The sequence below is a fragment of the Kitasatospora sp. NPDC101801 genome (assembly GCF_044766665.1).
Classification (GTDB): domain Bacteria; phylum Actinomycetota; class Actinomycetes; order Streptomycetales; family Streptomycetaceae; genus Kitasatospora.
Genome location: NZ_JBIWML010000003.1, coordinates 264,983 through 322,653 on the forward strand (window position 1 = coordinate 264,983; position 57,671 = coordinate 322,653).

General features: G+C 71.4%; 49 protein-coding genes and 3 pseudogenes (1 of these 52 cut by a window edge). 20 read left to right on the top strand and 32 right to left on the bottom strand.

Annotated features, from left to right (window positions below):
• From ACIRPK_RS07430 to ACIRPK_RS07440, 3 genes are all read left to right on the top strand, one after another.
• Positions 1–788 carry the 3' portion of a thiamine pyrophosphate-dependent dehydrogenase E1 component subunit alpha gene (locus ACIRPK_RS07430; protein ID WP_403034328.1) on the top strand. It extends 199 nt beyond the left edge of the window, so 788 of the gene's 987 nt are visible here — the last part of the coding sequence; the start codon falls outside the window, past its left edge; its stop codon occupies positions 786–788.
• Positions 785–1,744: an alpha-ketoacid dehydrogenase subunit beta gene (locus ACIRPK_RS07435; RefSeq protein WP_403034331.1), complete on the top strand. Its 960-nt coding sequence runs from the start codon at positions 785–787 to the stop codon at positions 1,742–1,744. The genes ACIRPK_RS07430 and ACIRPK_RS07435 overlap by 4 nt, the downstream gene beginning before the upstream one ends.
• Positions 1,745–1,858: 114 nt before the next feature.
• Positions 1,859–3,121 (top strand): type III PLP-dependent enzyme, encoded by a 1,263-nt coding sequence (locus ACIRPK_RS07440; RefSeq protein ID WP_403034333.1) that lies wholly within the window; start codon positions 1,859–1,861, stop codon positions 3,119–3,121.
• 172 nt (positions 3,122–3,293) lie between these two features.
• Here the strand turns inward: ACIRPK_RS07440 and ACIRPK_RS07445 are convergent, their stop codons facing one another.
• Positions 3,294–3,764 carry a PH domain-containing protein gene (locus ACIRPK_RS07445; protein WP_403034336.1) on the bottom strand — a complete coding sequence of 157 codons (471 nt, stop codon included), beginning with the start codon at positions 3,762–3,764 and terminating at the stop codon, positions 3,294–3,296.
• A gap of 281 nt (positions 3,765–4,045) precedes the next feature.
• Between ACIRPK_RS07445 and ACIRPK_RS07450 the strand changes: the two genes are divergently transcribed.
• Complete coding sequence (locus ACIRPK_RS07450; protein WP_403034339.1) at positions 4,046–4,384, top strand: RNA polymerase-binding protein RbpA; 339 nt, start codon at positions 4,046–4,048, stop codon at positions 4,382–4,384.
• A 157-nt stretch (positions 4,385–4,541) separates the two neighbouring features.
• Here ACIRPK_RS07450 and ACIRPK_RS07455 read toward each other — a convergent pair whose 3' ends face one another.
• Positions 4,542–4,952, bottom strand: coding sequence for a hypothetical protein (locus ACIRPK_RS07455; RefSeq protein WP_403034341.1), 411 nt, complete (start codon positions 4,950–4,952; stop codon positions 4,542–4,544).
• Between the two features lie 298 nt (positions 4,953–5,250).
• On the opposite strand from ACIRPK_RS07455, the gene ACIRPK_RS07460 reads away from it, so the two are divergent.
• Entirely contained in the window at positions 5,251–7,959 is a 2,709-nt protein-coding gene (locus ACIRPK_RS07460; protein WP_403034344.1) for an ATP-binding protein, read from the top strand.
• 231 nt (positions 7,960–8,190) lie between these two features.
• On the top strand, positions 8,191–8,670 hold the full coding sequence (locus ACIRPK_RS07465; RefSeq protein ID WP_403034347.1) for a ricin-type beta-trefoil lectin domain protein: 480 nt from the start codon (positions 8,191–8,193) through the stop codon (positions 8,668–8,670).
• 121 nt (positions 8,671–8,791) lie between these two features.
• Here ACIRPK_RS07465 and ACIRPK_RS07470 read toward each other — a convergent pair whose 3' ends face one another.
• The 6 genes from ACIRPK_RS07470 to ACIRPK_RS07495 form a co-directional block, all read right to left on the bottom strand.
• A complete protein-coding gene (locus ACIRPK_RS07470; RefSeq protein WP_403034349.1) occupies positions 8,792–9,670 on the bottom strand; it encodes a UbiA family prenyltransferase in 879 nt (292 codons plus the stop codon).
• The gene (locus tag ACIRPK_RS07475) at positions 9,667–10,926 is read right to left on the bottom strand and encodes a cytochrome P450 (protein ID WP_403034351.1); all 1,260 of its coding nucleotides are present in this window, start codon (positions 10,924–10,926) and stop codon (positions 9,667–9,669) included. The genes ACIRPK_RS07470 and ACIRPK_RS07475 overlap by 4 nt, the downstream gene beginning before the upstream one ends.
• Positions 10,923–11,318 carry a nuclear transport factor 2 family protein gene (locus ACIRPK_RS07480; protein ID WP_403034354.1) on the bottom strand — a complete coding sequence of 132 codons (396 nt, stop codon included), beginning with the start codon at positions 11,316–11,318 and terminating at the stop codon, positions 10,923–10,925. Before ACIRPK_RS07480 ends, ACIRPK_RS07475 begins: the two co-directional genes overlap by 4 nt.
• Positions 11,319–11,449: 131 nt before the next feature.
• Positions 11,450–14,155: a PEP/pyruvate-binding domain-containing protein gene (locus ACIRPK_RS07485; protein WP_403034357.1), complete on the bottom strand. Its 2,706-nt coding sequence runs from the start codon at positions 14,153–14,155 to the stop codon at positions 11,450–11,452.
• A 3-nt stretch (positions 14,156–14,158) separates the two neighbouring features.
• On the bottom strand, positions 14,159–14,800 hold the full coding sequence (locus ACIRPK_RS07490) for a methyltransferase family protein (protein ID WP_403034360.1): 642 nt from the start codon (positions 14,798–14,800) through the stop codon (positions 14,159–14,161).
• Positions 14,797–15,900, bottom strand: a complete 1,104-nt coding sequence (locus ACIRPK_RS07495) for an AfsA-related hotdog domain-containing protein (protein WP_403034362.1) — start codon at positions 15,898–15,900, stop codon at positions 14,797–14,799. Before ACIRPK_RS07495 ends, ACIRPK_RS07490 begins: the two co-directional genes overlap by 4 nt.
• 500 nt (positions 15,901–16,400) lie before the next feature.
• On the opposite strand from ACIRPK_RS07495, the gene ACIRPK_RS07500 reads away from it, so the two are divergent.
• The gene (locus ACIRPK_RS07500) at positions 16,401–17,246 is read left to right on the top strand and encodes an SDR family oxidoreductase (protein ID WP_403034364.1); all 846 of its coding nucleotides are present in this window, start codon (positions 16,401–16,403) and stop codon (positions 17,244–17,246) included.
• A gap of 193 nt (positions 17,247–17,439) precedes the next feature.
• On the opposite strand, the gene ACIRPK_RS07505 is transcribed toward ACIRPK_RS07500, so the two are convergent.
• The 13 genes from ACIRPK_RS07505 to ACIRPK_RS07565 form a co-directional block, all read right to left on the bottom strand.
• Entirely contained in the window at positions 17,440–18,900 is a 1,461-nt protein-coding gene (locus ACIRPK_RS07505) for a hypothetical protein (RefSeq protein ID WP_403034367.1), read from the bottom strand.
• 533 nt (positions 18,901–19,433) lie between these two features.
• Positions 19,434–20,693, bottom strand: coding sequence for a hypothetical protein (locus ACIRPK_RS07510; protein WP_403034369.1), 1,260 nt, complete (start codon positions 20,691–20,693; stop codon positions 19,434–19,436).
• The gene (locus ACIRPK_RS07515) at positions 20,686–22,227 is read right to left on the bottom strand and encodes an alkaline phosphatase D family protein (RefSeq protein WP_403034371.1); all 1,542 of its coding nucleotides are present in this window, start codon (positions 22,225–22,227) and stop codon (positions 20,686–20,688) included. The genes ACIRPK_RS07510 and ACIRPK_RS07515 overlap by 8 nt, the downstream gene beginning before the upstream one ends.
• 160 nt (positions 22,228–22,387) lie before the next feature.
• Positions 22,388–22,711, bottom strand: coding sequence for a hypothetical protein (locus ACIRPK_RS07520; RefSeq protein WP_403034374.1), 324 nt, complete (start codon positions 22,709–22,711; stop codon positions 22,388–22,390).
• 744 nt (positions 22,712–23,455) lie between these two features.
• The gene (locus ACIRPK_RS07525) at positions 23,456–25,876 is read right to left on the bottom strand and encodes an FtsX-like permease family protein (RefSeq protein WP_403034375.1); all 2,421 of its coding nucleotides are present in this window, start codon (positions 25,874–25,876) and stop codon (positions 23,456–23,458) included.
• A complete protein-coding gene (locus tag ACIRPK_RS07530) occupies positions 25,873–26,553 on the bottom strand; it encodes an ABC transporter ATP-binding protein (RefSeq protein ID WP_403034378.1) in 681 nt (226 codons plus the stop codon). Before ACIRPK_RS07530 ends, ACIRPK_RS07525 begins: the two co-directional genes overlap by 4 nt.
• A complete protein-coding gene (locus tag ACIRPK_RS07535; RefSeq protein ID WP_403034380.1) occupies positions 26,550–27,074 on the bottom strand; it encodes a PadR family transcriptional regulator in 525 nt (174 codons plus the stop codon). The genes ACIRPK_RS07530 and ACIRPK_RS07535 overlap by 4 nt, the downstream gene beginning before the upstream one ends.
• 86 nt (positions 27,075–27,160) lie before the next feature.
• Positions 27,161–28,039 (bottom strand): GNAT family N-acetyltransferase, encoded by an 879-nt coding sequence (locus ACIRPK_RS07540; protein WP_403034383.1) that lies wholly within the window; start codon positions 28,037–28,039, stop codon positions 27,161–27,163.
• A gap of 411 nt (positions 28,040–28,450) precedes the next feature.
• Complete coding sequence (locus ACIRPK_RS07545; protein WP_403034386.1) at positions 28,451–29,050, bottom strand: GNAT family N-acetyltransferase; 600 nt, start codon at positions 29,048–29,050, stop codon at positions 28,451–28,453.
• 204 nt (positions 29,051–29,254) lie between these two features.
• Positions 29,255–30,061 carry a class I SAM-dependent DNA methyltransferase gene (locus ACIRPK_RS07550; protein ID WP_403034389.1) on the bottom strand — a complete coding sequence of 269 codons (807 nt, stop codon included), beginning with the start codon at positions 30,059–30,061 and terminating at the stop codon, positions 29,255–29,257.
• A 149-nt stretch (positions 30,062–30,210) separates the two neighbouring features.
• Positions 30,211–30,903, bottom strand: coding sequence for an SDR family oxidoreductase (locus ACIRPK_RS07555; RefSeq protein ID WP_403034391.1), 693 nt, complete (start codon positions 30,901–30,903; stop codon positions 30,211–30,213).
• Positions 30,904–31,170: 267 nt separating this feature from the next.
• Entirely contained in the window at positions 31,171–31,524 is a 354-nt protein-coding gene (locus ACIRPK_RS07560; RefSeq protein WP_403034394.1) for a hypothetical protein, read from the bottom strand.
• Positions 31,525–31,681: 157 nt separating this feature from the next.
• The gene (locus tag ACIRPK_RS07565; RefSeq protein WP_403034397.1) at positions 31,682–32,437 is read right to left on the bottom strand and encodes a helix-turn-helix domain-containing protein; all 756 of its coding nucleotides are present in this window, start codon (positions 32,435–32,437) and stop codon (positions 31,682–31,684) included.
• A 427-nt stretch (positions 32,438–32,864) separates the two neighbouring features.
• On the opposite strand from ACIRPK_RS07565, the gene ACIRPK_RS07570 reads away from it, so the two are divergent.
• From ACIRPK_RS07570 to ACIRPK_RS07595, 6 genes are all read left to right on the top strand, one after another.
• Positions 32,865–33,197 (top strand): hypothetical protein, encoded by a 333-nt coding sequence (locus ACIRPK_RS07570; RefSeq protein ID WP_403034400.1) that lies wholly within the window; start codon positions 32,865–32,867, stop codon positions 33,195–33,197.
• 31 nt (positions 33,198–33,228) lie between these two features.
• Positions 33,229–34,791, top strand: coding sequence for a peptidoglycan-binding protein (locus tag ACIRPK_RS07575; RefSeq protein ID WP_403034403.1), 1,563 nt, complete (start codon positions 33,229–33,231; stop codon positions 34,789–34,791).
• A gap of 10 nt (positions 34,792–34,801) precedes the next feature.
• Complete coding sequence (locus ACIRPK_RS07580) at positions 34,802–35,245, top strand: protease inhibitor I42 family protein (protein WP_403034406.1); 444 nt, start codon at positions 34,802–34,804, stop codon at positions 35,243–35,245.
• 34 nt (positions 35,246–35,279) lie between these two features.
• A complete protein-coding gene (locus tag ACIRPK_RS07585) occupies positions 35,280–35,660 on the top strand; it encodes a hypothetical protein (protein WP_403034409.1) in 381 nt (126 codons plus the stop codon).
• 83 nt (positions 35,661–35,743) lie between these two features.
• Positions 35,744–36,295 carry a GNAT family N-acetyltransferase gene (locus tag ACIRPK_RS07590; protein WP_403034412.1) on the top strand — a complete coding sequence of 184 codons (552 nt, stop codon included), beginning with the start codon at positions 35,744–35,746 and terminating at the stop codon, positions 36,293–36,295.
• A gap of 206 nt (positions 36,296–36,501) precedes the next feature.
• Positions 36,502–36,711, top strand: a complete 210-nt coding sequence (locus ACIRPK_RS07595) for a DUF6243 family protein (protein ID WP_403034415.1) — start codon at positions 36,502–36,504, stop codon at positions 36,709–36,711.
• Positions 36,712–37,115: 404 nt separating this feature from the next.
• On the opposite strand, the gene ACIRPK_RS07600 is transcribed toward ACIRPK_RS07595, so the two are convergent.
• Positions 37,116–37,988, bottom strand: coding sequence for a maleylpyruvate isomerase N-terminal domain-containing protein (locus ACIRPK_RS07600; RefSeq protein WP_403034418.1), 873 nt, complete (start codon positions 37,986–37,988; stop codon positions 37,116–37,118).
• A 142-nt stretch (positions 37,989–38,130) separates the two neighbouring features.
• On the opposite strand from ACIRPK_RS07600, the pseudogene ACIRPK_RS07605 reads away from it, so the two are divergent.
• From ACIRPK_RS07605 to ACIRPK_RS07620, 4 genes and pseudogenes are all read left to right on the top strand, one after another.
• Positions 38,131–38,613: pseudogene (locus ACIRPK_RS07605) on the top strand (IS5/IS1182 family transposase); the annotation flags it as partial.
• Positions 38,614–39,135: 522 nt separating this feature from the next.
• Entirely contained in the window at positions 39,136–39,888 is a 753-nt protein-coding gene (locus tag ACIRPK_RS07610) for a hypothetical protein (RefSeq protein ID WP_403034421.1), read from the top strand.
• 142 nt (positions 39,889–40,030) lie between these two features.
• A complete protein-coding gene (locus tag ACIRPK_RS07615) occupies positions 40,031–41,938 on the top strand; it encodes a galactose oxidase-like domain-containing protein (protein ID WP_403034424.1) in 1,908 nt (635 codons plus the stop codon).
• Positions 41,939–42,008: 70 nt separating this feature from the next.
• Positions 42,009–43,550, top strand: coding sequence for a Dyp-type peroxidase (locus tag ACIRPK_RS07620; protein WP_403034427.1), 1,542 nt, complete (start codon positions 42,009–42,011; stop codon positions 43,548–43,550).
• A 104-nt stretch (positions 43,551–43,654) separates the two neighbouring features.
• Here the strand turns inward: ACIRPK_RS07620 and ACIRPK_RS07625 are convergent.
• From ACIRPK_RS07625 to ACIRPK_RS07635, 3 genes and pseudogenes are all read right to left on the bottom strand, one after another.
• Positions 43,655–43,965 (bottom strand): annotated as a pseudogene (locus ACIRPK_RS07625) (transposase); the annotation flags it as partial.
• Positions 43,966–44,378: 413 nt separating this feature from the next.
• A complete protein-coding gene (locus ACIRPK_RS07630) occupies positions 44,379–45,824 on the bottom strand; it encodes a non-reducing end alpha-L-arabinofuranosidase family hydrolase (RefSeq protein ID WP_403034430.1) in 1,446 nt (481 codons plus the stop codon).
• Between the two features lie 873 nt (positions 45,825–46,697).
• Positions 46,698–47,267 (bottom strand): TetR/AcrR family transcriptional regulator, encoded by a 570-nt coding sequence (locus tag ACIRPK_RS07635; protein WP_403034433.1) that lies wholly within the window; start codon positions 47,265–47,267, stop codon positions 46,698–46,700.
• A 102-nt stretch (positions 47,268–47,369) separates the two neighbouring features.
• On the opposite strand from ACIRPK_RS07635, the gene ACIRPK_RS07640 reads away from it, so the two are divergent.
• Together ACIRPK_RS07640 and ACIRPK_RS07645 are read left to right on the top strand one after the other, a co-directional pair.
• Complete coding sequence (locus tag ACIRPK_RS07640) at positions 47,370–48,281, top strand: alpha/beta hydrolase family protein (RefSeq protein ID WP_403034436.1); 912 nt, start codon at positions 47,370–47,372, stop codon at positions 48,279–48,281.
• Positions 48,282–48,701: 420 nt separating this feature from the next.
• A complete protein-coding gene (locus ACIRPK_RS07645; protein ID WP_403034438.1) occupies positions 48,702–49,463 on the top strand; it encodes a dienelactone hydrolase family protein in 762 nt (253 codons plus the stop codon).
• 212 nt (positions 49,464–49,675) lie between these two features.
• Here the strand turns inward: ACIRPK_RS07645 and ACIRPK_RS07650 are convergent, their stop codons facing one another.
• Positions 49,676–50,227 carry a DM13 domain-containing protein gene (locus ACIRPK_RS07650; RefSeq protein WP_403034440.1) on the bottom strand — a complete coding sequence of 184 codons (552 nt, stop codon included), beginning with the start codon at positions 50,225–50,227 and terminating at the stop codon, positions 49,676–49,678.
• Between the two features lie 409 nt (positions 50,228–50,636).
• Positions 50,637–51,297: pseudogene (locus ACIRPK_RS07655) on the bottom strand (HAD-IC family P-type ATPase); the annotation flags it as partial.
• A 117-nt stretch (positions 51,298–51,414) separates the two neighbouring features.
• Between ACIRPK_RS07655 and ACIRPK_RS07660 the strand changes: the two are divergent.
• Positions 51,415–51,831 (top strand): GNAT family N-acetyltransferase, encoded by a 417-nt coding sequence (locus ACIRPK_RS07660; protein ID WP_403034443.1) that lies wholly within the window; start codon positions 51,415–51,417, stop codon positions 51,829–51,831.
• A gap of 438 nt (positions 51,832–52,269) precedes the next feature.
• Here ACIRPK_RS07660 and ACIRPK_RS07665 read toward each other — a convergent pair whose 3' ends face one another.
• The 5 genes from ACIRPK_RS07665 to ACIRPK_RS07685 form a co-directional block, all read right to left on the bottom strand.
• Positions 52,270–52,695, bottom strand: a complete 426-nt coding sequence (locus tag ACIRPK_RS07665) for a nuclear transport factor 2 family protein (protein WP_403034446.1) — start codon at positions 52,693–52,695, stop codon at positions 52,270–52,272.
• Positions 52,692–53,987: an NAD(P)/FAD-dependent oxidoreductase gene (locus tag ACIRPK_RS07670; RefSeq protein WP_403034454.1), complete on the bottom strand. Its 1,296-nt coding sequence runs from the start codon at positions 53,985–53,987 to the stop codon at positions 52,692–52,694. Before ACIRPK_RS07670 ends, ACIRPK_RS07665 begins: the two co-directional genes overlap by 4 nt.
• A complete protein-coding gene (locus tag ACIRPK_RS07675; protein ID WP_403034457.1) occupies positions 53,984–54,946 on the bottom strand; it encodes a hypothetical protein in 963 nt (320 codons plus the stop codon). Before ACIRPK_RS07675 ends, ACIRPK_RS07670 begins: the two co-directional genes overlap by 4 nt.
• Before the next feature lie 301 nt (positions 54,947–55,247).
• Positions 55,248–55,880: a peptide deformylase gene (locus ACIRPK_RS07680; protein WP_403034460.1), complete on the bottom strand. Its 633-nt coding sequence runs from the start codon at positions 55,878–55,880 to the stop codon at positions 55,248–55,250.
• Between the two features lie 272 nt (positions 55,881–56,152).
• Positions 56,153–57,334 (bottom strand): serine hydrolase domain-containing protein, encoded by a 1,182-nt coding sequence (locus ACIRPK_RS07685; RefSeq protein ID WP_403034462.1) that lies wholly within the window; start codon positions 57,332–57,334, stop codon positions 56,153–56,155.
• Positions 57,335–57,671: the final 337 nt, after the last annotated feature.

Genomic DNA, 57,671 nt, shown 5'->3' on the forward strand with positions numbered 1-57,671 from the left:
ACCGGGGCCACGGCCACGTGCTCGCCAAGGGCGCGGACCCGGCCCGGCTGCTGGCCGAACTCCTCGGCCGCACAACCGGGTTGAACCGGGGCCGGGGCGGCTCGATGCACGCCGCCGACTTCTCACTCGGCATCCTGGGCGCCAACGGGATGGTCGGTGCCGGCGGCGCGATCGCCGCCGGCGCCGCCTGGTCCGCCCGGCAGGCCGGTGAGGACCGGGTCGCCGTCGCGTTCTTCGGCGACGGCGCCCTCAACCAGGGCGTCCTGCTGGAGTCCTTCAACCTGGCCGCGATGTGGCGCCTGCCGGTGCTGTTCGTCTGCGAGAACAACGGGTACGCCACCACGTTGCCGGCCGCCACGGCGGTGGCCGGCAGCGCCACCGGCCGGGCGGCGGCGTTCGGGATCCCGGCCGCCGAGGTCGACGGGATGGACACCGAGGCGGTCCGAGCGGCGGCCGCCGAGGCCGTGACCCGGGCCGGTGCCGGCGGTGGCCCGAGCTTCCTCGAGTGCCACACCTACCGCTTCGAGGGGCACCACACCATGGAACGGCTGCTGAAACTGCACTACCGCACCCCGGAGGAGATCGCCGACCGGCGCGGGCACGACCCGCTGCCGCGTGCCGCCGCGCTGCTGCCGGACGGCCTGGCCGCGGCGCTGGACGCCTCGGTCGCCGAACAGCTGGCCGCTGCCGAGCAGTTCGCCCTCGCCTCCGAACTCCCCGATCCGGCAGGCGCCTCGGAGTACCTCTACGCCGACGGCCTGCGCCCGAGAGCGGGGTCGACGATATGAGGCTCTCCTACACCAAGGCGCTCAACCGGGCGCTCACCGACGCCCTCACGGAGGACCCGGCGGTCTGCGTCTTCGGCGAGGACATCGGCGCCGGCCTGGCCGGACCCACCCTCAACCTGCTGGACCGCTTCGGCCCCGGCCGGATCGTCGACACCCCGCTCTCCGAGCAGGCCTTCACCTCGATGGCGATCGGCGCGGCCCTGACCGGACGGCGGCCGGTGATCGAGTTCCAGATCCCCTCGCTGCTCTTCCTCGTCTTCGAGCAACTCGTCAACCAGGCCCACAAGTTCTCGCTGATGACCGGCGGTCAGACCGGCGTCCCGCTCACCTGTCTGGTGCCGGGCTCCGGCTCCCGGGACGGCTGGGCCGGGCAGCACTCCGACCACCCGTACAGCCTCTTCGCGCACGCCGGGATGAAGACCGTCGTGCCCGCCACCCCGACCGACGCCTACGGGCTGCTGCGCTCGGCGATCGCGGACCCGGACCCGGTGGTCGTGTTCGCCCCCGCCGCCGCCCTGGCGGTGCGCGAGACCGTCACCTGGGAGCTCGCACCGATCCCGCTCGGCTCGGCCCGCATCCACCGCGAGGGCACCGACGTCACCGTGGTGGCCGTCGGCCATCTCGTCCACGACGCACTGGCCGTCGCCGAGGAACTCGCCCCGGAGATCTCCGTCGAGGTGTTCGACCCGCGCACCCTGCACCCCTTCGACTGGACGGCCCTGGCCGCCTCCCTGGAACGCACCGGACGCCTGGTCGTCATCGACGACTCCAACCGGAGCTGCGGCATCGGCGCCGAAGTCCTCGCCACCGCGGCCGAGGAGATGCGTCTGGTCGCCCCGCCCCGGCGGATCACCCGACCGGACGGCACCGTGCTGCCGTTCGCCGCGCAGCTCGACCGCGCCCTGCAACCACAGCGCGACCAGCTGCGCAACGCCCTGCGCGCCGTCATGAAGTGACGCCCTGCGCAGCTGCCCACCACGCCCTCACGACGCCCGCCCTGGGAGTGACCCCATGCCGACGGACCGCCCGCACCTCCACCGAGCCGCCACCGCCCGCCCGGACCCGGCCCGGTGAACCGGACAGCCGAGCTCGGCTCCCTCGCCCCTGCCCTGCGCTCCGCCCTCGCAGCGTCCACCGACGACCGGATCTTCTACGATCTGGCCGGCATCGCCCGCCGCTACGCCGCCCTGCTGGACGAACTGCCGGGCATCGACGTCCGGTTCGCCATGAAGGCCTGCCCGGTGGACGAGGTGCTGGCCGAACTGTGTGCACTCGGAGCCGGTTTCGACGCCGCCAGCCCGCACGAGATCGCCCAGGCCCTGCGCACCGGCGTACCGGTCGGCCGGGTGCACTACGGCAACACCGTCAAGTCGGACCAGGGCATCGCCGAGGCGTACCGCCTGGGCATCCGGGACTTCGCCACAGACAGCCTCTCCGACGTCGCCGCGATCGCCGAACACGCCCCGGGCTCCCGGGTGTTCTGCCGCCTCGCCACCAGCGGCGAGGGCGCGCTCTGGGGCCTGAGCCGCAAGTTCGGCTGCTCGGCGGCGGACGCCGTCCAGGTGCTGGCGGCCGCCCGGGCGGCGGGGCTGACACCCGCCGGCCTCTCGGTGCACGTCGGCTCGCAGCAGCTGACCGCCAAGGCCTGGCTGGCGGCCTTCGAGCTGCTCGGCGAGGTGCTGGTCGAGCTCGACCGGCACGGGATCAGGCTCGACCACGTCAACCTCGGTGGCGGCCTGCCCGCCCTGGGGTACGTCGACCGGCACGGCATCGCCCTCGACCCGCCGTTGGACGAGATCTTCCAGGTGGTCCGCCAGGGCGTCGACCAACTGCGCCACCTGCACGGCGGCCAGCTGGACTTCGTCCTGGAGCCCGGTCGCCACCTGGTCGCCGACGAAGGCGCGATCCGGGCACACGTCTACCGGCTGACGTCCCGTCAGCAACCGGAGGGTGAGCGCCAGCACTGGCTCTACCTGAGCTGCGGAAAGTTCAACGGGCTGTACGAGATGGACCAGTTGCAGTACCGGCTGGTCTTCCCGACCCACTCCGACCCGGAGTACGTCCCGGCCGTGGTGGCGGGCCCGACCTGCGACAGCGACGACGCGTACCCGCACGGGCCCGCGACCGGCCGGGTGTCGGTGCCCCGCGCGGTGGCCTCCGGCGACCCGGTCTGGATCCTCTCCAGCGGCGCGTACGCGGTCAGCTACCTCACCCAGGGCTTCAACGGCTTCGACCCGCTGCCGTACACGGTGCTCCCGGCCGGACCGGCACCGGCGGCCGTCCGAGCAGCCACTGCCGGTTCGCCGCCGGTGGCCGCAGTGTCCGCGTCCTAGGGCCTGTGGTCGAACTCCCGTCGTCGCCCGGAGGGCAGCCCTGCGGCGTCCGGTGCGTGCTCTCGGCGTGCTGGACGGGAGCCCTCGTACTGCCTCGTACCTGGGCTTTCGTCCGGCGCGGCGAGAGCACACACCAGACGCCGTGGAGCACACGGGAGTCTGCCGACAGCCCCTAGCTCGCCGGGTCCGGGGTCTCGCGGTTCCGTTCCCGGAGCGCGCGCAGCGCGGCGACTTCGCGGGCGACGTCCACATGGGCGCTGTCGACCCAGGGCAGCTGCCTGCGCTTGCCGTCGTGGCCGTGGATGTCCACGAAGTGGGCCGGAGCCATCCGGTTGCGGGCGGCCGCGGGGTTGGGGCGGGCCTGGATGTCCCGAATGTCCGTCCAGGCGAAGCGAGTACGACGGAAGTAGCCGCGGATCTCGATTCCCCGGGCGTCGGCGAAAGTCCCCCCTCGCCGGAGCGCGTACCCCAACCACCCGACGCTGCCGAGGAAGAGCCCCCAGAGCAGCAGTTCCAGCCAGACCAGCCGGGTGCCAGCCGTCGCCAACGCCAGCAGCACACCGACGAACGGCCCGCTCGCCAGCACCAGCAGGTACCACATCCGGCCGACCTTCAAACGGTACGTACGCGACTCATGACCCATGCCCGTTCCCCCACGGCTCGCTCGTCCCCTGCGGTGCCGCCCGCATCCGCAGACCGACCCTCCAGGCTAGTTCTCGACCGCGTACGTGCCCCGAATCGGCGGAGAATTGGCTCGAACCCGCCGTCCGGACGGCACCCCCGACCGCCTCCCGTCCGCCCGGCCGGCGGGGTGCGGGCCTCCTCGGTGGTACTGGTGGTCCACTGCGCCGGTGGGGGGACGTACGCTGGGGCTTCCTTGCCGGGTGTCCGGAGGGGTGGGCATGGTGGCGAAGGAGAGCGAACGTGGCACAGGGGCGTGGCGGAATCAGAGGTGCGCGGATCGGCTCGGGCCCGATGGGCGAATCCGAGCGTGGTGATCTGGCGCCCCGTACTGCGGTGTCGTTCTGGTGCGGCAACGGCCACCGCACCCAACCCAGCTTCGCGACCGGCGCCGAGATCCCGCAGGTGTGGGACTGCACCCGGTGCGGCCTGCCCGCCGGCACCGACCCCGACAACACCCCGGCGGCCCCCGGCAGCACGCCCTTCAAGACACATTTCGGTTACGTGCTCCAACGCCGCACCCGCCAGGACGGCGAAGCCCTCCTGGACGAGGCGCTGGCCAAGCTCCGCGGCACGTTCTGACCGCCGGACCGCCGCACCCGTGGTGCCACCTCGGGTAGGTCCCGACGCCACGAGGGCGGGGGGGGGGCCCCGGGCCGCCCCCCCCCCCCCCCGCCCCCCGGGGGGGGGGGGCCCCCCCGGCCCCCCCCCCCCGCCCCGGGCTTCCAAGGTGCACCGATCAGCCGCAGTGCTCCCAGTCGGACGACCAGCTGATGCCCTCCGCGAAGCCGCCCCACGAGATGCAGGTGTTCGCCGCACCGAGCTTGGCCGGGCCCGCGTAGAACTTGTAGTAGCCGCCGTCGGAGGCCTCGTTCAGGTCGCTCTTCCGCTCGATGTGCACCCGCAGGTCGTACGTCCTGGTCCCGTTCGGGCTCCGCACCCAGGTGACGGCGCAGTTGCTCGAACCGTTGTAGAACAGGTAGACGTCGGCCACCGAGCCGAGGGCATGGTGGTCGATCTGGTAGTAGCCGCTGCCGCAGGCACCACTCGGCGTCGTGGCCGCTTCGGCCGGACCGGCCACGGACACCATCCCCGCGGCTATGCCCAGAGCGCTGAACGCGAGGGCCGCCGCCCGCTGTGACGTGCGCATGAGCCTCCGTCTCCTACATCCCTTGCCCGGATCTGCCGCAGGCACGATAGCAACGACCAAGATCCTTTGACTACGGGTCAGCAGCACCGAAGGAGCGTCGTCCCGAGTCGACTGCCGCGCCGGCGCGGGACCTCGGCGGAAAAGCGTCGCTCCGCTCGCTCACCGGGATCGTCGCCGGAGCCAGCCGCCCGCCGAGGAAGGCGGCGGTATCGGGCGTATGCAAAGCCACACCGCCACCGCCTGTCCGGCACTAGCCTCGACCGCAGACGCACGGGGGCAGCGAGCCGGAAGGACAGCGGTGGCCGAGCAGGGGGATCCGGGTGACCGGCCGATCGCGCCGCACCTGCACGAGCGCGGGGAGGAGATCCGCTCGGCAGCCGAGGCGGTCGACGCCCTCTGCCGAGACGCCGACGGCGCGGGGATCGGTGAACTGCTGCTCTACCTCGGCCCGGCCGGTCTCGGCAAGACCGCCGTGCTCACCGAGGTGCGCCGGCTGGCGAAGCGGGAGGGCTGCACGGTGCTCTTCGCCCGCGGCGGCGAGCAGCAGCGGAACGAGCCCTTCCACGTGGTGCGCCAACTCCTGCAGCCGGTGGCGGCGGCGCTGGACGAAGCAGAGCGACAACAGGTCTTCGGGCGGTGGTTCGACATCGTCGGTCCGGCCGTCGGACTGCTGCCGCCGGCCGGGCAGCTCGACCCGCAGGGGGTCAGGGACGGCCTCGACTTCGTGCTCACCCAGGTGGTCCGGCGCCGGGGGCCGTTGGCGGTGATCGTCGACGACCTGCACTGGGCGGACCTGGAGTCGCTCCAGTGGCTGACGGCATTCGCCGTCCGCGCGCGGGAGTTGCCGGTACTCCTGGTGTTCGCGTGCCGGGACGAGTTCCCCGACGAGACGCTGGCGTTCCGTCAGAACGTCGTCGGCCGGGCCGACCGGCGCCACGAGCTGCGCCCGCTCCAGCCCGCCTCGGTGGCGAGCCTGGTCCGCGGCTCGCTCGGGGACACGGCGGCGGAGGGCTTCTGCCGCCAGGTGTGGGCCGTCACCGGCGGCAACCCGTACGAGACCGCCGCCCTGCTGCGGGAGGTGCACGACCAGCGGCTCGACCCGGTCGAGGAGAACGCCGAACACTTACGTGAACTGGCCTCCGCAGCCCGGGGCATGACGCTCCGGCACTGGCTGGACAAGCTCGGGCCGAGCACCCTGCGGTTCGCCTGGGCGGCCTCGATGATCGGCACCGACATCCCGCCGGAGCTCGCGGCCGGCATCGCCGCCCAGGGCCCAGGGGCGGCCGCCGAGTCCGTCCGGGAACTGCGCAGGCACCGGGTGCTGACCAGCACCTCGGAGGGCCGGCTCGAGTTCGTCCACCCCCTCATCGCGACCTCGGTCTACCAGTCGATGCCGACCGGCACCCGGACCGGCATGCACGGCGTCGCCGCCACCGAGGTCGAGAACGCCGGCCTGGGCCTGCTCGCCGCCTCCCGCCACCTGCTGGAGACCGTCCCGGACGGGGACCACGAGACGGTGCACAAGCTGCGGACGGCAGCGGCCGAGCACCTGGCCATCGGCGCGCCGGAAGCTGCGCAGCGGTGCCTGCAACGCGCGCTGAGCGAGCCGCCGGACGACCGGGACCGTGCCCGGGTGCTGTACGAGCTCGGCTGCTCGGCCCTGCTCACCAACCCGGCCACCACGGTGAACCAGCTGCGCCTGGCCCTGAACGAGAAGCACGGGCTGGGTCCGGAGCTCCGGGTGGACGCGACCTTCCGGCTCGCCCAGGCGCTGGCCCACAGCAACCGGTTGGGCGAGGCCGCCGAGGTGTGTGCCGAGGAGGCGGTCCGCACGGCCCCCGGGGTCGGCCGACTCCGGCTGGAGGTCGCGCACTTCATGTTCGCGGTCTTCCGGCGGGAGGACGCCGACGGCCCGGGCCGCTCCCGTCGGCTCGCGGAGTTCGGCCGCGGGCTCACCGCCGACAGCGGCCTGAGCGGCGCGGTGGCGGTCCTGCGCTGCTGGGACCTCACCTTGCGGGGTACGGACGTCACCGAGGCGATCGCCCTGGCCGAGTCCGCCCTCCAGGACGGCAGGCTGCCGCCGGAGCTCGGCTGGACGAACACCACCTGGGGCTTCGAACTGCCGGGCGTCCTCGGCATCTCCTACCTGTACGCCGACCGGATCGACCGGGCGGAGGCACTGTTCGAGGAGGCGGTCCTGGCGTACGAAGTGGCCGGGTGGAGCGGCGGTCACCTGGGCTTCGCGTACTTCCTGCTGGGGCTGCTCCGGTTCCGGTGCGGTCGGCTCGTCGAGGCGGAGGACTGTCTGCGGCGCGCCCTGCGGGCCGCCGGGCGGATCGCCCCGGGCATCCCGTTGCAGTGGTTCGCCGTGGGGGTGCTCGCCGACACGCTGCTCGCCCGTGGCCGGGCCGACGAGGCGTGGGAGCTCGCTCAGGAGCACGCGTTCGGTCCGCCCTACCCGACGGTGATGGTGCTGCCCGACGCCCCGACGCTGTACGGCAGGCTGCTGCTGGCCCGAGGCGATCGGGTCGCCGCCGCCGAGGCGCTGACCGAGAGCGGGGCCGCGCTCGACGCGCGGGGCTGGCGGAACACCGTGTGGGCGCCCTGGACCGGACACCTGGCGCTCGCGGTGGCCACCCAGGAGCCGGAATGGGCACGTCGGTTGGCGGCGGAGGCGGTCCGCCGGGCCGAGCAGGCCGGCGTCGACTCGGCCGTCGGCAGCGCCCTGCGGCTGGGTGCGGCGGTCGAAGACGGGCCGCGCGCCGTGACGATGCTCGAGGAAGCCGTCCGCCGCCTGGAACGTTCCCCCGCCCGCTACGAGCACGCCTTCGCCCTGGTCGACCTCGGGGTGGCGCTCGCCGGGGCCGGCCGGTCGGCCGACGCGGAGACGTCGCTCGGGCTCGGCCTGAAGCTGGCCCTGGACTGCGGCGCCGACGGCCTGTCAGCCCGGGCCCGCACCGCGCTCGCCGCGCTCCGGCCACCCCGCACCGCTCCCCCGGCGGGCTGACCGGCGCCGCGCCCGGGTCGGCGGAGGGACCGTCCACCGGCGGGCACGCCGGAACCCTGGCGTGTCCCTCGGCTTTGCGCATCGGACCACCCATTCGAATGAACGTGCCGCGCAGAAACGGTTCGTCAACGAATGGTTGGTGCTATCAATTGCACGTGCTCGGCGCCGAGTCGGGAGAGCACCTCACGGTCGTGCGCGAATCGCACGCCAACAGTCAAGGACGGACCACCCATGGCAATCGCACTCCGCAAGACCCTTGCCGTCGCCGCACTGGCCCTGACGGCCTCCTTCCTGCCGACCACCGGGGCGGGGGCCACGGACGCCACCCACCCGTCCCTGCGCGCTCCCGGCCTGTACTGCCTGGCGAACACCTGGGATTCCCCGAAGGACTCCACCAAGCCGTGCGACGCCAAGGACCAGGGTCAGCACTGGACCCTCTCGGGCCAGCAGATCTCCCTCACCAACGCGCGGGCGTACTGCCTCGCCAACACCTGGAGCGCCCCCGACGTCTCCACCAAGCCGTGCAACCCCAAGGACCAGGGCCAGTACTGGACCGTCTCCGGCCAGCAGATCTCCCTCACCTTCGCCCCGGCCTACTGCCTCGCCAACGCCTGGGGCACCCCCAACATCTCGACCAAGCCCTGTGACCCCAAGGACCAGGGCCAGCACTGGGTGGTCTTCAACGACCAGATCAGCCTCGCCAACGCCTGAGGCTCCTCCTGACGGACCGCCTGCCTCCCTCGCCGGCCCGGCGGGCCGTCGCGCGAGCGGTCAGGGTGCGCAGGACGGTCCTTGGCGTCCGTCGTGCCCGCCCTGGCCGGCGGCGTCTGTCCTACGGGCCCAGGCTGAGCACGAAGTAGCTGGCGTAGGTCAGCAGCAGGTAGAGCCCCGGGGCGGCGGGTGACCAGCGGGGAGCCTTCGTCCGCCAGAACCGCCAGCCCGCGACGGCGGGCAGCACGAGGGGAAGGACCGCCAGTGGCACCAGCACGGGTGCCGTCCGCATCCCGGTGACCAGCAGCACGGTGGAGAGCACCGGCGCGACCACGGCGATGCCCACCGTGGCGGCGAGGCCGAAGACGTCGACGTAGCTGCGCTCACCGGGCTGACGGCGACGAGTGATCTTCTTCGCCAACTCCAGGTGGACCGAGGCAAGGACCACGATCACGACAGCGAGCACTCCGCGCCACCCCGGGTCGAGCGAGGTGGCGTTCAGGTAGCGGGCGTAGAGGTAGAGGTGCAGCAGCAACGGCGCCGGGTAGCTGACCGCCAGACCGAGCAGGAGCCTGTCCCCGGAGGGCCAGCGCCACCGGTGGTCGACCGTGAGCACGAGCGCACAGTAGACGAGCAGTCCGGCGATCATGGCCAGGGCGACGGAGTTGCCCGCATTGAGTGCCAGCACCAGCACGGACCCCACCGCGCACAGCACGAGCAGGTCGCGGACGCTCACCGCGCCGCTCGCCAACGGCCGGTCCGGGTTGTGCCGCCGGTCGTACTCAAGGTCCCGGATGTCGTCCATGGCACGGAACATCAGCAGCGTGACCGTGAGCGTCACCGCGACGTTGACGGTGCCGAGACCGGGTCGCCACGGCGGGCCCTGCGGCTGGAGCACGGCGAACAGCCCGGTGACGCCGTAGGCCCAGGCCCAGGCGAACAGTACCGAGCGCAGCGGAGGATAACTGCCGGCCACGTAGCGGGCCCAACGGCGGATCACGTCGCGTCCCCTGACGCCCGCCACCGCACCGGCAGTGTCCACACCCCTCGCATGAACATCCGGCTGCGCCAGTCGAGTTCCGTCTCGTCCACCGCGAGCTCAAGGCGGTCGAGGCGGCGCAGGATCGCGGCCAGGCCCTCCTGGAGCTCCACCCGGGCGTGGGCGGCACCGAGGCACATGTGCCGGCCGTGCCCGAGACCCAGGTGGGGATTGGGCGTTCGGTCGGGGCGGAACTCGTCAGGATCGGCGAACGCCCCCTCGTCCCGGTTCGCCGCGTCGGTGAGCGGGATGACGACCTGTCCGGATTCGATGACCGTCCCGGCCAGCTCCACCGGTTCGAGCGTCACGTGCGGCTGGCCGCCGGTGCCGGCGAACCACACCCAGCGCAGCAACTCCTCGACCACGGTGGGGATCGCCGACGGGTCCCGACGGAGCGAGTCGGCCAGTCCCGGTGTGCGCAGCACCTGCAGCACGCACAACGCGAGGTGTGAGGCGGTGGTCTCGCCGCCCGCCATCATGAGGCCGAAGCCGAAGACCACGATCTCCTCGTCGCTGAGCCGGCTCTCCTCAGGTGCGGTCAACAGCGAGGTCAGCAGGTCGTCGCCGGGCTCACCGACGTCGATCGCCTGCCGCCGCCGCGCCACCTGCTCGAAGAAGTAGGCGTACATCATCTCGTGGGCGGCGTTGACCTCGTCGGCAGGGAACCGGCCGGCGGACATCATGACGGTCACCCGCGGCAGCAGTCGGTCGAGGTCGGCGATCGGGACGCCGAGCAGGTCGCAGATCACCCGGTAGGGAAAAGGGGTGGTGAACTCGGCGATCAGGTCGACCGGTTGGGCGGCGGACTCGAGCCGGTCCAGCAACTCCTCGGCGATCTCGACGATGCGGGGCCGGTCCTGCTCCCCTCGGCGGTGGGTGAACCGGGACTGGACCGCGCTGCGACGTCGGGTGTGGGTGGGCGCGTCGCTGGTGACCAGGGCGAGCGAAGTCGACTTCCGGGCGAACAGGGTGCCGTTGACCCAGGCCTCCCGGCTGAACCGGGCATCGGCCAGCACCGTCTTGACGTCCTCGTACCGGGTGACCAGCAGTGCTCTGCGGCCGTTGGCCATCTGCACCGGAACCAGCGGCTCGTCGCGGAAGCGGTCCAGGTACTCCCGGTCGAGGCTGATGCCGGGCCGGTCGGCGAGCGGGAAGCGCGGGCGTTCGGCCGCCGGGGCCTCGGCGGCAACGGGGCAGCGGCCGGTCTCCTCGGTCACGCGAACCATCCTTCGGCGGGCTCCCGCGCGGTGTCCGGAGCGCTGTGCCAGTACTCGTGGAGGCTCGTGCAGCGTCCGTCCTCGGCAAAGCGCAGCGCGAGGCAGCCCGCGCCGGTCCGGGGCGTGCCGGTGGCGGGGTCGTGCAGGATGCACCACCACTCGACGAAGGCGCGGTCACCGGACGCGATCGGGGTGCCGATCCAGATGACCGGATCCTTCTGGTTCGACAACGTCGTCGTCCAGTGCTCGGCGATCGCCGGCTGACCGACCCGGGCCGCGCCGTAGGGGCCCTGGTGGTACGTGGCATCCTCGGTGAACAGCTCGGCGATCGCCTGCGGATCGCGGCCCTTCCACCTCTCCACCAGCAGGTCGATCCACTGTTGGACGTTCACTTCGTCTCCTCGTACGGTTGCGGGCTCCCGGTGATCCGGGAGGGAAGAATGGTGATCTCGGTGACGGCGGACGCCGCCGCACCGCTGTTGACCGCCGGAACCGGCCGTGTGCAGACCCTCCGCACGCGCGACTACCCCGTAGCCGCTTCGAGTTCGGCCTCGGACAGCAGACGCACCGTTCCGGCGTCGCCGTCCAGCTCCACCCACGCGCCGTCCGGGATCTCCGTGAGGGCTCGGGGTACGGCGACCACGGTCGGGATTCCCAGCAGTCGACCGCTGATCGCCGTGTGCGAGATGAGGCTGCCGCGCTCGACCACGATGCCCTTGGCCGCCATCATCAGCGCCAGCCAACCCGGATCGGTCTCCTTGGCGACGAGGATGCGATCCGTGCAGGACTGCGGCGGGATCGACGCGTCCCGCACGATCTTGGCGCGGGCACGGACCCGGCCGCTGCTGGACGCCAGACCGCGCAGCACACCGTCCTCGGACATCTTCGCGGTGTGGTCGACGTCCTGACGTGACGTCAGCGCGATGGGCACCGGAACGTCGGCGGGGATGGTGAAGTACGCGGGCGGCTCGGCCTTCTCGGCGGACCGGGCCAGCTCCGCCTTGCGCCGGAGCGCGACGGCGCGGAGGTCGGTCTCGGTCAGGGTGCCGTCGAACGCGCCCAGCACCTCCTCCACGTGCAGGTGCACCAGGTCGGCCGCCGTGTCGAGCATCCCCGCCGCGACCAGTCGGTCGCCCAGCCGCCAGAGCACGTCGCGGGAGATGCCGTACAGCTGGCTGCGGCAGAACCGGGTGTCCTCCCGTGCCTTGACCGAGCGCCGCAGCGACGCCAGTGCGGCACCGAGCGCAGCCCGGAGCAGCAGGTTGGGGCACGCCTCACGCAGCGCCTTCCGCGCCTCGGCGCCGGTGCGCGCCTCGTCGGCCAGGTTGGCCTCGACGGTCAGGCCCTGGGTGATGAACGGCCGCAGGGTGGGCAGGATCATCCACGGCTGCTGGCGAGGCGTGAGCGCTTCCAGCTTCAGATCGTGCAGCGCACGGTCGCCGTAGGTCGCCAGGTGCCGCCCGAAGGCGGCCGCGATGTCGGGGCCGTACCGGCCGGCCGCGATGTCGGCCCAGACCTCGCGTTCCGGCCGCTCCAGCACCGCCTCCCGCAACTCGGGCCTGACGCTCACCAATTCGGCCAGCGCCACGGCCGAGCGGACCGACGCGAGCGTACGGTTGGGCTTGCCGCCGGCCAGCAGCCGGGGCAGCAGCGAGGCGCCGTTGGGGACCCAGCGGTTCAGCAGCGCGTTGGTGGACGCGAGGGCGACCAACGCGAAGTAGGTCGTCACCATCGTGACGCCCCACCGCTGCTCGGCCTCGGCCCACATGTGCCGGTAACGGGCGATCAGTTCGTCGGCCGAGCAGTGCTCCAGCGCGGCCGAGTCGGCCGCCAGCGCGTCCCACCAGCGCAGGAAGCGGCGCAGCTTCCCGGGCTGGCGGGCGTACATCCAGACCAGCCGCGGAAGGGCGGGTACGACGGTCGCCCACGGCCTGCGGTGCACCGGGCGGGGCAGGCCGGTCCGCTCGGTGAGCCCGAGCGAGCGTTCCCACAGCGGTTGCATCAGCGCGAAGCCGGGGACCTGGCCGTGCAGCGCGTACCAGGCGTCCAGCCGGTAGAACACCCGGCCGTCCAGGTAGCCGATCATGCGACTGAGGTGGTACTGGTTCCGGCGCAGGGAGCGCCCGCTCACGCCGAAGCGCCGGTAGAAGTCGGTGAACCCCATCCGGTAGAAGACGCGGGCCTGGGAGTAGGTCAAGGTGCTGGTCAGACCGGGGAAGCTCTCGGTGAGGTTGTGGTTGGTCCACGGCGTCTGCGCGCCGCGCTCCGGAATGTCGCTGTCCTGCGTGTCGGCCACCACCACGGGTCGGGACTGCACCAGGTGGATCCCACCGTCCGCGGTGATGACGCCCTCGACGTCCTGCGGCCCGCCGAAGAGCTCCTCGGCCTCGGTGGCCAGGGCGCAGATCCGGTTCACCTCCGGGTCCGTGAGCACCGGCGCGTCCGCGAGTTCGGCGGGAACCGCAAGCGTGACCGGTCCGTCGCCCAGCCGCGCCGGATCCAGCCCGACCATCACGGACTTGTGGACGGTGTCGAGCTCGATCGCGCCGGTCGGACCGTCCACGAAGAAGTGGTCGATGTCGGCCTTCTCCTGCACGATGCCTTCGCCGATGCCGTGCGCGGCGGCGATCACCCGCCGGTCGGCACCGCTGCGCGGGTCGCGGGTGAACACCACGAACGACCGTACGCCCGGCACCATGCGCTGCACGCCGACCGCGACCCGGACCGCCGTCGGATCGACGCCCCGGCGCACCCGGTAGAGCACGGCCTCGGGGTTGTACGCGGAGGCCCAGCAGTCCACCAGCCGGGCGAGCACGGCGTCGCGGCCCACGTACAGGAAGCTGTCGGACAGGCCGGCGAACGGGTCACCCGCGCCGTCCTCACCGGTGCCGTCCGCTGCCGCCGCCACGCAGGCCCGGACGGCCACCAGCCCGTCGCTGCCCGCCAGTTCGTCGAACCCGGAGATCAGCTGCTCCGCCAGTTCGGGCGGCACACCGCCGACGCGGATCCGTTCGCGCGCCGCCGCCGCCCAGTCGACCAGCTCCTCAGGGGCGGCCCCGGCTCCCGGGAAGGCGGCAGCGGTCTGCTCCGGCGCCGGGAACGCCGCCGCGCTCACGCAGAAGAACCCGGGCACGGGCAGCCCGGCGCGGCTCATCACGTGCTGCCGGGCGAACTTGTGTCCCACCGTTGCCGGATCGCCCAGGGCGGCTCCGTTCAGAACGAGTTCCACGGTCTACCACACTCCCGGGATGAGGCGCGCCCGCCCGCTCGCGTACTCGGGGTAGCCGGGTACGACCCACAACACCTGTTCCTCGACGAGGATCCGCCAGGTGACGCACGCGCACAGCGCCACGAGCAGCACCACGCTCAGCGGGTTGAGGAAGAACGCGACGAACCCGGCGTTGGCCAGCAGCATCCCCGTGTAGGCAGGGTGCCGCACGTACCGGTACGGGCCGGTGCTCACGATCGTGTGGTCCGGGTAGCGGACCACATGGTGCGAGTAGAAACGGCCCAGGGTGCGGATCGCCACCAGCCGGAGCGCGACCGCGCCGGCGGACACCGCGATCGGCACGACCAGCCACGGCGACCACCGGTCCCACGGCAGCGGCCACAGCACCGCGGCCACGGCGGTGCCGGTCCGGCTGAGCGCGTACGGCAGGAGGGTGCTGTTCTCGGCGGCCGTCTGCGAGGGTTGCCGCACGGTGATCCGGGCCTCGGCCAGGATCCACAGGAGGTAGGCGAAGGCGAAGACCGCCGCCACGAGGTGCGGCGACCGGCCGCCCTCGGAGAGCAGCAGTCCGATCGCGACGACGAACGCGCCGACCCCGACCGGGAGCAGGCCGCGCAGGCAGAACACGACGACACGTTGGTTCATCCCGCGTTCCGATTCGCCCGGAAGCGTGCGTACACCTTGGGTCGCATCACCATGCCCGTGTAGACCAGCGAGCCGACCACCGAACCCCCGTCGCCGGCACCGTCACCACCGGCGATCAGGTCGAACCGGAACCTGACCCGGCCGGCCGGGAGCGGCAGCGTATGCCAGCGCAGCGTCAGCGGGAGCGAGCGCGGCATCCCGACCGGCAGGTCGACGGTGACCCCGTGCAGCAGGATCTGTGTGTCCAGCGACCAGCCACCCATCCGGTGCAGCAGCCAGGTGCACAACTGCCGGCCCGCTTCGACGACGCCCTCCGTCCGGCGGACGTCGGGACGCCGACCGCTCAGCGCATGGCCCTCAACCGGGGACACCACGGCAGCGGTTACCTGATCGTCCGTCACGGACGGATCGCCGATCATCACGTTCTCCGGGCGCACGCGGTGCACCAGTGACCCCTGTGCGGGCGGACGCCCGCTTCCTCCGAGGTGGTTCGGCCAGGCGGGCAGGTCCACCGGGGCGAACTCGACCCAGCCGTCGGCGACGAGCGTCGACTCCTGGGCAATCCGCACGGTGTGACACCGCCGGCCGTCGAACTGGCCTACGTACAGCTCCAGTTCCGGGCCGAGCTCAGCCATGGAGTGAAAGGTCAGCTCCGCCGTGACCCGGCCCGCAGCGGGTATGTCGGCGCCGACCACCACCAGGTCCGCCACGGCACAGACCAGGAGCATGCCGGGAACATGGTCGAGTGGGTGGTCGAAGAAGAACGGATCGGTCTGGTCGACCCTCAGGTCGGCCACCCATCCCCCCCTGTCGTGCAGCGGTCGAACGGGACCGAGCAGATTTCCTCTGTCCACGTCCAGGATCCTGGACGTCAGTGCCGCATGCGTCATTGTTCTGGGTACCTCGATTTCCTTGCGTGTCGATTCGACAGGGCGCGAAGCCCTTTCAACGCAGGCCGGGGAGCCGGAAGGGCAGGCCGCAGCCGAGGTGCCTGGGACGGACCGCGACCCCCGCACGGGGCATGGCATCGGAAACCAGGGCGGCAGACAGTCGCGTGGTTCAGCCGCCGGGGTAGGGGCGGACTGGGCGCGCTCGATCATGTCTTCCCCGCGTGTCGGAAGGTGGGACCCAGCCTGCGGGTAGTACAACTCCCGTGCCCATGGTGATCTGCGGGTGATCTTGTCTGCTTCGGCGTGACCATACCACCGGACGGCGGGCGTCAAAGAGCCTGCCGGTGACGGTTTCTGAGGCCCACTCGGGCGCAACTCGACACTGCCACGAGCGAATACCGGGCCCGACCTCTGCATACGTCCCAGCCAGGGGATTTCTGCGGCGGCAAGGGGCAGGTCTGCCTGCCTGTACGGGCAGAACGGCCTGCCCTTGCGCACTGGCCGGCCGGGAGATGCCCGCAGAGGCAAATCGGTCTGCCCGGACGGGCAGAACGTCCTTCCCCCGAGCGCAGTCAATGACGCACCGTCAATCATTTTCCTGAGATCAGGCGTTACTGTGCTGTCTTCTCCCAGGACCGCGGTTGCTCCATCGGCATGCCCGATCTCTTTGGCGTGGCGCCGCATTCGCATCGACGACGGGAATATCCGCTGTGATTCTTCTGACCGGTGTCACCGGGACGGTGGGCCGTGAGGTGGCTCGGCTGCTGGCGTCGACCCGACCGGTGCGGGTGCTCGCCAGGGACCCCGCCCGACTGACCCTGTCGGGCCGCGACATCGAGGTCGCCACGGCCGCGTATGCGGACCATGACGCGCTGCTCCGGGCTCTCGAAGGCGTCCGGACGGCGTTTCTGGTGACCAACGACCCCACCCAGCCCGACGACCTCCGGTTCATCGCGGCGGCGATCGCGGCCGGCGTGCGCCATGTGGTGAAGCTGTCTGCCTACGCCGTCAGCGAGGAGGACGCGGAGGACCTGATCACCCGTTGGCAGCGGGCCAACGAGGAGCTGATCCGCCGGTCCGGCCTGGACTGGACCTTCCTTCGCCCCCGCGCCTTCATGTCCAACACCCTCGCCTGGGCGACCTCCATCCGCGCCGAGGGCGTCGTCCGGTCCCTGAACCCCTACTCGGGCAACGCGTGCGTGGATCCGCGCGACATCGCCGAGATCGCGGCGCTGACCCTGACCGAGCCCGGGCACGCGGGCCGGATCTACCCCCTGACCGGGCCGGAGGCCGTTACCCCGGCCGAGCAGACGGCCCGACTCTCCGCCGTCCTCCGACGCCCGCTCCAGATCGAGGAACTGACCCTCGATCAGGCCGCCTCCCAGTGGTCACGGCGCTACCCGGCCCCGGTCGTGGAGGCCCTGCTGGAGAGTGCCGGACGCCAGGCCCGGGACCTCAAGGCGACGGTCGACCCGACCTTCGAGCAGGCAACCGGCCTGCGACCGCGGCCGTTTCGGACCTGGGCGGCCGACCACGCCTCGGTCTTCAGTCTGTGAGCGGAACGGCAGACAGCGCAGCGGGGGCCGCGTGACGGCGGTCGACGCCGGCTCGGACGTCGCGGCGGTCGAGCGGACTCTCCTGGACACCCGGTGGCTCCGGCCGACAACGCGGACTTCGCCACCTACCGCCCCAGCGCACCGGAGATCGCTGCGGCCACCGCCGATCTCGACTGCACGAGGCCGACCGATCTCAGAAGTCGTCGAAGTCGCTGTCCTCGTCCTGGCGGCGCTCCTCCGCCGCGTCGTGCGGGGCGTGGTACTCCCGTTCGCTGTCGCTGAGTTCCGTCTCCCGCGAGGCGAAGAACTCGCCGGCCGCCACGTCGTCACCACCGTGGCGACGCCAGTCGGCGAGGATCCGCTGCGGGCTCGCCGTCACCGTCGGGTTCCCGGCGCCGGGCAGGACGGTCAGCTGGTACGCCTCGCTGGTGGTGGCGGGCGAACGGTAGGTGAAGGTGTGGTATTTGAGGTTCCCGGCCGTCACATTGTTGCCGACCAGCCGCTGGTAGGCGTGCACCAGGCCGGGGTTGGCGAAGTTGCAGAGCAGCACGGTGACACCCTCCGCGACCAGTTCCCGCGCCACGTCGACGATGACCTTCTGGAACTCCGCGCCGTCGTCGCCCGTGCCGTAGGTGTTCGCGGTCGCCGAGCCGACCGTCTCAGGGGCCAGGTGGTTGCCGGCCACCAGACCGTTGTTGAACACCGGGAACGGGCAGTCCATGAAGACGATGTCCGTCCGGTCGGCCAACTCACAGGTGCGGCGGAAGTCACGGCACTCGAAGTCGATCGCGACCTCCAGCACCTTGTCCCGGACCGCCGCCAGTCGGGTCTGCTCCTGGGTGCGCAGCGCGCTGAGCTCGTCGGCCGTGCGGTCCTTGCAGGTGGCGACCACGGCGCCGGTGCTGTTCAACTTGGTGCCGTGCACGCAGCGGTTGACCAGCCAGATGTACTTCAGGCAGGTCAGCATCGCCGTGGCCGGATCGTTCCCGGCATTGAGCAGCGCCTGCCGCCCGGTCTGCAGGTCGGCCAGCAACTGGGCGAAGTTGCCGAACAGTTGGGTGTCCCAGATCTTCGCCAGCTTCAGGTACTCGGTGACGAATCGATCGCCCATCCGGCGCATGGTCCAGTACGAACCGATGACGTAGTGGTTCAGGTCGCCCGCGACCACCGAGCCGAACAGCGGCACGCCGTCGGTGAAGGCGGTCCCCCAGCAGGCCGAGTTCAGGAAGATCTGCCCCGAGCCCAGGAACGGCTCGATCAGCCGCGGCAGTCTGCCCCGGTTGTCGACGAACTTGGCCTGGGCGACCCGGGCGAGCGCCAGCTGGGTGAAATGCGTCCGGTTGTGCTTGTTCCCGGTGTACGGGGAGAGCCAGGCGAACTGCTCCGAGGACGGCACCAGGATGTTGGTGAACTTACCGACGTAGCAGGTGTGTTGCTGGACGAACTGCTGATACGCACCTCCCACGACGTTCGCGAAGTAGTTGAACCCGCTCGGCGTCCCCATCGAGCCGACCCGGGTCGGCTGATACGCCGGCACCAGCAGGTTGCGCGGCACCGCCCGGAAGTCGGCGCCGACCGTGAAGCCGCGCGGCGGACGGCCGTTGCGCATGTGACCGATGCCGCAGACGGCACAGAGCACGCCGTTCTGGTCCATCGCACCGCTGTAGTCACGTTCGAAGCCGCAACGATCACAGTAGATGTGCACGGTTCCCCCCGGAGTCGTCCGCCACTTGCCGTCGCTCACGACTGTAGGGCGCGCGGACCGGGCGCGGGGGTGGAACGACGGATGGGTGCACAGGGACTCCGCGCGGTCCGGGCCGCCGGTCCACCAGGGGGTGCGCGGCGTGGCCGGATCCGGCCGGTCCGGGGGCTCGGCCGACCGGCCGGGCCGGGACCTCGGCGGCCTCCCCGCCGATACCACCGACACCGCCGACAGCAACTTGTGCAAGCGACAGATCGACGACAGCATCCGCTACACGCCGACGCACACGACACACCAGCACCCAATCGACCTGTAGCGGCGGACGGACGGGCCGGACTGGACGTCGCCTGGTCCGGCCCGTCCGTGCAGTCAACCCCACGGACCCGGACGCCCGACGCCGGGCCGCCTGCGGGGGTGGTGATCCGACCGTCTGTCGGACCTCCCCACCGGGACGGCCCGGCAGACGGTCGGGGCCCAAGGGCGTGTCACCAGTCCGAGTTGGTCGCTCCCAGACTCAGCAGGACCTGGTCGAAGGTGTTCCCGTCGTTGTCATCGGTGTACGCCGCCAGTGTGCCGAACGGGGACGAAGCCACCGCGACCTGCTCCTGCCGACCGGCCGTGACCTGGCTGACGGACTGGGCGGGCAGCCGGCCGGCGAAGGTGCCGTCGGGGTTCAGGCCCCGGGCCCAGACTGCTGGATCGGTGCCCGCGACGCTCCAGCCGACCACCGCGTCGCGCTGGTCGTCGATGCCGACGGTGGGGCTGCCGGCGCCGGCTGCGCCGGAGATCTCGACCTCGGCCGAGCCTGCGGTGCCGGTCGCGGTGAACGACCGGGCCCAGACGCCACGGGTGCCGGTGTGGTCGGACTCCCAGGCCACCGCGAAGTCGCCGGTGAAGTCGGCGGCCACGGCCGGGCGTTGCTGCTGGCCGCCGCCGAGGCTGTTGGCGCTTCGGCGGGTGAGGGCGACGGCTCCGTTCGCCTTGGCCAGCTTCACCAGGCCGATCTGGTAGTAGCCGTTGCCGTCGGTGTCCTCGTCCCAGACGACGACGGCGTCACCCGAGGCGGAGGTCGCGACGTCGGGGTTGTGGTGCGCGCCGCCCGCCGCGTTCACCGTCACCTCGTAGGCCTTCGCCGTGGTCCCGGTGAACCCGGCCGCCTTCACCGTCGCCGCTGCGGTGCCCTGGATGTCCTCCCACACCACGGAGAACGCGACCGCGCTGGTGCTGCCCGGCGCGCCGTCCGGATCGACCGCGACGCGCGGATGGATCTGCTGGCCGTCGGCGCTCGCGTTGGCCTGACCGGAGCCGAGCACCGCACCAACCGCGGAGAGCACCCGGTAGGTGATGTTGTAGAGCCCGTTGCCGTTCGGGTCCTCCGCCCACACGACCACGGCGTTGCCCCGGTCGTCGAGTCCCACGTCGGGCTGGAGGTGCCGCCAGGCCGCGCCCGCGCTCCCACCGGCCGAGAGCTTCGTCTCGTAGACCGAGACGCCGTTGTGGTACGTCCGCACCCACACGTCGCTGTGCGTGGTGTCGCCCGGGTTGGTCGAGTCGCGGTCGTCCTCCCAGACCACCGCGACGTCGCCGAGGCGGTTGGCCGCGATCGAGGCGGAGTCCTGGTCACCGGTGGAGTCGCTGTTCGCGGTCGCCCAGGACGAGGGCCCCGCGGCCGAGGCCGGGGAGACCATGACGAGGGCCGCGGTGAGGGCGGCGACGGCTGCGCCGAGTACGGAGAGCTTACGCATCGGCCAACCCCGGCTGTCCGTCGTGGATGACAAAGGTCCGGGCGGTGGTCGCCGCCGCGCCGTGCTCGGTCACCGTCGCCACCGACCGGAAGTCGGCGGTGAGTTGGGACGGCGTGATGCGCGTGCGGACGTAGCCGCGCTGGTTGGAGTAGAAGCGCAGGTGCGGGTTGAGCGATCCGTTCGGGATCGTCGTGCCGGTGGTTCCGTTGCCGCCGCTGGTGATCGAGGTGCAGACCAGCTCGGAGCCGATCGTCGCCGACGTCGGATCTGCGTAGTCGGCCTTGAGGTCGTTGCCCCAGGACGCGTGCACGTCACCGGTGAGGACGACCGGGTTGCGTACGGCCCGGTCGGTGATGCCCTGCTGGATCCGCGCCCGGCCGGCCCGGTAGCCGTCCCAGGCGTCCATGTTCATCGCGCCGGACGCGTTCACGTTGCGGGCGAAGAAGACCTGCTGGCCGATCAGGTCCCAGGTGCTCAGGTGCTGGTCGAGCCCGTCGAGCAGCCAGGCTTCCTGGGCCGCACCGGTGAGCGAACGGTTCGGCAGATCGGCGTCGGAGCAGACCTTCGTCCCGTCGCCGCAGGCCTGGTCGTCGCGGAACTGGCGGGTGTCGAGCATGTGGAACGTGGCGAGCGTGCCCCAGCGGACCCGGCGGTAGAGCTGGATGCTGTTGCCGGCGGGCGTCGCGGCCGCTCGCAGCGGCATGTTCTCGAAGTACGCCTGGTACGCGGCGGTGCGTCGCGCGGTCCACTGGGCCGCCGTCAGCGAAGGGCTGCTGTCGGCGCGGACCATGTTGGCGTAGTTGTTCTCCACCTCGTGGTCGTCCGGCACCACCAGCCACGGCGCGATCGCGTGCGCGGCCTGCAGGTCCGGGTCGGTGCGGTAGAGCGCGTAGCGGCGGCGGTAGTCAGCCAGCGACACGATCTCGCTGCCGAGGTGCTGGCGCACGCCGCCGGAGCCGGCGCCGCCCTCGTAGATGTAGTCGCCCAGGTGCAGGATCAGGTCGGGGCGGTCGTCGGCCATCCGCCGGTAGGCGGTGTAGTAGCCGCTCTCGTAGTGGGCGCACGAGGCGAAGGCCATCGTGAAGTCGCGCCCGACCGTGCCCGGCGCCGGCGCGGTCCGGGTCCGGCCGACCGGGGAGATGAATCCCTGGGCCCGGAAGCGGTAGTAGTACTCGGCGTCCGGGGCGAGTCCACCGGCCAGCACGTGCACCGCATGGGCTTGGGCGTAGCGGGCGGTGACCGTCCCCGAGCTGACCAGGGTGGTGAAACTCTGGCTGGTCGACACCTGCCAGTCGACGGCGACGTCGGCGTTGGGCATGCCGCCCTGGCCGTCCGCGGTGGTCGGCGTGGGAGCCAGCCGGGTCCAGAGCACCACGCTGCTGTCGTCCGGTTCCCCGGAGGCGACGCCGAGCGTGAAGGGGAAGGGGGTGGAGGCGGCGGCCGACGGCTGGGCCACCGCCCCGAGTTGGAGCGTGGCGGCGCCTGCGGTGGTGAGCCCGCCTAGGATGAATATGCGGCGACTGAGGTTGCTCATAGCCGCCCATGCTCGCGGACGCGAGTGAACTTCCGCCCTTGCGTGGGGGACGGTCAAGTGACTTGGCAGCGAAGCCAGTTGGTGAGTTTTCCCACCGCAACCGGGCGGCTCCCTCGTCACACGGAAGCCGTGACCGGGAAGGGTGTTGTCCCGGCGCAGCTCACGGACACCTTCGGGTACGCCGCCGAGGGCACCGTCCGCCGGCTGCACCGGGATTGGGCCTGCTCACCCGCTGACCTGGTGTCACGGTGCACTGTCGGTGGTCGGCGTCGGCGGCGTGGAGGACTTCGCGGAGCAGCAGGTCGAGCTCGGCGGTGGTGGTGCGGTAGGTGCACAGGCAGGCGCGCGGCGCGGTGCTGCCCCGGACGGCGACGGTGGCGAGGTAGGCGCGTCCGTTCTCCTGGACGCGGCGGGCGACCCGGGTCTTGCGGGCGTCGGGGCGCTGCTCCGGGTGTTGGTGCCGCGGAAGCACGCGACCGGCCACGGGCCGCCTGCCAGGAGCTCCCGTCGTGGTCCGGCGGTGATCCGGTCGCGCAGCTCTTCGGCGAGGTGCAGGTAGTGCTCGATCATGTCGGTGACGCCGTCCCGGCCCAGGTGCTGCGAGGTGGCCCAGAGGGCGAGAGCCCGCGTGCCGGGGCTGGTCAGCTCGACGGTGGAGTGAGAGCCACGGCAGCATCGGGTTCGACGGCGGCGAGGTTGGAGTCCTGGTACGCGAAGGCGGTGTGCAGGTGCTCGGGGTCCGGAACCAGCAGTGCCCTCGCAGCCCACCGGCATGCTGAGGGTCTTGTGCGGGCCGTCCGCGGAGCCTCGGCGGGTGAGCCCAGTGCCACGCCTCGGGCTCCGTCGAGCCCGTTCACGATGCGCACGTCCGTCCCGTACTGCCGAGGAGCCGACACCTGATGGCCCGTCTGTTTCGGATGCTGACCGCCCGGCGCGCCGCCGTACTCGCGGTGGCGACCGTCCCGGCCGTCGCCGGTGCGACCGCCGGGACGCAGCCGTCCGCTGTCCGGGGCTGCCCGTCCGGCCGCGCCTGCGCCCCTGGCACCGGGTCCCACCTCGTGCCGGGGGCGAAGGCTACAACTCGTGGACCTTCGACTTCGACATCGCGGTCCTCAGGGTCAACGGAAGCCTGGTCCTCTGCGGAGCAGAACGCGGCCGCGCCCGGTTCCTTGGTGCCGGGCGGCGCGACGGGGCGAACCTTGTGGGGCACGGCAGCGCGGGCCGTGGGCTACTCGGTGCGCAGGCCGTCGGGACGCATCATGCGCCACAGCGGCGGCAGGCTGAGCAGGGTGACCAGCAGGACGACACCGCCGCCGATGCCGGTCATCCACGCGATGCCCGCCCAGTCCACGGCCAGTGGCAGCACCGCCATTTTCAGCAGGATCACGCCGAGGCCCAGGCCGCCGACGACAGCCAGCGCCAGGCCGAGCGTCACCGGCAGCGCGGTCTGCCACAGCACCGACAGCCCGAGTGTCGAGCGCCGGGTGCCGAAGGCGACCAGCACCGACAGCAGCTTCTTCCGCTCGCGGAGCTGCTCCAGCATGGTGACGAGCATGCTCGCGCCGATCAGCAGCAGCGTGACGGTCGTGCCGATGAACAGGCCGCGCTTGATGTTCGTGAACTTCGGGGCCGTGACGGTCTCCTTGTTGTACTGAACGGTGGTCAACGGGTCCATCCGCGCCGCCGTGTTACGGACCTGTTCGACCGCGTCGGGGTCAGCGGGGTCCAGCTTCGCCAGCAGTTCGGTGCCGGCATCGCCCAGGTCAGCGACGTCGATCGCCTCGGGGGTGGCGAAGATCCCGGTGTGGAAGGACCCTGCCGGGTCCGGCACCGACGGGGTGAGGCGGGCGGCGGCCGGAACGGTCCACAGCTTGGACGCCCCCGACGCCTCGTCCTCCGTCGAGAGGTCGACCCGCGTGCCGGGTGCGGGGAGGTACACGCCGCCGGTCCGTGGGTCCTGGTTCGCCGGGTTGCCGACCAGGTAGACGCTGCCGGGCCGGCAGTCGGAGGCCTCGACAATCTGGCCCAGGGCCGCGCAGTCCCCGACGATCACGAAGGCGCCGGGGGCCGAGGGCGTGTCGGGACTGTGCGCGTAGCCGAGTGTGTAGGTCAGGGTCGATGCCACGCCCGGGGTGGCGCGGAGCGCGGCGGTGTCCTTCTGCTGCTCGGTCGTGCCGGTGTAGTCCCGGATGATCCGCATCTCCCCGCGGAGCGGACTGAGGCCGGTGTCCTGGGTGTACCTGCTCTCCAGACCCGAGAACAGCATCTGCGCGGCGATCGCGCCGGCCACCGCGACCGTGATGCCGTTGACCATCCGGGCCGCCGCGCCGCTGTCCAACTGGATGCGGCGGGTGGCGAGCTGGAGTGGCAGCGGGCCGCCGCGCATCCGGCCGACGACGGTCTCCATCACCCAGGGCAGCAGCGCCGTCGTCCCCACGAGCAGCAGCACGGCGCCCGCCGCGATCTTCGGCTCGTTGACCGAGCGGTCCGGCGAGAGGCCCCCGATCATCGGGGACAGCAGGGCCACCCCGACGACCGGCAGCGTCAGCCGCCACCACAGGCGCCGCCGGGCCGTCCCGGTGTTCCGTGCGACGCCGAGCGGTTCGATGGAGACCGTACGCAGCGCGAACAGGGTGACGGCGACGGCCGTGACCGGCACGCCGACCACGATCAGTGCCACCAGCAGGGGGCTCGGGGACACGTCGGACGCGAAGACGCTGATCCGCCACAGCTCGACCGTGTCGATGAGCTGCCGTCCGCCGGCGAAGAGTCCAAGCCCCATGGCGAGCCCGATCAGTGCACCGAACAGGGCCTCGCCGGCCGCGATCCGCCGCGTCATGTGCGCGTCCGCGCCGACCAGCCGTAGCGCGGCCAGCCGTCGGTCGCGGCGTTCGCCGCCGAAGCGGACGGCGGTGGCGATGAGGATCGCCACCGGCATCAGCAGCACCACGACGGTGATGATGACCAGCAGTGTCAGGAACGGGCCGAGGGCCTCGGAGAGGTTCGGGCGGCCGATGCTGTCGATCCTGGTCGGGTTCTGGTCGTGGGGGACGAGGTTGTCGGCCCCCGCGTAGTAGGCGAGTTCGTGTGGGCCGAGGAGTCCCGCCTCACCGATGGTGCCGCTGACCTGGTGGCCGAGGCGCTCCTTGAGTAGGGCCCCTTCGGGCGACGCGAGCAGCTTCCCGAGTTCGGGGGAGACGAACATCTCGCCGGGGGCGGGCAGTTCGTCCAGGCCGGGCGGGAGCAGCGGACGGTCGCCGTCCGGCTGGACCAGCCGCCCGTAGACGTCTTGGCCCCGGTAGGTGGTGTCGGTCCGGCCGGTGACGATCGTCTCGGCGGTGGGCTGCACGGCCACGCTGTAGGAGGAGGGGGAGTCGTCGCGGGCCGCGCCGCGGTCGCCGCGGGCGTTGAGGATGGCCGGGACGGCGGTGGCGACGAGCAGCAGGGCCACGCCGAGGCCGACTCCGACGGCGGTCAGGAGCGTACGGGTCCAGCCCTCGCGTCCGCCGCTCACCGCGAACCGGACGCCGAAGGCGAGGTCCCGTGCCCAGTCGGCCGGGGTGACCGGGGTCTCCCCGCGCGCCGCCGCGCGGCGGTTGTCGAGGTGGCGGTGCTGGGTACGGATGCGTCGCAGAATGCTGTTCTTCACGCGGCGTTCTCCATGTCACGCGACTTTCCGTCGCGTACGACGATCTCGCGGTCGGAGTACGCGGCGACGCGTGCTTCGTGGGTGACCAGGACGACGGCCGTGCCGGTGTCGCGGGCGGCCTCGGTCAGCAGTCGCATGACGCGTTCGCCGTTGAGGGAGTCCAGGGCGCCGGTCGGTTCGTCGGCGAAGAGCACGCGCGGGTTCCCGATCAGGGCGCGGGCGACGGCGACCCGTTGGCCCTGGCCGCCGGAGACCTGGCCGGGACGTTTGCGGGCGAGGTCGGCGACTTCCAGGCGTTCCATCCAGTCGACGGCCCGGCGCTCGGCCTCCTTGCGCCGGACGCGGTTCAGCCGCAGTGGCAGTGCCACGTTCTCCAGGCAGGTCAGCTCGGGCACCAGCTGGCCGAACTGGAAGACGAAACCGAACTCACCCCGGCGCAGCCGACTGCGCCCGGCATCCGAGAGTGTCGACATGGCCCGGCCGTTGTACATCACCTGGCCGGCGTCGGGCGTGACGATGCCGGCCAGGCAGTGCAGGAGGGTGGACTTGCCGGAGCCCGAGGGGCCCATCACGGCGACGACCTCGCCGGAGCGGATGCCGAAGTCGGCGCCGTCCAGCGCGGGGGTCGGGCCGTAGGACTTCCGCAAGCGGGTCGCGGACAGTATGGGGTCGGTCATGTGCGGATCTCCGTGGCAAGTTGGTCGAGCCGGGCGGCGGTGAGCTCCAGCCACCGCAGGTCCGCCTCCAGGTGGAACAGGGCATGGTCGCAGATCAGCTGGTCGGCGAGGTCGCCTCCGGCCTTGCGGCGGGTCAGCTCGCGCGTCAGGCGCAGGTGCTCGGCCCGCTGGGTGTCAAGCAGCCCCTCGGCGCTGCGGCCGGTCAACAGGGCCAGTACGACCTTGGTGTACAGGGTGGTCTGGAGGTACGGCTCGGGCTTCTCGGGCTGGGCGAGCCAGCTCTCGACATCGGTCACCCCGGCGTCGGTGATGGCGTACCGCTTGCGCTCCGGGCCTCCGCCCGCCTCCATGCCGTCGACCTCCACCAGGCCGTGCTTCAGCAGCCGCGCCATGGTCGAGTAGACCTGGCCGTAGTGCAGGGGGCGGTCCTGGCCGAATCGGTCGTCGAAGGCGCGTTTGAGGTCGTACCCGTGGCGGGGCCCCGACTCCAGGAGCCCGAGCAGGGTGTGACTGACTGACATGCGGCGCACTCTACACTGCGTGTATACATCGCGTGTATAGCTCTCAGTGGCGCCGGCCCCCAGGTCCGGCCCGTCCCCGCTCGCCTCTACAGGTCGAGCTGGTACTGCACTGTCGTGTGCGTGGGCACGTAGCCGAGGCTGTCGCTGATGTGTCTCATGTGCGTGTTGCTGTCGGCGGTGTCGGTCAGGAGGCCGCCGAGGTCCGGATAGCGCCCGTGGGCCTGCCGGATCGACTCGGCCTTCATCCATCGGCCGAGACCGTGTCCGCGGTGCTCGGGCAGCACACCGGTGCCGTAGTGCTGGCCGTCGCCCGTGCCGTTGCCCGGGACGACGAGTTCGGTGAACCCGGCGATCGAGTCGTCGGCAGTGTCGAGGGCGACGACCGTGTGCAACTGGTCGCCGCGCTGTTCGACGGCCTTCGCCGCAGCCCGGACCCGGTCCACGTCCCAGGCCACGATGCCGAAGTCGGTGTCTTCCATGGGCATGTCGTCCATGGCCCGGCGTGAGTCGGCGAACGTCTGGGCGAGGTCGTCGGGGACGGTTCCCTGCCATGACGTCAGCCGGTAGCCGGGATGCGGACGCTCGACGATCCCGGTGAGGGCGGTGGCGTCCACGTCGGCCAGTGGCAAGCGGGCGTACCTCAAGGTGAGGACCTTGCGGAAGCCGTGGGCCGGCAGGAAGTGACTGCCGGGCGATCCGGCCTCGGCCTGCGCGCTGACGCAGCGTCGGGCGTTGTCCCGGGCGGCGGCCACGGCCGCGTGGAGGAGCCGGGAGCCGACGCCCTTGCTGCGCTCCACGGGATGGACGTGGAGGGTCAGTTCGGCCAGGTGCTCCTGTCCGCCGTCGAACAGGCGCAGAAAGGCCGTCCCGACGGGGATGGAATCAGCGTCGGACGCCAGCCACGCAAGGCGTCGGCTCTGTGCCCCGCAAGCAGGGTCGGTCAGTGGAGTGATACGAAACGACAAGGTGTCTCCGTCGTGAGCAGGTGGCAAAGGGCGGTACGCGGGCTGACCTGCTGGGCACTCGTGCGCATGTGCTCCACACCTCCTCGTCGACGGTGCCGGTCCGGATGAACATCTGGACGGCGGGGAGAACGTAGCTGACCTGTCGGTTCCGCGGCAAAGGATTAACCGAAGACCGGTACGACGGTGGGGTCATGGCCCCTCTTTGATCGCCACGATCCGTACGGTTGCCTCACAGCCGTACCTCATGGCCAAGGCCCGGTAACGCTTGAGGGGATCGATCCCGCACCCGACCGCTCGCCGCTCGCGGTGGTCGGCCGTCTCGAGCATCGGCGGCCAACCCCTGTGGGAACCAGGCTTCTTACGGTTGCGCACCTGGTCTCTCTGCTCCAGGATCGTGCACCGGCTCCCACGTCAGCGCAGGTGGGCATCGTTCTTCCCCGAGCCGCACCCCTTGTCGGCACGCACGCTGTCCGACTGTCGGAGCACCCGCGAGCGGATCATCGCGGTCAGCCGGGGCGAGTCGGGCGTGGACGGTTGGGCGTTGAACGCCTGGTAGCCCCACATCTCGTAGCGCTGCTGGACTCTGCCCTCACCGGCGAGCGGGTTGACCATCAGGGTGACGCGATCCTCGGCCCGGCCGGCGAGCAGGTCGTCGTGGATGCGGCGGGCCGTTCCGGTGCCGCGCCACGGGGTGCGGACGCCGATCTCCTTGATGGCCAGTGCCGGGGTGTCCGTGAAGCCGTCGGGCAGGGGCTCGGCCATGCGCTTCCAGTACCGGTCGTCGGCATCGACGGTGTTGCCGTAGGCGTACCCGACCGGCACCAGGCTGTCGTAGCCGAGGACGAGTTCGAAGCCGGGCTCGGTGGTGTGCCGGTCGAGGCGTTCGGCGAACGCCTCGACCCGGTAGTTCGCCAGGTGCAGCAGCGGTGCCCGCACGTCCGCGTACACCTCCAGCAGGTCCTGCCGGGCCTCGGGGGTCAGGGCGTGGTGGTGGCGGAGCTCGACGGTCACGCGGTGGTCCTCCAGGTGTCGTGCGCGTACTCCGCCCAGGTCCGGTCCGGGCCCCTGCCGACGAGCCAGGCCGTGGAGCCCGGTACGGAATGCGGTCAGCATGCCACTGACCCGGGGTGGACGGAGACGGGGCTCCCCCGAAACGAGGACACGTCACATGTGGCTTGTACGAGTGCAGTTGATCTCGCAGTGAGGGCGCTGCGTTCAGGCGGTCGTGGCCGTCACGATGACGGGCCCGCGGTCGTACGCGCCGCGGTACGGCGTGCACAGGTCCGTCTCGGTGAGTTCGACCGCCGTGAAGCCTGCGAGTCGGAGCAGGGCCAGGACCTCGTGCGCGTGGTACCAGTGCAGTGTCGCCGGGCGGACTTGCGGGCCTGCCAGCACGGCCTCGCCGCGCAGCAGCGTGTACCGGCGCTCCTCCGTCCAGCTCTGTTCCACCGCGTCCTCGGCGAGCACCCGCCGCTCGACGCGCAGCGTTCGGCCGGCCTCCAGATCGAGGCGAACGTGCGGTTGCCAGTCCTCGGCCATGGCAGCAGCGCTCGTGTAGTCGTGGTCGATCGGTTCGAGGTTGAAGGCCAGCACACCGCCCGGCTCCAGATGCTCCCGGCAGCGCCGGAACGCCTCGGTCAGGGCCTGCCGGTCGGGCAGGCAGGCGACGCTGCCGCAGGGGATGTAGATGGTCCGGTAGCGATTCGGCAGGTCCAACTCCTGGACCTGCTGGGCATGCAGAACCGGCGCGAGTCCCTGGTCCGCCGCGCGCTCGCGGCAGACCGCGAGCATCTCCTCCGACGCGTCCAGCCCCTCCACCGGCAGTCCGGCGGCCAGATAACGGCGTTGCAGCCGACCGGCTCCCACCCCGATCTCCAGCGCCGGCGTTCCCGAGGTGCGGATGATCCGCTCGAAGACCGGGTGGTCCCAACCGGGTTCGTCGTACGCCGCCCAGTGCATGACCGCCAACCCCCGGTACTGAGCGGTCTGGTCCGGGGCGCTTCTGTCGTCAGTGACGTTCATTCCGCGCATGCTTGCCCGGTCCGGCACCGCGCCGCAAGGGAATTCCGACCTACCCCGGCAGGGGCCTGGCTTGTGCTGCCCGTCCCGGCTCCACGCGAGCTGCGGGGCCGCCCGCGTCTCCCGGTTCCGCTTGGACCGCCGTACCCGCGTCAGCCGAGCTGCCCGGTCGGCCGCATGGTGATCTGGTTGATGTCCACGCCCGCAGGCTGGTTGAGCGCGAAGGCGATCGTGGCCGCGATCTGTTCGGGGGTCATCGCCTCCTCAGGGGTGCCGCCGCGCTCGGCCCAGAACGCGGTGTCCACCACTCCCGGGGCGACGACGGTCACGCCGACTCGGTCCTTGCCCACCAGCAGCCGGGTGTTCTCGGCCAGCGCGTGTACAGCCCACTTGGTGACCGAGTACAGGTTGCCGGGCGTGTTGCGCACCCCGGCGACGGAACCGATGAACACGATCCGGCCCTTGGACGCCCTCAACTGCGGCAGCGTCTCGCGTACCAGCAGGGCCGGGCCCAGCACGTTGGTGAGGACCATGGCGCGCATGTCCTCAGGAGCGTGGTTCTCCAGGTTGCCGGGCAGCGAGAAACCGGCGTTGGCGATGACGTTGTCCAGTCGGCCCCACACCTCGACCACGCGGCGCACTGCGGCGGCGACGTCCGCCGCCTCGGCGGCGTCGCCGGTGATCGTCAGCAGCTGCTCGGCCGCTCCGGCCGAAGCGGCGAAGGCGGCCAGCTTGCCCGCGTCCCGTCCGGTGACCGCCACCCGGTGACCCTGCTCGAGGAGGGTACGGGCGGTGGCGGCACCGATCCCGGTCGATCCACCAGTGATCAGCGTGACGGGCTCCATGCAACGGCCTCCTCGGCGGCGTGGTGATCAGTTCACCAAAACGCCTGCACTATACGTGGGGTGACCTGCTGTCAGGGTTGGCGCACCGCGCCGGCTCCGCCCGGGCCCGTTTACGAAACCAGCGCCGCTTCGACGAGTACGCGTACCACCGGGGCCCGGAGGCCGCCACCCCGGTCGGGTGGCGGCCTCCGGGCCCGGTCCTGCTGCGGTGCCTCCGGCCGGACCGCAGGCTCGGACCCGCAAGGCTCGGCGTTCCTGGGGCGATCGTCAGACGACGTCGTAGATCAAGCTGGAGCAGCGGTCCTGGGCGAAGGAGATGTCCACGCACACCTTCCACTGGAGCGAATGGCCCTCGCCGGTGGTGACGACGAAGTCGCGCCACGTGCCGTTGCCGTTGTAGTTGACGATGCGGCTCTGCTTGACGCCGTCGATCCAGTACTCGATGAAGACGCCGTTGCCGTCGGCCTTGTTGTCCTGCAACCCGAAGTTGTTGCGGCTCGGGTCGTAGTAGGCGTAGGCGCCGGTGACGGAGGTGGCCGACGCGGCGGCGGGGCCGACGGCGGCGAACAGTGCCGCGCCCGTCAGTACGGTGGCGAGGGCGAGCTTCCCGGTCCTGCGCATGATGGGTCTCCTTCTGGTGGTGGAGGATCTCGTCGGCAGGCGGCGGGACAGGTCCGGTGGCCTCCCCTGCGGGCCACGGGCGTGCTCGACCGCCTGGGAACGACCTTCGCTCGGCGATGGCACGGGAGTCTTGTAGGAATGCGCACCACCGCTTACCTCAACTCGGCTGCCGGAGAACGGCACTGGTCACCAGGTCGGGTACGCGGTCGGCCGGCTCGGCGGTGGGTTCGGCGGCTGTGCGGTGGCCGATGAACTCGGCGGGCGAGCAGCCCGTCGTCGCCCGGAAGGTGTTGCTCAGGTGTGCCTGGTCGTAGAAGCCGCTGACGGCCGCGGCCTCCGCCCAACTGCCGGTGGTGCGCTGGTGGTAGGACAGGGCCCGTTGGAGCCGGAGGACCTGACCGGTCTGCTTGGGTGCGAGCCCGACGGCTTCGCGGAACCTGGTCTCGAGCCGACGCCGGCTCCAACCCGTCCCGTGGACGAGGTCGCGGACCGGGGCGGTGCCGCCGCTGCGGCGCAGTTCGGCGAAGGCCCAGGAGACCTCGGCCGGCCATCGGGGCCCCTGGGCGATGCGGGGGGTGAGGAAATCGTCGAGCAGGCGGAACCGTTGGGCCCAGTCCGGCTGTTCGGCAATCTGCTCGGCCAACTGCCGTGCGGCGCGCCCGAGGAGGTCGGGCAGGTCTGCCCAGTGGTGTTCCGCTTCGCTCAGGACCGGGCCGAAGAGCCGGTGCGCCTCGGCCGGGTGCAGCGAGACGGACACCCCTTCCAGTCGGCCCTGGTGTTCCGCGACGGTGGCCGTGCGCCGCAGCCCGCCGACGGGAGAGGCGGCCTGGAGCACCGCCCGGTCGTCGATCGCATCGGTGAGCCGCAACGGCTCGGAGAGGCCGATCACCAGGGTGACCACGTCGGTCGGCACCTCCAGCCGTCGCCGTCCTTGACGCAGGTCGAGCCGGTACCCGCGATACCGGAGGGCGTGTGCCGTCTGCCACGATCCTCCGTCGGGCAGGACCCCTCGCAAAATTGTCAGGCTTCCGTCAAGTATGGTCATGGCGCCCATCGCACCCCGAATTCGAAATCTCCGCAAGCTCCACCCAACCGACCGATCCGGCAGGCAGTACCCGGTCGTTCGAGCACGTCCCCGGGTGGGAGCCGATGGCCGCCGAGCCCGTCCGCCGAGGTCGGCCGCCCGGAGAAGGGACGCCGCGACCTCGCCTGGCCCCGGCCAGGCGGACGCTGACGGCACGACAGCGCTGCGTTAGGGTGAGCCACCCGCGCGCGCCGGGGAGCGGCGTCGGTCAAGTGGTCCGGTCCGCAGCGGCCGGGCCGATGAGCTGGGGGTGGGCATGCCGGGTGCGTCCGGGTACACGGTCAAGCACGAAGGTGTGGAAGCGCAGGCCAAGCGCCTGGACGACGCCGCCGACGAGGTCGGACGGATCCGCTCGGCGGTCGCGGACGGGAGCTGTCAGGCCACCGACGTCTTCGGCGGCGACGACTCCGGCGCGGCGTACACCAACTTCGCCGCCGCGTGGCAGGCCGAGACCCAGAACCTGCAGAGCGCCCTGCACGAACTCGCGGGCCGGATCCGCGTGTCGAACGCGAGCTACCGCGCGGGCGAGCACGGGGTGGTCACCGACCTGTCCACCGTGGGCAGCGGCGACTACCGGCCCTTCGGCTGAACCGAACCACCCCGGCAACAGGAGCACAGTCATGGCAGGCGGTTCCACCACCCAGCGGCGCGTGGCCCTTCACGAGCGCTTGCGCGACATCGACGGCGCGGGCGATAAGAACGGGCTGATCTCCGCGATCAGGAGCACCCTCGCGGTGCCCGCCCCGGCCGGCGACCCGGGCACCATCGAGGCGACGGGGAACCGCTACCGGCGGGCCACGGCCGACTCCGAGGAAGTGCACAGCACCGTCGAGCGGGTCGCCAGGGACGGGCTGCCCGACGTCTGGACCGGTACCACCGGTGCCAAGGCGAGCGAGGTGGTCGGCGCAGCCGCCCGGGCCGCCGACCAGATGACCACCGCCTTCCACCAGGGCGGCCTGATACTGCTGACGCTCGCTGACGAGCTGCACCGCGCGCAGCAACTCGACCGGCAGGGCCGCCCGGAGCTGGAGCAGGCGCTGAACCTCCTCGGGGACGAGGACGGCTGGTTCGACAACCTGATCGAGAAGGACGCCGAGGAGGCCGAGCGCAAGCGGGCTCAGGAGATGGCCCGGAACGCGACGCGCGTCCTGATCCAGGGCGCCGAGATCGCCGACGACGCCGCCCGCGCCGCGGCCCGGGATCTCAACAAGCTGGCGTCCGAGGCCCGGGCCGGGCGGATGGACACGGACGAGGTCTCGGCCGCCGACAAGCTGGTGCTGGCCGACGCCTCCGGGGCCGACGGCCCGGCGGAGTTCAACGAGCTGCTGTCGGCCAACGACCTCAAGCGCTCGGGCGAGTTCCTGGAGAAGCTGAGCGACAAGGACCAGGCGGACTTCCAGAAGCTGCTCGCCGAGTCCAAGTCCCCGCAGGAGCGTGCCTACCTGATGAAGGCTCTGGCGTCGGGTCACGACATGGGCCAGATCCGGGAGTTCCAGGCGAAGATCCACGGCAAGGACCCGCACTGGCTGCGGGAGCACCTCACGCCCGTCCGCACCGAGGACGAGGACACCGGCAGCGGCGGCAGCAACGACAACGGCTCCAACAAGAACACCGACGACGTCCGGTACGGGGGGCGGCCGTGGGCTCAGGCCGCCGGCGAGGGGACCTGCGTGGCGTCGTCCACCATCACCGCCCGGGCCATGGTCGACCCGCTGTACGCCCTGGAACTCACCGGCGGCCCGACCGGCACCGACGACGACCCCGACGCGTTCCGCCGGCGCCTGCTGGACGAGCAGCACCGGGTGCACACCGAGGGCGACGGCGGGGCCAACTGGGGCGGGATGGGCGAGGACGGGCAGAAGAAGATCGCCGGAGCGGAGATCAGCCCGCACACCGGTGCGCAGTACGAGTACAAGCACCTGGAGAACCCGGACGACCGGCGGGCGATCCTGCCCGGCATCGAGAAGGCCGTCGCCGAGGGCAAGCCGGTGCCCATCGTCGTCAACGGGAAGGACGCCGCCCACCAGATGATGATCATCGGCCAGGAGGGCGGCATGCTGCAGATCTACAATCCGTGGGGCACCACCACCTGGGTCAGCGAGGACGACTTCGTCAACAGCCACATGGGCGCGGCGTCCGACAACCGCCTGCCCAACGCCTACGGCGTCCAACTCCCGAACTGAGGCCCCGAACATGGCACCCCGCCCCCTGCACGCCGTCCCGGCCCTGACGGCGGTGCTCATGCTCGCCACCGGCTGCGGGGACGCCGGGCCCGCCGAGCCCGACCGGGGCAAGGTCTTCGCCGCCGACCGGCCGACGATCGAGGTCGCCGCCGGGGCACGGTTCTCCATCCGGGTCGAGGACAACCCCTCCACCGGGATGACCTGGATCGTGGAGGACCCGCAGCCCGACCCGGCCGTCGCCCGCTTCCAGGACAGTCGCTACCAGCCCTCGGCCGGCGGCGAGGGCAAGGCCGGCGCCGGCGGCACCCGCGATCTCACCTTCCGCGCCGAGGCCGCCGGGCAGACCAGGATCGCGCTCCGCCGCTGCCTTCCGACCAGCTGCACGAACGGCGAGATCCGCCCCGGGCAGGAGCAGGACGTCCAGCACCTCAGCTACACCCTCACCGTCCGGTGAGCTCCGCCCCCACCCTCCTGAGAGCGAGGTGCTCGTGAACACGCACCGGCAACGCACCGACGACGACCTGGCCGAGCTCGACATCCCCGCGCTGCTCCGCTACGGCCTCTCGGCGGGCGGCGCACGACGGGCCGCGCTGTTCGGCGAAGGAGCCGTCGCGGCCGCCGTCGCCGTCGACCGGCTCCACGTCGTGCCGCGCTCCCTCGGCTACCTCGCCGAGGTGGTCCGGGCCGGCGGTACCCGCTACGCCGCCGACCTCGCCGAGCCCCTCCCCGGCCCCGAGCCCACCCGCCTGGTCCAGGAGTGGCTCGACACCGCCGCGACCGTCACCGCCGGCGTCGACGACGACGAGGTCCTCGCCCGCTGGCTGGACGCCGTCGCCGAACTCCTCGCCATGCGCCGGCGAACCGCCTGACGCCGGACAGGCGACTCGTGGCAGGCCGGTGGTCGAGGGAATCCAGTTGTGGCCGGTACCAGGGCGGATGCGAAAATCGGCGGATGAAGCACACCATCAGGTCCGTACGGCAGGAAGACTGGACCAAGATCAAGGCGTTGCGGCTGGACGCGTTGCGGGATCCGGTCGCACATCTCGCGTTCCTCGACACCTACGAGCAGGCCGCCGCCCTTCCCGACGAGTTCTGGCAGGACCGTGCGGCCGGAGCCGCCGAAGGGAGGACCGCCCGGCAGTTCGTCGCGGAGGCTTCGGACGGGCACTGGCTCGGCACGGTCTCCGTGCTCGTCGAACGGCACGGCGTCGAGACGTTCTTCGGCGACGTCCCCGGGGTGCCGCAGACCCACATTGTGGGCGTCTTCGTCCGACCCGAGACGCGCGGCACCGGGCTGGCGGAAGAACTCTTCCAAGCCGCCTTGGACTGGTCCTGGTCACTGACCGAGCCGCCGGTCGAGCGCGTCCGGCTCTTCGTGCACGAGGACAACACCCGAGCGGAGGCGATGTACGGCAAGGTCGGATTCAAGCGCACCGGCCACTCGGTCCCCGTCGCCGGACAGCCCACGTGCAACGACAACGAGCTTGCCCTCCTCCGCGGCTGAAGGTGCGCCGGTGTCCAGGCCGAATCATGAACGAGCGCGTTGACGGCCTGGGCAGAGGCAGACGAAGCCGGGACCGTCCGTGGTGCCCCTGACGGGTGGACACGCTGATACGGGATCTGCTTGACCCGGAGGAAGCGAGAACCTCGGTGCCCGACTACCGGGGCACCGACGACCGGTCCTTCCCCTGAGCGGGCTAGGCTGCCTCTGTGAGCAAGAACATCAACAACCCCGTGGGCATGGGCGGTGGCCAGCGGAAGCGGCTGTCCCGCACCGAACGGCAGAACAACGGTCCGCATCGCAACCTCGACCGCCAGGGTGCGGCCGACCAGAAGGCGGAGCTGGTACGCAAGATGCGCGAGAAGGAAGGCGCAGCTGAGGGCGCCGAGCAGGCGGGTGACGACACCGCTCAGACCTGACGCGCTGCCGCTCGCAGGGCGCGGGCGCCGCACGGGGGCGGGCCTTGCTGCCGTCCCCGGCGCGGTCGGCCCCGCTCGGCCCTCGGCGCGGGCGCTCTTCGGTCTGTACGTGCAGATCCGGCACTCGGTCATCGAAGGCATCGAGGGTCGACCACCTGCCCGGCGGCGGCGACCGCAAGCCGCTGTGACCGTGATGGTCACGTCCCACAGTGGCCCCGGCCGCCTGGCCGGGCCCCGGTCGCCGGCACCAAACCACGCCGTACCGGACTGAACTCAAGCTGAGCGGGTGGGCGGGCAGGCGGCCCGCCCCGGAGCGGGACTGTCCGGGAACAGGACTCCGAAGCGGGCCGCGGTGCGCACGCCGGGGGTGGTGCGCTTGTGCGGAGAGATGTGCGGGGTCGGGCTCAGGTCAGGGCGTTGGCCAGCCAGTGGGTGAGCAGGGCACTCTCGCCGGTGACCGTGATGGCCGGGTCGGTGGCGGGGAGGCGGCGCTTGAGGAGCAGGACCAGGTCCGCGCAGCCACCGGTGACGACGACGTCGGCGGATCCGGCGGTGGCGACCGGGTCGGTCTCGGCCCGCGGCCCGTCCGGGGTGCGGGTGACGAGCCAGGCCGACGGCGCATCCGGCGGTGCGTCGGTGGCGCGGAAGAGCAGTGTCTCGCCTGCGCCGCGCAGGTTGGTCACCTTGGGGTCGTAGAACGGGACGGTTGCCGGGTCGCTCAGCGCCGCGAGCCAGAAGTCGACGGCGTCGTAGGAGAGGTCGGCGGACAGCTGGAACTCCCGTCCGGCGAGCAGTTCGACGTCGGCCCGGTGGACGGCGACCTCCATCGCGCCCCACCGGGCCCAGAAGGCGGTCTCGTGCGGGCCGAACGTGGTCCAGACCGGCGCGTGCGGGCCACTGTCGCGCAGCGCGGCGACGAACCGTTCGGCCCCGTCGATCAGCCAGGCAGTGAGCTTGTCCCGGCCGTCCTCGTCGCCGAACTGCGCGGGCGAGCCCAGGGCCAGGTCGTTGACGGCGTCCGTCCAGTCCGTCTCGCCCTGACCGGCGCCCTCCGCCGCGCCGGTCGGCGGGATGAACTGCGGTGCCCGGACCTCCACCAGCATGGTGCCCCAGGCCAACGCCTGGTGGAGGTGCTCGGCGAGGTGGCCCGCGGTCCACCCGGGGCAGGTGGGGGACGGACGGTCCAGCTCGACGGTCTCCAGGGCCCGCACGAGGAGGTTGGCCTCCTCGGCGATCCCGTCGGACAGCCGTCGGTAATCGGGTCGTGGTGCTGACACAGGGGGGTTCCCTTCGGAAGGGGGTGGGGGCAATCGCTTCGTGCGGCTGCTTCGTTAGTCTGCGATGCGTCGTTGACGCGGCGTTGATGCCGCGCTGACACGGGCGCACGCCCCACTGATGGTGCTCTCTGCACCTACCGAACCGTCCGGCGGTGCGAAGGCCGGACGCCCGCCCGTCGACCGAGGCAAGCAGGGACTGAAACGCTCCGTCGCCTCAGCTGCCTGCGGCGTTCCGCTCGGGATCGTCTCCGCCGGGGCCAACCGCCACGACCCGCCGCTGCTCGGGCCAATCCTTCAGGCCGCCAACGCGCAGGTCGGCATGCTGCCAGAGGCCGTCAACCTCGACCGAGGCTACGACAGCGCCAATTCCCGTGCGTTGACTGCCGAGTTGGGGTTCACGGTCCAGATTGCGCGCGAGGGCATACCCGCTCCGATCCAGGCCAGCAGACGCTGGGTTGTCGAGCGAACCCACTCGTGGATGAACGACCACGGCAAGCTCCGACGCTGCACCGACAGAAACGGTGAGGTCGTGGACTTCCACCTTCACCCCGCCGCCGCCCTCGTCACCCTCCGCATGCTGATCCGCAAGGCAACGAACCGGTACCGCTGGGACAGCCACCCGACGCCTCAAGTGATCCATTTGCCGGTCGATCCGAGTAGTCCCTCATCGCCATCGGCGGTGTCGCGCCTCCCTCGGATCAAGCGCGATCCAGTATCGGCGTGTCCACCAGGCAGGGGGAGGCCCAGCCCGTCGCCTCCCCCACAAGACCGGCCAAGCCGTGAACCGGGAGCAGTGCTTCTCGATCGGACCCGGAATGCGGGAGCCTGGCAAGGCACGTACAGAAGGGGCCGTGACGATCTGTCGCCTCACTGCCCATGAGCAGCGAGGCGACAGATCGTGTGCCGAAACCGCCTTCGGCTTCGGCCCGGAGGGCCGCACACCACTGCTCACCGACCGGGCGACTGCCCTCGGCACGGGTTTCGGCCGACAACCGGCCGCCAGCCTCCCGGGGTACCCGGATAGGACATCTGGCCCTGCCACAGCCGACCAGGCTCCAATCCTCTGTGAAATTGGGGACATGGACGATCAATCGACAGTCGACGAAACGGCGCCGGTCACCCGTAAGCGGACCGCAGAGGGCCGACCGTGGTGATCGTGCTGGTGCTGACGGCGGCCGCCTTCGGGACGGGCGCCAGTTGGCTGGGCCACCGGCTGGTCCACCAGGGGAAGGCACCGGACCCCGGTCCGGCAGTGGGCACGGCGGTCGGCGCGGTGGCCTCCTTCTTCATCTTCACCGTTGCCTTCCTGACCGTCACCGCCACCAACAGCATCAACACCGCCCGCCATGACGCCTACGTCGAGGCCGGCGCGCTCACCGACCTCTACCTCGCCGCCGGCACCCTCCCCGACCCCGCCCGCACCGACCTCCAGCGGATGACCCGGGACTACACCGAGGGCGTGATCGTGCGGGAGTGGCCGAAACTGCGGGAGGGCCACACGGAGCCCCGCACCCGGGAGGCGGCATACGCCCTCGGCGCCAGGGTCGACCAGGAGCTCGCCGGGGCACCCGCCCACACGGCGACGGACCTGCACGACGCGATGCGCGCGGTTCTCGCCGGGCGCCGCGCCCGGAATGCCGCCGCCAGCGAGGGCGTGCCGCGCATCCTCATCCTGACCCTGGTCGGCACCGCCTTCCTCACCGTCCTCTTCCTGGTCCTGATGGGCTGGCCCAGGGGGCGCCGGGGGTCGGTCGGGATCGGCGTGGTCTCGGGACTGTTCGCCTTCGGGATCTGGCTGGTGATGCAGCTGAACCATCCCTTCGGCGCCGGCGTCCACGTGGATCCCACTCCCATCCGGGAGGCGCTCGCCCACATGAACGGTGTTGCCCCGCTGCGCTGACACGGCGTCGGCGCGGCCGTCACCCGCCCGCTGCCCGGCGCGACAGCACCGCACGACGGTCCGAGACCGACTCCGGCGCCCCCGCAACCGCCCGCCGTCCGGCGGCAACCGCCCTGCCACGTACTCAGCACAGAGGAGACTGATGTCCCGTCAGCGATTCCCGTACCTGCTGGCCGCCTGCCTGCTGGCCCCCGCTCTCGCCTTCCCCGTCCCGGCCCTCGCCGTCGCCTTGCACGACCACCAGGGTGGCCCGTCCGGAGAGGAGCCGCAGCGCGCCCTCGACCTGCCCGCCGTCACCCCCGAGCAGGTCCGGGCCGAGGTCAGCCCCGAGGAGGTGAAGGCCCTCGGGCAGGAACACGCCGATGAGCACGCCCGGACCCGGCTCGGCCTGCGCGCGGCCGGGGAGTACCCGCAGTCCACCCGCACCGCCCGGCTCAAGGCGCTCACCGACTCCCAGACACAGCTCAACTCCGCCCTGGACCCGGCGACCGTCGGCGCGTTCAAGGAGTACTTCCCCTCCCCGGACTTCGCCGCCCACATCGCCATGCTGCCCACCGGCAAGGTACTGCTCTTCTCCTTCGAACGGATCGAGACCAACCCGCAGAAGGAGCCCGCCCCGACCGACGTGATCGGCGCCGAGAACGCCGGCCGCGCCTTCCTCTGGGACCCGCACAAGGGCACCGGCCCGGAGGCGTTCAAGAAGGTCTCCCCGCCCACCGTCGTGATGCCCGACGGGCTCAACCAGCCCAGGCCCGCACCCTTCTTCTGCTCCGGCCACTCCTTCCTGCCCAACGGCATGCTCGGCGTCTACGGCGGCAACCTGGGCGGCAACGGTGGCAGCGGCGCCAAGCTTGCCCTGCTCTTCGACCCCTGGTCGGAAACCTGGACGCAGAACCAGGACATGGCCACCGGCCGCTGGTACCCCTCGGTGGTCACCGGGCCGGACGGACGGCAGCTCATCATGTCCGGGCAGTCCGAGCTCGGCTGGGGCACCCCGACCCCGATCGTCGAGCGGTTCCCGGCGCTGAACCGGCCGGTACCGTTCGCCAAGACCGACCGCCCCGCCAACCAGCCGCTGGGCCGCTTCAAGGCCGACGCCCCCTTCACCAGGGACTACCCGCAGCTCTTCGCCCTGCGGGACGGCCAGATCTACGCCTTCGGACGCCAGCCTGCCGAGCAGTGGGTCTTCGACCCCGTCGCCGAGACCCGTGCCGACCTGCCGCCCCGCCCGGACGGCGCCACCCGCAGCTACGGCTCGGCGGTTCCCCTGCCCGGCGGCTGGGAGGGCCCGGACTCGGCGCTGATCCTCGGCGGCGACCGGGACAACCCCCACACCTACAAGTTCGCCGGCGGCAAGTGGACCACGGAGCAGCCGCGCGCCATCGGCCGCACCCAGGACGACACCCTGGTCCTGCCCGACGGCACCCTGTTCACCGTCAACGGCGCCTACGACATCCGCGACTACGGCAACGGCCCGTACAACCCCAACGCCGACCTCAAGTACCGCCGCACCGAGCTGCGTGACGCCCAGGGCAGCTGGCACCCCGGGCCGGTCCAGCGGCTGCCCCGCGGCTACCACTCCAACGCCGTGGTGATGCCGGACGGCCGCGTCCTGGTCACCGGCGACGAACTCCAGCAACTCGCCAACAACCCCGACATTACCAGCGACATGAACGGCACCATCGAGATCTACGAGCCCGCCTACCTGCACCAGGGGCCCAGGCCGGCCCTCGACCAGGTGCCGCAGCGACCGCTGCCGTACGACTCCAGGTTCACCGTCACCACCTCCACCCCCGACCAGGTCCGGCGGGCCGTGCTGCTCTCCCCCACCACCGCCACCCACTCCGTCAACACCAGCCAGCGCCACCTCGAACTGCGGATCAAGGCCAGGGAGGGGAACACCCTCACCCTGCAGGCCCCGCCCGGCGCGGCGGCCGCGATCCCGGGCTGGTACATGCTCTTCCTCCTCGACGCCAGCGGGGTCCCCAGCACCGCCCAGTGGGTCCAACTCGGCCCAGCCGCCCCCAACGACGGGACCGTCCTGCACTGACAGGGCACCGGGTGCGCCACCGGCTCTCTCTTCCCCCCACCCCGCCCACGCCTGGAGGTTCGGCCCACCAGTGAACCCGCCCACTCCCGCGCTGCGCCGCCGCACCCTCCTGGCCGGAGCGGCGGCAGCCGTCGCCGCTCCGGCCCTCGGTGCCCCGGCGGCGGCCCTCGCTCCACAGGCGCTCCCACTGCGCACGGACGACCGCATCCAGGGCGACATCCTCGCCGACTTCGACTGCCGGCAGCGCCACCTGCTCCTGCTGACCTTCGGCCGGCGCGACGCCGCCCTCGCCTGGCTCGACCGTCTTCTCCCCCAGCTGGCGACCACCCGGCAGGTCACGTCCAGTTCCCCGGGCGACTCCGCGAACGCGATGAGCCTGCTGTGGACCGGACTCTCCCTCACCCACCCCGGCCTCGCCCTACTGGCCGACCGCGAGCCGCTGCCCGCCGCCCCCGCCGACAGCTGCGCCACCGCCTTCCGCCAGGGCGCGGCGGCCCGCGCCGCGCTGCTCGGCGACACCGGCCCGGCCGCACCCGAGCACTGGCGGTTCGGCGGCCCGGCCCAACCGCCCGTGCACGCCGTGCTCACCCTCGCCGCCGACCACCCCGGCCGACTCGCCGCAGCCGTGGACGAGCAGCGGGCAACCGCCGCCCGCGCGGGCATCACGGTCAGCGGCGAACAGGCGGCGGCCGCCCTCCCCGGCGCACACGCCGGCACCGAGCACTTCGGCTTCCGCGACGGGATCAGCCAGCCCGCCGTGGCCGGCTTCGACCCGCCCGACCCGGAGCGCCCCGACCGGCGGCCACTGCCGGCCGGCGAGTTCGTCGTCGGCCACGGGCGAGCACGCGACCGACCGGCCGGGCTGCCCGCCTGGGCCCGGGACGGTGCCTTCCTGGTGGTCCGCCGCCTTGCCCAGGACGTGCCCGGCTGGCAAGCCCAGCTCGACGCCCAACTCGCCGCGCTGCACAAGGCCGGCGCGGTCCCGCCCGGCGCAGACCGCAGCTGGCTCGGCGCCCGACTGATCGGCCGCTGGCCCTCCGGTGCCCCGCTCACCGCCTCACCCGACGCCGACCCGGGCCCCGGCGCAGCATCGACCGAACCGATCAGCTTCGCCGACGACCCCGACGGGATCATCACTCCGCTCTGGTCCCACCTGCGCAAGACCAACCCGCGCGACGGCCTGGTCCTGTGCCCGGGCACCCGCCCGCTGCCGGCCGACCAGCTCGACGGTCACCGAATGCTCCGCCGCGGCCTGCCCTACGGGCCCCGCTACGAGCCGGCGTCCGCCGCAGCCGAGCGCGGCATGCTCTTCCTCAGCTACCAGGCCGACCTGGTCGACCAGTTCGAGTTCGTGCAGCGCGCCTGGACCGGGACCCCCGACTTCCCACCCGGCCGCACCCCCCGCCCCGGCACCGACCCACTGCTCGGACCGGCCGCCGACCTCGCCTTCGAGCCCCCTCCCCCGACCCCCGGCGGCACACCCCGCCCGCACCGCCTCTACTTCACTCCCTTCGTCCGCACCGAGGGCGCGCTCTACGCCTTCACCCCGTCCCTCCCCACCCTGCGCGCTCTCGCCACCGGCACCCTGGACCGCACCCCGATCGAACCGTGAGGGCCGCGATCGCCCCACCCTCCGGGCCAGGGCGGTATCCGCCCGCTAAACGCAACAAGCAGCCCGGCCCGGACACGACACGGTCCCGGGCCGGGTCCGTACAGCTCAATGACGGACGCGGTCGGTTCGGGCCTGCGCCCCCGTTTCATGCGGGCCAAGCAGGTCAGGTCGTGGTTGAGTTCCGCGAACACGCCCACGTCGCGCCAGGCCGCGTAGCAGGCGTGGCGCGACGTGGTTGGGGAGGTCGTGCGGGAGGTTCTGCCAGGGGATTCCGGTGCGGTTGATGTGTAGAGGATCGCGTTGAAGACGTCGCGCAGTTCGACCTGGGCGGGTCTGCCGGTGGGCCCGCGGTCGAGTCGGGCTTCCTCCAGGCCGTGAGCCCCGGCTCGATCAGCGCCCGTCGGGCGCCGGACAGGTCGCTGGGGTGCGGCTTCCGCCGGCTGACGCCACAGCGTCGGCAGGGATCGGGCGGAGGATCCCGTTCCGCAGCCTGTGGGGCGTTTCTGTGCCTTCGTCAAAGCAGACGGACTTCAGGGCACGGATGTGGGCGAGACGGACAGTCGACTCTCCGGCCCTGGGGGCGGCGTCGCTCATCTACCGGGCATGACGTCGCCAAGAGGACATCCACATAGGCCACTTACCGGATCAGCAATGCCAAAACGCCCCCTGAAGCCGCCTGCACGGAGAATGAGGAACCCCAGCCGATGTGCGGCTGGGGTTCCTCGGTGCGGTGAGTGTCGGTCAGCAGGTGGGGCTGCCCACACCGTGGACAACTCGTCCACGCGTCGGCGGACCGCCTCACATCGCGATCACCGTGGATCAGGCGGGTCAGCGCTGCAGGGTGAGCAGACCCGGCCGGTAGGGCAGGCTGAGGTAGTCGGTGCCCGCCGGTATGTTTTTGGGGAGACCCTGGTAGAGGAACTGCAGGTTGCAGGGATCGATGGTCTTGGTCTGGTCGGGGTTGTTGCGGACCAGGTCACCGTGGCTGACACCCTGGGCCCAGGTGGAACCGCTGTTGGCCTGGCCCGCGAAGGGGCTGCTCTCGCTGCCGGCCTGGACGGTCCACGGACCGTTCAGGCTGGAGGCTGTGAACGAGCGGAAGTAGCGGTTCGCACCCTGCGCCTCAACGATCATGAGGTACTGGTTCTGGCCCTGGACCTTGTAGACCTCCGGCGCCTCGAACAGGAGCTCCGTGGTGTCGCTCATGACCGTCGTGTACGAGGTGCCGAAGTTGCCGGGGAAGTTCCCGATCGGCATGCTCGCCCGGTAGATCCTGCCGTTGTCAGCAGCGAAGAACAAGTACATGTTCTGGTCGTCGGCGATCATGGTCGGGTCGATCGGGGCGTCCTTCTGGCCCTGGGCGTTCACGGGGAGGCTGCCGGTGAACAGCGGCTGCGAGGCGGACCAGCCGTTGGGGTTGGTGGGGTCGCTGGACGTGCGGTAGTAGAGCGGCCACTGACTCCACTGGGACACCATCACCCAGACGTTCTTGGGTGCGAAGTAGAACACCTCGGGCGCCACCGCGGGATCGGTCATCCGGGTCTGGGTAGCCGTCGCCATGTCCGACCAGTTCGTGAAGGGACTGAAGCCCGTTGAGCCCCACGACGTTCCGTTGGAGGTGGTCCCGTAGACCAGGTGCTTGCCGTTGTACGTGGTGGTGCTGAAGTCCTTCAGCGCCACCTGCCCGTTCGCCGGCTCCGCCAGCGGGCCGCTCGAGGTCCAGCGGTAGGTCGACGGAAGAACGCACGCACCGGTTCCGGCGTCGGCGACGGCGACGAGCTGCCACTGCTGGTTGCTGCCGCCCCAGTCGGCGTACTGGACGATCTTGCCGCCGTCGGCGGTGGAGGCGCCCTGGACCTCAAGTGCCTTGCTGCTGTGGCGGTTCAGCAGGCGGACGTAGCCGTCGGCGGAGTCGGCGAGGCGGAACTGCTGGTTGGTCGCGTTGAGGTCGCTCCACTGGAGGACGTCGGTACCGTCGGCCGAGGACCAGTTGTAGTCGTCCAGGACCTTGCCGGAGTTCCGGTTCTGCAGGCGGTAGTAGCCGCTGCCGGAGTCCAGGAAGCGCCACTGCTGGGCTTCGTTGTTGCTCCGGGTCCACTGGACGACGGGCGAACCGTCGGCGGTGGCGAAGTTGTAGTCGTCGAGGGCCTTGCCGCTGTTGCGGTTGACCAGCACGTACCACTTGCCGGTGTCGACCGAGGCAGCCGAGGCGGACGACGGGTTCACCATCGCCAGGAAGCCGACCACGAAGACCATCGAGAGCAGGGCGGCCATCCGCGGCCGCCATCCGCGCCGCGTCGAGGTTCGTGGTGCTGTACCGAGAGCGTTCATCTGCACCCTCCTGGGGGCGACTTGGGCAGGGGTCGGTCCTTGTCGGTACGTGCAGATCGGGCACGGCACGTCCGAGGCGGCGGCAGGACGTGACCCCTGAGGGGGTGGGGGCGCCGGGTCTCCGACAGATTGTTAGCGCTAACAACTTGAAAGTCGAACATCCGGCGTGTCGTAGGAGAAAACCACGGGACACGAGAGGCCGTCAAGTACTGTCACGCAACCTGTTCGTTACTGAGGCGTCATCAGAATCTCATCCTGTCAAAGCTGTTGACCAGAGGGATGTGAGCGCTCACTCTCTTCGATGCGGACGGCAGTTGGCCTGATCCTGTCGGTGATCTTGGTAGTCGCGGTCAGGCACCGAGGGTTCGTCAGGACCGCGACCGGAGGAGCCCTTGCTCCTCAGGGAAGGGGCTGTACGGTCATCGACCCTGTCCCGTCCTCGGTGAGAATGCTCTGTGGTGGTCACTGAGGATGCGGGGTCGGAGCAGGGGAATCCGGCTCAGCCGTACAGCTGTCTCGTGATCTTCCCTGGTTCGCGTGTTGACGCCCTCGGTGCGGCCGCTGTGGCGCGGGGTGGTGAGTCCGGCGTCGACCGCGGCCCGATCGAGTTCGAGTCCGGCCCTGAAGGAGCGCCGGTGGGGCAGGGCGACCGAGCGAGCTGACGCGATCCAGGCGGTGAGCTTGGCGTCGTTGCCCTGCGTCGGCGTCAGCACGGAATCGCCCCGCAGCTCACCGACGCCGAGCTGTCGTCCGGGCGATGGCCGCCGTGCCGAGTTCGCCGGTGCGCAGACGGCGGGGGCGGGCCGGGTGCCATCGCTATGCCTGGCGGCGGCATCCGGCGAGGAGGGTGGCGACCATGTGCTTGGCGTCGGCCCGGTCGTAGTCGGGACCGGTGATGCAGAGGTTTCCGATGGCGCGCATGAGCGTGTAGGCGGTGATGCCGAGGCTGATTTCGTCGGCGGCGGCGCAGGCGTCGAGCAGTGTCGCGCAGGCCGGGACCAGGGTGTCGAGCATCAGGGCGTGGAGGTTCTCCAGCCCCGGATCGCCGGACCCCAGGGCGGCACCGAGTCCGTGCTTGGTCACCAGGAACTCGACGAACGCGTCCGCCCAGCGGGTCAAGGCGCTGAACGGGGAGTCCGCTTCCGCCAGCAGCTGGGGCGCGAGTGCGGTGCAGGTGTCGATCTGGTGCCGGTAGACGGCGGTGACGAGGTCCGCCCGGGTCGGGAAGTTCCGGTAGATCGTGCCGACGCCGACGCCGGCGCGTTCGGCGATGTCGCGGATGGGGGCCTGGACGCCCTGGTCCACGAAGACCGCCGCTGCGGCCGCCAGTACGCCGCTGCGCGTGCGCTGTGCCTGTACTTGGCGTACTCCGACCGGTTCCGGCACGGGATCCTCCTTTGCTCGCGGAACAATGTTCCGCTACCTTGGCGGAACGCTGCTCCGCCAAAGTATGGCAGAGCCATCCCCTGGAGAAAGCGCAGGTCCCCCATGCCTTCCCACCACCTCGACCAGCGGATCGTCTCGGTCAAGCCCATCACCGTTCCCGCGCCCGGCCGCAGCGTCGACCTGCCGGTGAAGGTCACCGCCCCGCTCTCGGGCCAGAACCTGCCCGTCATCGTGTTCTCCCACGGCAACGCCTGGTCGATGGACGGATACGAGCCCCTCGTCGACCGGTGGGCCGCAGCCGGATTCGTCGTGGTACAGCCCACCCACCTGGACTCCCGCCGCAACGGCATCGGCTGGGACGACCCGCGCTTCGCCACCATCTGGCGCGTCCGGATCGCCGACCTCCACGCGGTCCTCGACGGCCTCGGCGACATCCTTCGCCAGGCCGGTGGCCTGGAGACCCGCGTCGACCGCGAGCGCATCGCGATCGTCGGCCACTCCTGGGGCGCCCAGACCGCCGGCGCGATCCTCGGCGCGCGCGTGCTCGACGCCGACGGCACTCCCGGAGCGGACTTCTCCCACTCCGCGGTCTCGGCCGGCGCGCTGATCGCCGCGACCGGGACCGGCGACACCCTCACCCCGTTCGCCGCCGAGCACCTTCCGTTCATGCGGCCGGACTACTCCACCATGACAACCCCGGCCCTGGTCATCGCAGGTGGCAAGGACCGGTCGCAGCTCTCGACCCGAGGGCCGGAGTGGTTCACCGACGCCTACCACCTCAGCCCGTCCCCGAAGAGCCTGCTCGCCATCCCCGAGGGCGAGCACACCCTGGGCGGCATCGCCGGCGAGAGGGCCGCCGAGACCACCGACGAGGACCCCGCCCGCGTCGCCCTCGTCGCCGACGCGGTCTCCGCCTACCTCCTCGACGCCTTCGGGCTCAACGGCACCGCGTGGACCGCCCTCGACAATGCCGCCGTGGCCGGCGACGGCATGTGGAGCATCTCCAGCAAGTGAACCCGGCCGGACCGCACTGTCGACCGGATCGGGGGCGGGCGAGCGGGCCCCGGTCCACACCGACCGCGACCGCCTGCGCCGACGCGGAATCCGCCGCACGTTTCCGAAGCAGCCCGACCTGATCCCCTACCGTGGGCGGCGCAGTGGGCGTGCATGAGGAAACGCAGGATGTTCCGGTTGGCGTCGGCTGCGGGCTCAGTGGTCAGGGCCGGGTTCGGGTCGGTCTCGATGAGGTGCGGCAGGTCCCGGGAGAGGGCCGCCTGCACTTCTGGGGGGGGTGAGGGACCCACCAGAGGGGCAGCAAGATGATCTTGAGGCCCTGGGCGCTCGGCCCTTGCATTGCAGCGGGACCCGCGCACTGTTCTGCCGGCGGCAGAACACCGGCCGGACCGGGCTCGACGATCACTACAGTCCGGTCCCATGACGACGATCACGACGCGCACGGTCGAGTATCCGGCGGACGGTTTGACGATGATCGGGCACCTCGCGCTCCCGGCCGGCATCGACCGCCGATCTGCGGTGCTGCTCGGGCCGGAGGGCATGGGGCTCAGCGACGTCGAGCGCCGTCGGGCCGACGCTCTCGCCGAACTGGGCTACGTCGCGCTGGCCTTCGACCTTCACGGCGGGCGCTATCTGGGCAACCCCGAGGAGATGCTGGCCCGTTGCCTGCCACTGCTCGCTGATCCCGACCGGATGCGGGGCATCGGCCATGCGGCGCTCGACGTGTTGCGCACCGAATCGCGGGCCGACCCCGACCGGATCGCCGCCATCGGCTACGGCACCGGAGGCGCCGTCGGGCTGGAACTCGGGCGCGACGGCGCCAACCTGCGCGCGATCGGGACGGTCAACGCACTTACCACGGGCCGGCCGGGCGAGGCGGCGCGCATCCGCTGCCCGGTGTGGGCCGGCGTCGGGTCGGAAGACCCGATCATGCCGCCCGCACAACGGAACGCGTTCACCGCCGAGATGCAGGCCGCAGGCGTCGACTGGCGCCTCACGGTCTACGGCGGCGCCTTGCACGCCTTCCACCACCCGCCGGTCGACCACCCCACGGTCCCCGGCGTCGGCTACCATCCACAGCACGCACGGCGAGCCTGGCGCGACGTCGTCGACCTGCTCACCGAGTGCCTGCCCGTGACGGAGGACCCCTCCGACGAACCCCAAGACCCGTCCGGCCGCTAGGGCCTGTCGTCGAACTCCCGCCTGCCCCACGACGCCTGGCACGCACTCTCGCCGCACCGGACGAAAGCCCGAGTACGACCCAGTACGCGTGCTCCCGCCCGGCACGCCGGGAGCACGCACCAGACGCCGAAGGACCGCCCTCCGGGCGACGACGGGAGTTCGACGACAGCCCCTAGGTCGAACGACCGTCGCTCCGGGCGGAATCGGCGGGGTCAGACCGGAGTGGTGAGATCGGCGGCGCCGAAGCCGACCGAGAAGCGCTTGCACCAGATCACGGCGCTGCGGACGCGGGTGAGGTCGATGCCGGCCGGAACGGCGTAGTTCTGGTTGCCCAAGTTGCCCTTCAGGCTTCCGAGTTCGACGGCGTCGGAGCCGAGACTGTCGAGCTTCGACTCGGCGGCCGGGCGGGTGGAGAGGTAGACCCGGACATCCGGGCCCTCGGAGGTGGCCAGGTTCTCCAGGCGTAGCACCGTGCTGCCGTCGGCGAGCCGGATCAGGCGGGCGTCACCGGTGGTGGCGTGCTCGCCCGAGACGAAGCCGCCGCGCCTCAGGTCAGCCGGCCCCCGGTCCGGGAGCGGCGTGGAACTCGGGCCCGCAGTGGGGGGCGCTGCGGGCGCGGAGATCGCGACCGTCGGCAGGGCGTCGTCGACGGCGGTATCGGTGAAGGCCTTCCACGGCTCGAAGACGTAGAGCCCCGCCCCGGCGGTCAGCAGGAACGCCAGGGCGGCAACGGCCAGAACCGGACGGGTAATTCGGCGACGCATCGGATCTCCGGACAACAGTGGATGGGTGATCAGGCATCGACTACAACACTCCGCAGGTGGCAGGCACCACCCTCGCGGGAGTTACGAAACTCTGACGAACACCCGGACGCCTGCGGCGTCGGTCTCCCCCGGGCCGGTGCCCAGCGCCTCGCGCAGCTGGCGCAGGTTCTTCACACAGCGCGCGCTGCCACTGCGGGTCCCGCCACTCCTCGGCGGTGACCTCGCTCCACAGCGGCAAGCGCCGCCACTCCGGCTCGATCAGCTCTGTGCGCCGGTACTCGTAGAGCACGGTTCCGGTCCCGGCGTAGGTCGTCGTCGTCACGCCCATCAGCCTCGACGGCTCGAACATCGGTGCTACATCGCTCCACCATCACCGGACCATCGGTCGTGCCCGGCCGATCCGAGCCGGTCACCGGCCGGGGACGAACTGGACGACCAGGTCGATGAGTTCGATGCCGAGGAAGGGCAGTACCAGCCCGCCGAGACCGTGGTGCCGCAGGTTGCGGCCCAGATGATCGCCGACGTGATCGCGGACTGCGGGCTTTGCAGGCCCATCACGTTGAGCCGGTCCAGGCCCAGGTAGGCGGCCGGGAACATCGCCGGGATGATCGCGAAGCACTTGGCGACGTCGTCGGCGATCGAGAAGGTGGTCAACGCCCCACGGGTGATCAGCAGTTGCTTGCCGATCTCGACGATCTCGATCAGCTTGGCGGGGTTGGAGTCCAGGTCCACCATGATGCCGGCCCCCTTCGCGGCGGAGGTGCCGGTGTTCATCGCCACGCCGACGTCCGCCTGCGCGAGGGCGGGGCGTCGTTGGTGCCGTCGCCGGTCATCGCGACCTGATTCCCGCCCGCCTACTCCGCCTTGATCAGCGCCATCTTGTCCTCGGGGGTAGCCTCGGCGAGGAAGTCGTCCACGCCCGCCTCCTCCGCGATCGCCCGGGCGGTCAGCGGGCTGCCACCGGTGACCATGACGGTGCGGATGCTCATCCGGCGCAGCTCCCCGAACCGCTGCCGGATGCCGTCCTTGACGATGTCCTTGAGCCGGATGACCCCCAACACCCGCGCGCCGTACCGCTCGGAGGTCAGAGCGGCGGGGCTCCGAAGGCCGTGGAGATGGGTTCGGCGTCGGGATCGCTCTCCGGCAGAATGGCCGCCCCCGCTGCCGGCACGTGTCAGGATCCTCGGATGGAGATCCGTCGTGTCACTCAGGTCGAGGCGGTCAACGCCGCTGGACATCTCTTCGACACCGCCCCAGGGCAGGAGGCAACTCAACGGTTCCTGACGGACGAGCGCCATCACCTCCTGATCGCCTATGTGGACGACGTCCCGGCGGGGATGGTCACCGGTGTCGAGATGACCCATCCGGACAAGGGAACCGAGATGTTCCTGTACGAGCTGGGCGTGGACGAGTCGTTCCGTGGGCGTGGCGTCGGCCGGGCTCTGGTGTCGGCGCTTGCCGACCTGTCACGTGAACGGGGCTGCTACGGCGTGTGGACGATCACGGACGAGGAGAATGCGGCGGCAGTGGCGACGTACCGCCGTGCCGGCGGCGTCCCGGAAACGGGACAGGTGGTACTCACCTGGACATTCGATCAGCCGTAGACCGACGCAACGGATCCCCTCCGCCGTGGTGACCGAGCACTCTGATCACGACGCTGCTCTGACGGTCGGGCAGGTGCATCAGGTCCACCGCTGTCTCGGCATCGCTCACGCCTCCATGATCCTGCGCGTTGTGCCGACGAGTCGGAGGCGAGCGTCCACCGGGGTGTCGACAGGCCCGCACAGGCCGCCCGCCCGCCCAGCAGTTCCGTGCGGAGATCGGTCCGCAGGCCGGGCGGCCGGACTCAGGTTCGGCGGATCAACCACACGGGCTTCGCTGCGGCGCTTGGGCCTCTCGTTCGATCGGCAGGCGTCGTGATCTGTACGAAAGGGGCTTCCTCCGTCCACCGGCAGGTGGACGAGGCCGGGAGCTGCCTGTGGTCAGGTCCCCCGGCCATGGGGGCGTTCACCGCCCCACGGCGGCGTGTCTCGTGTCGCGGGCTACCGGAACTGTGCGGAGAACGAGCCCAGGTCCCAGTAGCAGCCGCACCGGTCGATGAGCCGCTCGTCGTTGAACTGGGCGGTGGTCGCGCCGATGATGACGAAGGTGCTGCCGATGTGGTCGGGCGTCACCAGGCCGGGCATCTCCCGCAGGACGGTGCCGTGCATCTCCCACCGCAGGGCTGCCCGTGCCCCGGCGCCGAACGCGTCCAGCACGGGGAAGGTGAAGCGCACACAGGTGAGCCACGGTTCGTAACCTTTGGCGATCTCACCCGGGGAGTGCGCGACGACCCCGAGAGAGGGCTCCTCGTAGAAGAGGTCGGCGGCGAAGTGCCGCACGACCTGTGTCATGTCGCCGACGGTCATCGCCTGGTACTGGTGGCGCAGGGCGACGGCGCCGTAGTGCTGCTCACCGGTCTCGCTCATGTCTGATCCTCCTTCGGGCGCCGCAGCGCCTTGAGTACAACTGCGGGGGACGCCAGCGCGGCGGGGGAGCGCCGCATGTGCTGGACTCCGGCGAACACCTGGTAGAGGCTCGGGTCGGTGGGCACGCGGTCGACCAGGCGGCCGCTGTACCAGTGGGCGGCGCGGGCGGCCCACGGGGCCTGCCGGGGCGTCCAGGCCAGGTCGGAGCTGGACGACATCAGCCACGGCACGCGGATGATCCGGGCGCAGCGGCGGTGGAAGGCGCGGACGTCCTCACCCTGGTCGAGTGAGCGGCCGAGCGCCTGGGCCTGGAGGGTGGCCACCGTCAGGCCCTGCGCGTAGATCGGGTTGAACCGGCACTGCGCGTCGCCGACCACCGCCAGTTGTTCGGGCCAGGCCCGCGCCCGGTGGAGCTGGCGCCAGTGGTTGCCTCGGTCGATGAACCGGTGCTCATGGGTGTGCTGCGGAGCGGTGGCGAGGAACGCGGCCAGGAACGGTTCGGGCAGGCTCTCGGCGAAGGCCCGGAAGCCCTGGTCGTCCAGCGGCGGACGGTTTGCGCCGTACCCGAAGAGCGCCAGGGTGCTGCGCCCCTTCTCCACGGCCATGACGCCCCCGCCGCGCGGTTGGCCTGGTGCGTAGAGCAGGACCGCGTGGCACGCGTTCAGCCCGGGTGCGGCGGTGGGGTAGGTGCGGGTGGTGTAGGTGACTTCGGCCGGGACGATGCGTTCGGGCACCGGCTCGCAACCGGCCTGGGCAAGCCAGGCCGTCAGGGCGTTGCTGCGGCCGGTGGCGGCGACCACCAGATCGGCCGTGATGATCTCGGCTCCGGCGCTCACCCCGGTGACCCGCCGGCCTCCTCCGACGGTCAGCAGGCCGTCGACGGGGACGCCGCTGCGCAGGATCACGTTGGGGTGGGCCAGCACGCGGCGGCGGATCTGCTGTTCCAGGTAGGGGCGGGTCATGGACTGCACCTGGATGCCGGTGCGCACCTGCGGCGTCCAGCCGGAGGGCAGTCGGAACCGGGTGCCGGTGCCGAAGTCGCGCAGGACGACGCCGTCGGCGGTCACGTTCCGCTGGAGTCCCGGCAGCAGGCTCTCCAGGGTGCGGGCGCCGCGCTCCAGCAGGTAGTGCGGGTGGTGTCCCTGGGGAACGCCCTTGCGGGGCTGGTCGCTGTCGGTGATCTCGTCGCGGTCCAGCAGCACGACCTCCCGGAAGCGGGTGGCGAGCACGTGCGCGGCCAGCAGACCGGCGTACCCGGCACCCACCACCAGGGCGCGGGCCCGGGCGCTCACGCCGGCATCCGGTAGCGGTCGCTGGTGACGTGCCAGTAGCGGTTGACCGCAAGCCAGTTGAGGATGTCGGCGAGGTAGCGCCCCATGGTCGGGCCGTGTGCGGCCGCGAGCCTGACCGACTCCTCCTGGAAGAACCCGATCAGCTCGTTGTGCAGGTCGATGGTCCGCTCGACCGCCGCTTCCAGCGGGATGTCCTGTTCCGCCGCGAGCAGCAGCGGGAGGCTGTAGGCGGTGCTCTCCTGCTCCAGGTCGCGCCAGAGCGAGTACACGTCGTTCATCAGGTTGCTGGAGAGCGCTGCCGCGCGCAGTGCCCGCTGCACCTCCGGCAGGTAGTACAGCTGGGACGACAGCTCGTAGCCGGCGGCCACGTCGGGGAGGATCATCGAGCAGAAGAAGGAGTTGAGTTGACGCTCCATCAGGTACTCCCAGGACGGCGGGACCCGCTGGGCCAGGCGCCACCCGGACTCGCCGCCGAAGCCGATGAACAGGGTGGCCAGGGCGTGCTTGAGCCGACCGGCCTGAGCCGGGGTGGCGATCTCGTGGACACTCGCGATGGCGCCCTGCCAGGCCTGGCAGAGGATGCTCGTCCGGGTCTGGGCGTCCCACTCCTTCGCGCAGGCGGCGATCGGCGCGGTCGACTCGATGGTGAACGTCCCCATCATCAGCTGCGGGTACAACTGTGCCGGGACGACGCCGTGTTCGTTGTCCTCGCAGGTGTCGTCGGTGATGTACTCGGCGACGAAGCACTTGGCCAGTACGAGCAGGTGGTTGTCACTCGCCGCGTGCGGATTGGCCAGGCACATCATGCGGCCGAAGCCGCTGAGGTTGATCTCGCCCAGGTAGTCGGCGATCCCGACTTCGAGGGCCCATTTCTCCAGCGCCGCTTCGACGCGGTGGGCTCGGCGGGGGTTCTCCTCGACGGGGGGCGGAGGGGTGCTGAGGCGGGCGTAGGGGTCCATGCTGTTCTCCTATGCCGTGCTGGTGCGCGCCCCTGGTCTCGGCGGGGCCCAGCAAGCATCCAACGGCCGCCCTGACCAGCGCCATGGCGCGTGGGGGTGCGGCGCCGTGCCCTTTCCCGCACATTCCGGGGCGCACGATCCAGCAGAGTGGCATCCAGCGGGAGCGTTCACCGCGCCGCAGCCCGACCACGCGCCCGGTCTCGCAGGACGGCGGTCGGCGGACCGGGTCACGCGGCCGTAGGCGCGTAGTGAGGGCCGCACCCCACTGACCGCTCCCAAAGGAGTTTTTCGTACGCCCTGGTCATGGCGGCCTGGTGGCGGCGGGTCTGACCGGGCTGCTGCGGGGTCTGAGGCGACTTCGCGGATGTCGCGCGAAGACCTGTCGAGCTGCGTGCTCTGGCAGTCCGGCATCGAGTCGCTCGCGGACCAACTTCAACCCGGGGTGATCAGCTGGCGCGCGAACGAGGAGGTTGCCGAGAGTTTCGGGGTGACGCCGCATGCGGTGGGTCGGCGGAGGTCCCGCTTCGTTGAACACCGGAGCAGGACTTCGGGTGGCGTGGGTGCAGGTGACGGCCTCCTCCGCCGGTCCCGCAATCGTCGGCAGCCCGCTGACCAGCGCAGTGGGAAATGTTCTTGAGGAAGACGGGAATCGGAGCCTGCGCGCCACGCTGTTCGCGCAGGTCAGGAGAGTGTGTCGGTGAGCCGACGAGACGGCCGGCGCCCTCGGTAGGCCCAGGTCGAGCCGGTGCCTCGGTACTCCTCGACCGGGATCGGTTGAACCCCGGGATGCATAACGGTGGGTGCACAGCAGGCCGTCAAGGTGGTCGATCTCCTGGGCGACGAGGCGGGCGAGCCCGAACTCGTACGTGCCGGAACTGGCGGCGCCGTCGAGGTCGGTGGAGGTGACGTCCATCCGCAGGGGACGGGAGACCATGCGGTGGACGTCGAAGAAGCGGGTGGCGCCCGCCGGCACCCCGGCGGCGCGGAATGGCTGGCGAGCCTATCCGCCCCAGCTCGTATCGGTCAGCCCCAGACGCTGTCCCGCCGCGCCGCGTCCCACCCGGAGTCAGGCACCGCGCCCCGGATACTCTCCCGGCGCCGTCTCGACCAGGTCCTCCTGCTCCCACCCGCGCTGGGCGGTGCGCACCAGGCGGCGGGCGGCGGACTGGGGCTGGTCCGGCTGCCGAGCCGCCCCGGCCGGCGGGGCTAGCCGGCAGCCGGCGGGACGACCGCGTTGGCGAGCTTGAGGACGTAGCGGATGTCGGCGCCCCGGGTGGTGGTCGGGTTGAACGAGTAGACCAACCGGCGCTGGAGGTCACGGGTGGCGAAGGCGCCGCTGGTCCAGCCGGGCCGGGAGCCGGTCTTGCCCCAGAGGGTCACCCCGTTGATCTCGGTGCGGACCAGGCCCTTGCTCATGCAGGCCTGCTGCTGGCCCGGGAAGCACTGGGAGTTGTCCACGTTGGGGACCTCGGGCACGGTGAACAGCTGCTCCTCCTGGGCCGGGGGCAGCAGCCGGCCCTGGAACAGCGCGGTGAGGAAGTGGTCCAGGTCGGGGGCGCTGGAGATCAGGCCGCCCTCCGCCCACGGCCAGGGGCTCTGCTCGGTGACGTCGACCTGGCGGTCGGCGCCGTCCGGACCGGGCACGGTCAGGTAGGCGTGCGCCGCCGGGCGGGCGAGCCGGGGGTCGCGGCGGTCCGGGACGGCGGTGTCACGCAGGTGCAACGGCTCGATGATCCGGCGCTGGACCTCGTGGGGGTAGGAGCGGCCGGTGACCTTCTCGATCAGCAGGCCGGCGACGAAGGTGTTGAGGCCGTTGTACTGCTGGCCGGTGCCGGGCGCGAAGGCCATCGGCTGGCCGGCCAGGGTGGCGACCACCTGCTCGGGGGTCCAGCTGTCGAAGCGGTGCTCGACGAACCAGGTGGCGGTGCCGTCGCCCCAGGCGTCGCCGGAGCCGTGCGGCAGACCCGAGGTGTGGTCGAGGAGTTGACCGATCTTCACCGGCGGCAGGTCGGCCGGGAGCAGGCCCGGCAGATATCGCTGGACGGTGCCGTCGAGGTCCAGGCGGTGCTCGGCGGCGAGTTGGAGCACCACGGTGGCGGTGAAGACCTTGGATATCGACCCGATCCGGAACCGGCCCTGCGGGTCGGGTGCCTGACCGGTGGTTCGGTCGCCGACGCCCGCCGAGGTCTCGAACCGGCCGGCGCTGCCGGTGACGCGCACCAGGACGCCGTTCACGTCGGCGGTCGGGAATCCGGCGACCGCCTGGCGGATCGCGGCCCGGTCGAGCGGCGGCAGCGGGACCGCGGCGGCCGCTCCAGCGTCCCGGGGCGCGGCCACCGCCGCCCCTCCGGCCCCCACGACCACGGCGGCCAGCATTGCTCCAGCCACCACGAGACGGGGCCAACGACGATGGTGCACAAGGGTGTTCACGCTTCAGTACTCCAGAGTCGGTAGTCAGTCGCTTCCTGCTCGACCGAGTCTGGCCGACCGGACCCCCGCTGCCATCCGGGTCCGACCCTGACCGCACCCGAGCCCTGACCCCTGAGCCGCCGTCAGGGTAGGGACCACGCAACGGGGTTCCGGCACCGAGATCGCCGGCCATCTCGGTGCCGGTTGGTCAGAGGCTCCGGCGAGGCTGTGCTGCGCGGACAGAGGAGACATCGAGGGCCCGACAGCGAACGCTACGCCCGTGCCGAGGCGTCGCGAGCGAGCTCGGACGGCACAG

Coding starts and splice junctions, on each gene's coding strand:
- ACIRPK_RS07435 (WP_403034331.1), top strand. CDS start 785: ATGAGGCTCTCCTACACCAAGGCGCTCAACCGGGCGCTCACCGACGCC.
- ACIRPK_RS07490 (WP_403034360.1), bottom strand. CDS start 14,800: ATGAACCAACGTGTCGTCGTGTTCTGCCTGCGCGGCCTGCTCCCGGTC.
- ACIRPK_RS07505 (WP_403034367.1), bottom strand. CDS start 18,900: ATGGACCAGAACGGCGTGCTCTGTGCCGTCTGCGGCATCGGTCACATG.
- ACIRPK_RS07640 (WP_403034436.1), top strand. CDS start 47,370: ATGCCTTCCCACCACCTCGACCAGCGGATCGTCTCGGTCAAGCCCATC.
- ACIRPK_RS07555 (WP_403034391.1), bottom strand. CDS start 30,903: ATGGAGCCCGTCACGCTGATCACTGGTGGATCGACCGGGATCGGTGCC.
- ACIRPK_RS07530 (WP_403034378.1), bottom strand. CDS start 26,553: ATGACCGACCCCATACTGTCCGCGACCCGCTTGCGGAAGTCCTACGGC.
- ACIRPK_RS07495 (WP_403034362.1), bottom strand. CDS start 15,900: ATGATCGAGCGCGCCCAGTCCGCCCCTACCCCGGCGGCTGAACCACGC.
- ACIRPK_RS07535 (WP_403034380.1), bottom strand. CDS start 27,074: ATGTCAGTCAGTCACACCCTGCTCGGGCTCCTGGAGTCGGGGCCCCGC.
- ACIRPK_RS07650 (WP_403034440.1), bottom strand. CDS start 50,227: ATGCGTCGCCGAATTACCCGTCCGGTTCTGGCCGTTGCCGCCCTGGCG.
- ACIRPK_RS07630 (WP_403034430.1), bottom strand. CDS start 45,824: ATGGCCGCCCTGCTCTCGATGGTCTTCGTGGTCGGCTTCCTGGCGATG.
- ACIRPK_RS07570 (WP_403034400.1), top strand. CDS start 32,865: ATGCCGGGTGCGTCCGGGTACACGGTCAAGCACGAAGGTGTGGAAGCG.
- ACIRPK_RS07575 (WP_403034403.1), top strand. CDS start 33,229: ATGGCAGGCGGTTCCACCACCCAGCGGCGCGTGGCCCTTCACGAGCGC.
- ACIRPK_RS07580 (WP_403034406.1), top strand. CDS start 34,802: ATGGCACCCCGCCCCCTGCACGCCGTCCCGGCCCTGACGGCGGTGCTC.
- ACIRPK_RS07590 (WP_403034412.1), top strand. CDS start 35,744: ATGAAGCACACCATCAGGTCCGTACGGCAGGAAGACTGGACCAAGATC.
- ACIRPK_RS07550 (WP_403034389.1), bottom strand. CDS start 30,061: ATGAACGTCACTGACGACAGAAGCGCCCCGGACCAGACCGCTCAGTAC.
- ACIRPK_RS07515 (WP_403034371.1), bottom strand. CDS start 22,227: ATGAGCAACCTCAGTCGCCGCATATTCATCCTAGGCGGGCTCACCACC.
- ACIRPK_RS07680 (WP_403034460.1), bottom strand. CDS start 55,880: ATGGTCTCCCGTCCCCTGCGGATGGACGTCACCTCCACCGACCTCGAC.
- ACIRPK_RS07665 (WP_403034446.1), bottom strand. CDS start 52,695: ATGAGCGAGACCGGTGAGCAGCACTACGGCGCCGTCGCCCTGCGCCAC.
- ACIRPK_RS07660 (WP_403034443.1), top strand. CDS start 51,415: ATGGAGATCCGTCGTGTCACTCAGGTCGAGGCGGTCAACGCCGCTGGA.
- ACIRPK_RS07615 (WP_403034424.1), top strand. CDS start 40,031: ATGTCCCGTCAGCGATTCCCGTACCTGCTGGCCGCCTGCCTGCTGGCC.
- ACIRPK_RS07645 (WP_403034438.1), top strand. CDS start 48,702: ATGACGACGATCACGACGCGCACGGTCGAGTATCCGGCGGACGGTTTG.
- ACIRPK_RS07560 (WP_403034394.1), bottom strand. CDS start 31,524: ATGCGCAGGACCGGGAAGCTCGCCCTCGCCACCGTACTGACGGGCGCG.
- ACIRPK_RS07465 (WP_403034347.1), top strand. CDS start 8,191: ATGGCAATCGCACTCCGCAAGACCCTTGCCGTCGCCGCACTGGCCCTG.
- ACIRPK_RS07455 (WP_403034341.1), bottom strand. CDS start 4,952: ATGCGCACGTCACAGCGGGCGGCGGCCCTCGCGTTCAGCGCTCTGGGC.
- ACIRPK_RS07445 (WP_403034336.1), bottom strand. CDS start 3,764: ATGGGTCATGAGTCGCGTACGTACCGTTTGAAGGTCGGCCGGATGTGG.
- ACIRPK_RS07675 (WP_403034457.1), bottom strand. CDS start 54,946: ATGGACCCCTACGCCCGCCTCAGCACCCCTCCGCCCCCCGTCGAGGAG.
- ACIRPK_RS07510 (WP_403034369.1), bottom strand. CDS start 20,693: ATGCGTAAGCTCTCCGTACTCGGCGCAGCCGTCGCCGCCCTCACCGCG.